At 59.9% G+C, this 54,636-nt stretch carries 59 protein-coding genes (2 of these 59 cut by a window edge); 37 read left to right on the forward strand and 22 right to left on the reverse strand.

Annotated features, from left to right (window positions below):
• Both coaBC and AC2GXZ_RS10285 read left to right on the forward strand, forming a co-directional pair.
• A protein-coding gene (gene coaBC, locus AC2GXZ_RS10280; RefSeq protein ID WP_483759047.1) for a bifunctional phosphopantothenoylcysteine decarboxylase/phosphopantothenate--cysteine ligase CoaBC crosses the window boundary here: on the forward strand, positions 1-1,103 show its 3' portion. 106 nt of this gene lie to the left of the window's left edge; 1,103 of the gene's 1,209 nt are visible here — the last part of the coding sequence; its start codon lies beyond the left edge, outside the window; the stop codon is at positions 1,101-1,103.
• Between the two features lie 15 nt (positions 1,104-1,118).
• The gene (locus tag AC2GXZ_RS10285) at positions 1,119-1,484 is read left to right on the forward strand and encodes an MmcQ/YjbR family DNA-binding protein (protein ID WP_483759048.1); all 366 of its coding nucleotides are present in this window, start codon (positions 1,119-1,121) and stop codon (positions 1,482-1,484) included.
• A gap of 3 nt (positions 1,485-1,487) precedes the next feature.
• On the opposite strand, the gene AC2GXZ_RS10290 is transcribed toward AC2GXZ_RS10285, so the two are convergent.
• The gene (locus tag AC2GXZ_RS10290; protein ID WP_483759049.1) at positions 1,488-2,294 is read right to left on the reverse strand and encodes a class II glutamine amidotransferase; all 807 of its coding nucleotides are present in this window, start codon (positions 2,292-2,294) and stop codon (positions 1,488-1,490) included.
• Positions 2,295-2,553: 259 nt separating this feature from the next.
• On the opposite strand from AC2GXZ_RS10290, the gene otsB reads away from it, so the two are divergent.
• The 3 genes from otsB to AC2GXZ_RS10305 all read left to right on the forward strand — a co-directional run bounded on the left by otsB (position 2,554) and on the right by AC2GXZ_RS10305 (position 5,062).
• Positions 2,554-3,363, forward strand: coding sequence for a trehalose-phosphatase (otsB, locus tag AC2GXZ_RS10295; RefSeq protein ID WP_483759050.1), 810 nt, complete (start codon positions 2,554-2,556; stop codon positions 3,361-3,363).
• Positions 3,364-3,406: 43 nt separating this feature from the next.
• On the forward strand, positions 3,407-4,786 hold the full coding sequence (gene otsA / locus AC2GXZ_RS10300) for an alpha,alpha-trehalose-phosphate synthase (UDP-forming) (RefSeq protein WP_483759051.1): 1,380 nt from the start codon (positions 3,407-3,409) through the stop codon (positions 4,784-4,786).
• A gap of 66 nt (positions 4,787-4,852) precedes the next feature.
• Positions 4,853-5,062 carry a TOBE domain-containing protein gene (locus AC2GXZ_RS10305; protein ID WP_483759052.1) on the forward strand — a complete coding sequence of 70 codons (210 nt, stop codon included), beginning with the start codon at positions 4,853-4,855 and terminating at the stop codon, positions 5,060-5,062.
• A gap of 62 nt (positions 5,063-5,124) precedes the next feature.
• Here AC2GXZ_RS10305 and AC2GXZ_RS10310 read toward each other — a convergent pair whose 3' ends face one another.
• The 5 genes from AC2GXZ_RS10310 to AC2GXZ_RS10330 all read right to left on the reverse strand — a co-directional run bounded on the left by AC2GXZ_RS10310 (position 5,125) and on the right by AC2GXZ_RS10330 (position 8,989).
• Positions 5,125-5,412: a putative quinol monooxygenase gene (locus tag AC2GXZ_RS10310; protein WP_483759053.1), complete on the reverse strand. Its 288-nt coding sequence runs from the start codon at positions 5,410-5,412 to the stop codon at positions 5,125-5,127.
• Positions 5,413-5,608: 196 nt separating this feature from the next.
• Positions 5,609-6,142 (reverse strand): tRNA (N6-threonylcarbamoyladenosine(37)-N6)-methyltransferase TrmO, encoded by a 534-nt coding sequence (tsaA, locus tag AC2GXZ_RS10315; RefSeq protein ID WP_483759054.1) that lies wholly within the window; start codon positions 6,140-6,142, stop codon positions 5,609-5,611.
• 2 nt (positions 6,143-6,144) lie between these two features.
• Positions 6,145-6,927 (reverse strand): ABC transporter ATP-binding protein, encoded by a 783-nt coding sequence (locus AC2GXZ_RS10320; RefSeq protein WP_483759403.1) that lies wholly within the window; start codon positions 6,925-6,927, stop codon positions 6,145-6,147.
• Positions 6,924-7,955, reverse strand: a complete 1,032-nt coding sequence (locus tag AC2GXZ_RS10325; protein WP_483759055.1) for a FecCD family ABC transporter permease — start codon at positions 7,953-7,955, stop codon at positions 6,924-6,926. Before AC2GXZ_RS10325 ends, AC2GXZ_RS10320 begins: the two co-directional genes overlap by 4 nt.
• Positions 7,955-8,989 carry an iron ABC transporter substrate-binding protein gene (locus AC2GXZ_RS10330; protein WP_483759056.1) on the reverse strand — a complete coding sequence of 345 codons (1,035 nt, stop codon included), beginning with the start codon at positions 8,987-8,989 and terminating at the stop codon, positions 7,955-7,957. Before AC2GXZ_RS10330 ends, AC2GXZ_RS10325 begins: the two co-directional genes overlap by 1 nt.
• A 181-nt stretch (positions 8,990-9,170) precedes the next feature.
• Between AC2GXZ_RS10330 and AC2GXZ_RS10335 the strand changes: the two genes are divergently transcribed.
• Positions 9,171-9,755 (forward strand): IMPACT family protein, encoded by a 585-nt coding sequence (locus AC2GXZ_RS10335; protein WP_483759057.1) that lies wholly within the window; start codon positions 9,171-9,173, stop codon positions 9,753-9,755.
• A gap of 11 nt (positions 9,756-9,766) precedes the next feature.
• Here the strand turns inward: AC2GXZ_RS10335 and AC2GXZ_RS10340 are convergent, their stop codons facing one another.
• Positions 9,767-11,347 carry a peptide chain release factor 3 gene (locus tag AC2GXZ_RS10340; protein ID WP_483759058.1) on the reverse strand — a complete coding sequence of 527 codons (1,581 nt, stop codon included), beginning with the start codon at positions 11,345-11,347 and terminating at the stop codon, positions 9,767-9,769.
• 99 nt (positions 11,348-11,446) lie between these two features.
• Here AC2GXZ_RS10340 and dut point away from each other — a divergent pair, with 99 nt between their 5' ends.
• Positions 11,447-11,917: a dUTP diphosphatase gene (gene dut, locus AC2GXZ_RS10345; RefSeq protein ID WP_483759059.1), complete on the forward strand. Its 471-nt coding sequence runs from the start codon at positions 11,447-11,449 to the stop codon at positions 11,915-11,917.
• Positions 11,918-12,109: 192 nt separating this feature from the next.
• Positions 12,110-13,075: a cysteine synthase A gene (cysK, locus tag AC2GXZ_RS10350; protein WP_483759060.1), complete on the forward strand. Its 966-nt coding sequence runs from the start codon at positions 12,110-12,112 to the stop codon at positions 13,073-13,075.
• 10 nt (positions 13,076-13,085) lie between these two features.
• Here cysK and AC2GXZ_RS10355 read toward each other — a convergent pair whose 3' ends face one another.
• The 8 genes from AC2GXZ_RS10355 to rsmI all read right to left on the reverse strand — a co-directional run bounded on the left by AC2GXZ_RS10355 (position 13,086) and on the right by rsmI (position 21,551).
• Positions 13,086-14,621 carry a YifB family Mg chelatase-like AAA ATPase gene (locus AC2GXZ_RS10355; protein ID WP_483759061.1) on the reverse strand — a complete coding sequence of 512 codons (1,536 nt, stop codon included), beginning with the start codon at positions 14,619-14,621 and terminating at the stop codon, positions 13,086-13,088.
• A gap of 178 nt (positions 14,622-14,799) precedes the next feature.
• Positions 14,800-15,747: a glutathione synthase gene (gene gshB, locus AC2GXZ_RS10360; RefSeq protein ID WP_483759062.1), complete on the reverse strand. Its 948-nt coding sequence runs from the start codon at positions 15,745-15,747 to the stop codon at positions 14,800-14,802.
• A 127-nt stretch (positions 15,748-15,874) separates the two neighbouring features.
• Positions 15,875-16,975, reverse strand: a complete 1,101-nt coding sequence (locus tag AC2GXZ_RS10365; RefSeq protein ID WP_483759063.1) for a sn-glycerol-3-phosphate import ATP-binding protein UgpC — start codon at positions 16,973-16,975, stop codon at positions 15,875-15,877.
• Positions 16,976-16,977: 2 nt separating this feature from the next.
• Positions 16,978-17,826 (reverse strand): sn-glycerol-3-phosphate ABC transporter permease UgpE, encoded by an 849-nt coding sequence (ugpE, locus tag AC2GXZ_RS10370; protein WP_483759064.1) that lies wholly within the window; start codon positions 17,824-17,826, stop codon positions 16,978-16,980.
• Positions 17,827-17,838: 12 nt separating this feature from the next.
• Positions 17,839-18,723 carry a sn-glycerol-3-phosphate ABC transporter permease UgpA gene (ugpA, locus tag AC2GXZ_RS10375; RefSeq protein ID WP_483759065.1) on the reverse strand — a complete coding sequence of 295 codons (885 nt, stop codon included), beginning with the start codon at positions 18,721-18,723 and terminating at the stop codon, positions 17,839-17,841.
• Between the two features lie 83 nt (positions 18,724-18,806).
• On the reverse strand, positions 18,807-20,135 hold the full coding sequence (gene ugpB / locus AC2GXZ_RS10380; protein WP_483759066.1) for a sn-glycerol-3-phosphate ABC transporter substrate-binding protein UgpB: 1,329 nt from the start codon (positions 20,133-20,135) through the stop codon (positions 18,807-18,809).
• A gap of 136 nt (positions 20,136-20,271) precedes the next feature.
• Positions 20,272-20,646 carry a YraN family protein gene (locus AC2GXZ_RS10385; RefSeq protein WP_483759067.1) on the reverse strand — a complete coding sequence of 125 codons (375 nt, stop codon included), beginning with the start codon at positions 20,644-20,646 and terminating at the stop codon, positions 20,272-20,274.
• Entirely contained in the window at positions 20,646-21,551 is a 906-nt protein-coding gene (gene rsmI, locus AC2GXZ_RS10390; RefSeq protein WP_483759068.1) for a 16S rRNA (cytidine(1402)-2'-O)-methyltransferase, read from the reverse strand. Before rsmI ends, AC2GXZ_RS10385 begins: the two co-directional genes overlap by 1 nt.
• Before the next feature lie 255 nt (positions 21,552-21,806).
• Between rsmI and dnaN the strand changes: the two genes are divergently transcribed.
• The 4 genes from dnaN (at position 21,807) to pyrF (ending at position 25,015) form a co-directional block, all read left to right on the forward strand.
• On the forward strand, positions 21,807-22,925 hold the full coding sequence (dnaN, locus tag AC2GXZ_RS10395) for a DNA polymerase III subunit beta (protein ID WP_483759069.1): 1,119 nt from the start codon (positions 21,807-21,809) through the stop codon (positions 22,923-22,925).
• Between the two features lie 124 nt (positions 22,926-23,049).
• The gene (gene pmtA / locus AC2GXZ_RS10400; RefSeq protein ID WP_483759070.1) at positions 23,050-23,643 is read left to right on the forward strand and encodes a phospholipid N-methyltransferase PmtA; all 594 of its coding nucleotides are present in this window, start codon (positions 23,050-23,052) and stop codon (positions 23,641-23,643) included.
• 68 nt (positions 23,644-23,711) lie between these two features.
• Positions 23,712-24,299: a histidine phosphatase family protein gene (locus tag AC2GXZ_RS10405; RefSeq protein ID WP_483759071.1), complete on the forward strand. Its 588-nt coding sequence runs from the start codon at positions 23,712-23,714 to the stop codon at positions 24,297-24,299.
• Between the two features lie 5 nt (positions 24,300-24,304).
• Complete coding sequence (gene pyrF, locus AC2GXZ_RS10410) at positions 24,305-25,015, forward strand: orotidine-5'-phosphate decarboxylase (protein ID WP_483759072.1); 711 nt, start codon at positions 24,305-24,307, stop codon at positions 25,013-25,015.
• 18 nt (positions 25,016-25,033) lie between these two features.
• On the opposite strand, the gene AC2GXZ_RS10415 is transcribed toward pyrF, so the two are convergent.
• Positions 25,034-26,092, reverse strand: coding sequence for a right-handed parallel beta-helix repeat-containing protein (locus tag AC2GXZ_RS10415; RefSeq protein ID WP_483759073.1), 1,059 nt, complete (start codon positions 26,090-26,092; stop codon positions 25,034-25,036).
• Positions 26,093-26,152: 60 nt separating this feature from the next.
• On the opposite strand from AC2GXZ_RS10415, the gene AC2GXZ_RS10420 reads away from it, so the two are divergent.
• A complete protein-coding gene (locus AC2GXZ_RS10420) occupies positions 26,153-26,440 on the forward strand; it encodes a DUF1330 domain-containing protein (RefSeq protein WP_483759074.1) in 288 nt (95 codons plus the stop codon).
• A 122-nt stretch (positions 26,441-26,562) separates the two neighbouring features.
• Positions 26,563-27,543: a complex I NDUFA9 subunit family protein gene (locus AC2GXZ_RS10425; protein WP_483759075.1), complete on the forward strand. Its 981-nt coding sequence runs from the start codon at positions 26,563-26,565 to the stop codon at positions 27,541-27,543.
• A 535-nt stretch (positions 27,544-28,078) separates the two neighbouring features.
• Here the strand turns inward: AC2GXZ_RS10425 and AC2GXZ_RS10430 are convergent.
• Positions 28,079-28,882, reverse strand: a complete 804-nt coding sequence (locus AC2GXZ_RS10430) for an undecaprenyl-diphosphate phosphatase (protein ID WP_483759076.1) — start codon at positions 28,880-28,882, stop codon at positions 28,079-28,081.
• Between the two features lie 169 nt (positions 28,883-29,051).
• On the opposite strand from AC2GXZ_RS10430, the gene AC2GXZ_RS10435 reads away from it, so the two are divergent.
• The 14 genes from AC2GXZ_RS10435 (at position 29,052) to AC2GXZ_RS10500 (ending at position 43,395) form a co-directional block, all read left to right on the forward strand.
• Positions 29,052-29,744: a glutathione S-transferase family protein gene (locus AC2GXZ_RS10435; RefSeq protein WP_483759077.1), complete on the forward strand. Its 693-nt coding sequence runs from the start codon at positions 29,052-29,054 to the stop codon at positions 29,742-29,744.
• A complete protein-coding gene (gene queG / locus AC2GXZ_RS10440) occupies positions 29,725-30,903 on the forward strand; it encodes a tRNA epoxyqueuosine(34) reductase QueG (RefSeq protein WP_483759078.1) in 1,179 nt (392 codons plus the stop codon). Before AC2GXZ_RS10435 ends, queG begins: the two co-directional genes overlap by 20 nt.
• The gene (locus tag AC2GXZ_RS10445) at positions 30,900-31,772 is read left to right on the forward strand and encodes an SDR family oxidoreductase (protein ID WP_483759079.1); all 873 of its coding nucleotides are present in this window, start codon (positions 30,900-30,902) and stop codon (positions 31,770-31,772) included. Before queG ends, AC2GXZ_RS10445 begins: the two co-directional genes overlap by 4 nt.
• Before the next feature lie 381 nt (positions 31,773-32,153).
• A complete protein-coding gene (locus AC2GXZ_RS10450) occupies positions 32,154-32,561 on the forward strand; it encodes a septal ring lytic transglycosylase RlpA family protein (protein ID WP_483759080.1) in 408 nt (135 codons plus the stop codon).
• 96 nt (positions 32,562-32,657) lie between these two features.
• Positions 32,658-33,947: an RsmB/NOP family class I SAM-dependent RNA methyltransferase gene (locus AC2GXZ_RS10455; protein WP_483759081.1), complete on the forward strand. Its 1,290-nt coding sequence runs from the start codon at positions 32,658-32,660 to the stop codon at positions 33,945-33,947.
• A 136-nt stretch (positions 33,948-34,083) separates the two neighbouring features.
• Positions 34,084-35,361 carry an imelysin family protein gene (locus tag AC2GXZ_RS10460; protein WP_483759082.1) on the forward strand — a complete coding sequence of 426 codons (1,278 nt, stop codon included), beginning with the start codon at positions 34,084-34,086 and terminating at the stop codon, positions 35,359-35,361.
• Positions 35,362-35,406: 45 nt separating this feature from the next.
• The gene (locus tag AC2GXZ_RS10465) at positions 35,407-36,945 is read left to right on the forward strand and encodes a di-heme oxidoreductase family protein (RefSeq protein ID WP_483759083.1); all 1,539 of its coding nucleotides are present in this window, start codon (positions 35,407-35,409) and stop codon (positions 36,943-36,945) included.
• Positions 36,945-38,057: an imelysin family protein gene (locus AC2GXZ_RS10470; RefSeq protein ID WP_483759084.1), complete on the forward strand. Its 1,113-nt coding sequence runs from the start codon at positions 36,945-36,947 to the stop codon at positions 38,055-38,057. Before AC2GXZ_RS10465 ends, AC2GXZ_RS10470 begins: the two co-directional genes overlap by 1 nt.
• A gap of 1 nt (position 38,058) precedes the next feature.
• Complete coding sequence (locus AC2GXZ_RS10475; protein WP_483759085.1) at positions 38,059-39,144, forward strand: DUF1513 domain-containing protein; 1,086 nt, start codon at positions 38,059-38,061, stop codon at positions 39,142-39,144.
• A gap of 57 nt (positions 39,145-39,201) precedes the next feature.
• A complete protein-coding gene (locus AC2GXZ_RS10480; protein ID WP_483759086.1) occupies positions 39,202-39,654 on the forward strand; it encodes a TspO/MBR family protein in 453 nt (150 codons plus the stop codon).
• A gap of 71 nt (positions 39,655-39,725) precedes the next feature.
• Positions 39,726-40,175: a PaaI family thioesterase gene (locus tag AC2GXZ_RS10485; protein WP_483759087.1), complete on the forward strand. Its 450-nt coding sequence runs from the start codon at positions 39,726-39,728 to the stop codon at positions 40,173-40,175.
• Positions 40,172-40,810 (forward strand): 5'-methylthioadenosine/S-adenosylhomocysteine nucleosidase, encoded by a 639-nt coding sequence (locus AC2GXZ_RS10490; protein ID WP_483759088.1) that lies wholly within the window; start codon positions 40,172-40,174, stop codon positions 40,808-40,810. Before AC2GXZ_RS10485 ends, AC2GXZ_RS10490 begins: the two co-directional genes overlap by 4 nt.
• Before the next feature lie 39 nt (positions 40,811-40,849).
• Entirely contained in the window at positions 40,850-42,427 is a 1,578-nt protein-coding gene (gene guaA / locus AC2GXZ_RS10495) for a glutamine-hydrolyzing GMP synthase (RefSeq protein WP_483759089.1), read from the forward strand.
• Positions 42,428-42,804: 377 nt separating this feature from the next.
• Positions 42,805-43,395 (forward strand): YqaA family protein, encoded by a 591-nt coding sequence (locus tag AC2GXZ_RS10500; protein WP_483759090.1) that lies wholly within the window; start codon positions 42,805-42,807, stop codon positions 43,393-43,395.
• A 3-nt stretch (positions 43,396-43,398) separates the two neighbouring features.
• On the opposite strand, the gene AC2GXZ_RS10505 is transcribed toward AC2GXZ_RS10500, so the two are convergent.
• Both AC2GXZ_RS10505 and AC2GXZ_RS10510 read right to left on the reverse strand, forming a co-directional pair.
• Positions 43,399-43,953 carry a methylated-DNA--[protein]-cysteine S-methyltransferase gene (locus tag AC2GXZ_RS10505; protein WP_483759091.1) on the reverse strand — a complete coding sequence of 185 codons (555 nt, stop codon included), beginning with the start codon at positions 43,951-43,953 and terminating at the stop codon, positions 43,399-43,401.
• 161 nt (positions 43,954-44,114) lie between these two features.
• A complete protein-coding gene (locus AC2GXZ_RS10510) occupies positions 44,115-44,279 on the reverse strand; it encodes a hypothetical protein (protein WP_483759092.1) in 165 nt (54 codons plus the stop codon).
• 173 nt (positions 44,280-44,452) lie between these two features.
• Here AC2GXZ_RS10510 and AC2GXZ_RS10515 point away from each other — a divergent pair, with 173 nt between their 5' ends.
• The 4 genes from AC2GXZ_RS10515 to AC2GXZ_RS10530 all read left to right on the forward strand — a co-directional run bounded on the left by AC2GXZ_RS10515 (position 44,453) and on the right by AC2GXZ_RS10530 (position 47,543).
• Positions 44,453-44,806: an ArsC family reductase gene (locus AC2GXZ_RS10515; protein WP_483759093.1), complete on the forward strand. Its 354-nt coding sequence runs from the start codon at positions 44,453-44,455 to the stop codon at positions 44,804-44,806.
• A gap of 3 nt (positions 44,807-44,809) precedes the next feature.
• Positions 44,810-45,283 (forward strand): Cys-tRNA(Pro) deacylase, encoded by a 474-nt coding sequence (gene ybaK / locus AC2GXZ_RS10520; protein WP_483759094.1) that lies wholly within the window; start codon positions 44,810-44,812, stop codon positions 45,281-45,283.
• A gap of 27 nt (positions 45,284-45,310) precedes the next feature.
• On the forward strand, positions 45,311-46,189 hold the full coding sequence (locus AC2GXZ_RS10525; RefSeq protein ID WP_483759095.1) for an MBL fold metallo-hydrolase: 879 nt from the start codon (positions 45,311-45,313) through the stop codon (positions 46,187-46,189).
• Positions 46,190-46,289: 100 nt separating this feature from the next.
• Positions 46,290-47,543 carry an aminopeptidase gene (locus AC2GXZ_RS10530; RefSeq protein ID WP_483759096.1) on the forward strand — a complete coding sequence of 418 codons (1,254 nt, stop codon included), beginning with the start codon at positions 46,290-46,292 and terminating at the stop codon, positions 47,541-47,543.
• 32 nt (positions 47,544-47,575) lie between these two features.
• On the opposite strand, the gene AC2GXZ_RS10535 is transcribed toward AC2GXZ_RS10530, so the two are convergent.
• Complete coding sequence (locus tag AC2GXZ_RS10535) at positions 47,576-47,914, reverse strand: hypothetical protein (protein WP_483759097.1); 339 nt, start codon at positions 47,912-47,914, stop codon at positions 47,576-47,578.
• Positions 47,915-48,192: 278 nt separating this feature from the next.
• Here AC2GXZ_RS10535 and AC2GXZ_RS10540 point away from each other — a divergent pair, with 278 nt between their 5' ends.
• Positions 48,193-48,975 (forward strand): AAA family ATPase, encoded by a 783-nt coding sequence (locus AC2GXZ_RS10540; protein WP_483759098.1) that lies wholly within the window; start codon positions 48,193-48,195, stop codon positions 48,973-48,975.
• A 45-nt stretch (positions 48,976-49,020) separates the two neighbouring features.
• Here the strand turns inward: AC2GXZ_RS10540 and xseA are convergent, their stop codons facing one another.
• On the reverse strand, positions 49,021-50,655 hold the full coding sequence (gene xseA / locus AC2GXZ_RS10545; RefSeq protein ID WP_483759099.1) for an exodeoxyribonuclease VII large subunit: 1,635 nt from the start codon (positions 50,653-50,655) through the stop codon (positions 49,021-49,023).
• A 169-nt stretch (positions 50,656-50,824) separates the two neighbouring features.
• Here xseA and AC2GXZ_RS10550 point away from each other — a divergent pair, with 169 nt between their 5' ends.
• Together AC2GXZ_RS10550 and AC2GXZ_RS10555 are read left to right on the forward strand one after the other, a co-directional pair.
• Positions 50,825-51,088 carry a spike base protein, RCAP_Rcc01079 family gene (locus AC2GXZ_RS10550; RefSeq protein ID WP_483759100.1) on the forward strand — a complete coding sequence of 88 codons (264 nt, stop codon included), beginning with the start codon at positions 50,825-50,827 and terminating at the stop codon, positions 51,086-51,088.
• 213 nt (positions 51,089-51,301) lie between these two features.
• Positions 51,302-51,526, forward strand: a complete 225-nt coding sequence (locus AC2GXZ_RS10555; RefSeq protein WP_483759101.1) for a hypothetical protein — start codon at positions 51,302-51,304, stop codon at positions 51,524-51,526.
• 1 nt (position 51,527) lies between these two features.
• Here the strand turns inward: AC2GXZ_RS10555 and AC2GXZ_RS10560 are convergent, their stop codons facing one another.
• Positions 51,528-53,381: a hypothetical protein gene (locus tag AC2GXZ_RS10560; RefSeq protein ID WP_483759102.1), complete on the reverse strand. Its 1,854-nt coding sequence runs from the start codon at positions 53,379-53,381 to the stop codon at positions 51,528-51,530.
• A gap of 123 nt (positions 53,382-53,504) precedes the next feature.
• Between AC2GXZ_RS10560 and AC2GXZ_RS10565 the strand changes: the two genes are divergently transcribed.
• Both AC2GXZ_RS10565 and AC2GXZ_RS10570 read left to right on the forward strand, forming a co-directional pair.
• Positions 53,505-54,542: a glycosyltransferase gene (locus AC2GXZ_RS10565; RefSeq protein ID WP_483759103.1), complete on the forward strand. Its 1,038-nt coding sequence runs from the start codon at positions 53,505-53,507 to the stop codon at positions 54,540-54,542.
• Positions 54,539-54,636 carry the 5' portion of a GtrA family protein gene (locus AC2GXZ_RS10570; protein WP_483759104.1) on the forward strand. 286 nt of this gene lie beyond the right edge of the window, so the window shows 98 of its 384 coding nt (coding positions 1-98); the start codon lies at positions 54,539-54,541; its stop codon lies off the right edge, out of view. Before AC2GXZ_RS10565 ends, AC2GXZ_RS10570 begins: the two co-directional genes overlap by 4 nt.

A 54,636-nucleotide genomic window follows, 5' to 3' on the forward strand; every position in this document is an offset into this window, starting at 1 on the left:
GGCCGGTGATGACGAAAGCGGCGCAGGAATTTATCACACCGCTTGCCGTCGGCGCGCTGTCGGCCAGTCATGTCTATACGGATCTTTTTTCCCGCGAGGACGAGCAGGATGTCGGCCATATCCGGCTGGCGCGCGAGTGCGATCTTATCGTCGTGGCGCCGGCAACCGCCAACCTGATGGCGAAGATGGCGAGCGGGCTTGCCGACGATCTGGCGAGTGCAGTGCTGCTCGCCACCGATCGCCCGGTCCTGCTTGCACCGGCGATGAACCCGAAAATGTGGGCCGCTGCGCCAACGAAACGCAATGTCGCAACGCTTGCGGGCGACGGCATCACTTTTATCGGCCCGGTGGCCGGCGAGATGGCGGAAAGCAACGAGGCGGGCGTCGGCCGGATGGCCGAACCGTTGCAGATCGTTGCCTCCGTGATCGAGATGCTTGATGGCGGGGCAAAGCCACTCAAGGGACGCAGCGCGATCGTCACCTCGGGGCCGACGCATGAGCCTATCGACCCGGTGCGCTATATCGCCAACCGTTCCTCGGGCAAGCAGGGACATGCGATCGCCGCTGCTCTCGCCAAGCTCGGGGCCGAGGTCACGCTCGTTTCTGGTCCAGTGACGATCCCCGACCCCGCCGGTGTCACGGTCGTGCATGTGGAGCGGGCAGACGAGATGCTGGAAGCGGTGATGGCCAGGCTGCCAGCCGATATCGCCGTCATGGTGGCCGCGGTTGCTGACTGGCGGGTTGCGGCATCGGCCGGGCAGAAGATCAAGAAACGGCCGGGTGAGGCCCCTGCCCCGCTACAATTGGCAGAAAACCCGGACATTCTGAAAACTGTTGGTCATCATGTGAAACGGCCGAAGCTGGTCGTGGGCTTTGCGGCGGAAACCGAAAATGTCGAAACCAACGGCCGCGCCAAGCTGGAACGCAAGGGAGCCGACCTGATCGTCGCCAACGATGTTTCGCCGGAAACCGGCGTGATGGGGGGTGATCATAACCGGGTCAAGATCATCTCGGCCGGCAGGATCGACGAATGGCCGGACATGACGAAAGAAGACGTTGCCGAAAAGCTGGCGGCGCTGATCGCTGCCACGATCACATCCTGACGCCGGAGAATGTCCATGAACCCGTTTGATCGAAAGGGTTTCGACGGTCTTGTTCTGAGCCTGCCCGGAACATCCTTCGTCGACCAATGGGATTCGCATGTCGCCAAGGTGGGGAACAAGGTGTTCACGCTCCTCCATGAGGGAGACGATGCCTCGATCGTAGTGAAATGCACGGAAGAAAGTTTCGAGATCCTGACGGCGCTCGAAGGGATCGACCAGGCACGTTATTTTGCCAAGCGCAAATGGATGGAAATACGTGCCCTTTTGCCGCTATCTCAGGAAGAGGTCGCGTATTACCTCACCCGTTCCTATGAACTGGTGGCTGCAGGCTTGACGAAGAAACTGCGGCAGGAACTCGGGATCGTGCTTCCGATTGCCTGAAGGTCAGGCTGCTTCGGCAAACAGTTTTGGCTGGAACAACAGCGCCTGCATGCCATCCGGACAGACTTTTACGGCGCTGCCATCGGGGATCTCCACCCAGGTATCGGCCTCGTCGTTCAAGGGTTCGGAGACGAGGCAATAACCGCTGCGCGCACCGGCCGAACCGCCCATGGGGGCAGCATACAACGTCGGCGGCTTGTGGTCGGTGGCGTAACGCACGGCATAAAGCTGTTCGCCATCGGAGAAACAGGATGTGAAGCGCACCAGCGCCTCGCCTGATTTTTCCATCGACAATGCCTCTACGGTAGCGACCGCCTTTTCCATCGCACCGAGCGGATCGACGTCGAGACCGAATTGCAGGGCAAGCAGGAAGATCATCTCGCTGTCGGTCGTGCCGGTGCGGGCGCTGAACAGTTCGTCGGAGAGCAGGCTCTCCATGCCGCGGCGGATGCGGTCGAAATTGGCGATCTGGCCATTGTGCATGAAGGACCAGCGGCCATGGACGAAAGGATGACAGTTGTCGCGACGGGTGGCGCCCGTCGTGGCGGCTCGAACATGGGCGAGAAACAGAGGCGAGCGGATCTGCCGCGCCAGGCTTCTCAAATTGCAGTCGGACCAGGCTGGCAGGACATCGCGGTAGCGGCCGGGCTCTGGCCTGTCGCCATACCAGGCGACACCGAAACCATCGCCATTGGTGGCTGTCTTGGCGCGCGTGGCGCAATGGGATTGCTCGATCAGGGAATGCGCCGGCGATGAAACAAGCTCTTCGAGATAAAGCGGTTCGCCTCTATAGGCTGCCCAACGGCACATTGGTCCTGTCACTCCGGTCTGTTTCGGCAGCGAATAAGCCGCACTTCAAGCAAAGGGTCGATTCATTCGCCTAATGAAGGATTAAGCTACCAGTATTCGTGACATTTTTGCGACTGCGAAGAGATCACGTTTTGCAACGCACATTAAGAATCTTGGCTGCCATCATCCATTCGGACGATACCGTACAGACGGACCCATTTGCGGCCATTCCATGGCATGAAGGGTTGCCGCATCGGGCTCGAGGCCTAGATAGCTATCCATGTCGCAGCAAACACAGTCCAGGTCCGCCGTTACTTCGGCCGATGCCTCGCCGTCCGAAAACGGACTTTTGGATCTGCTCAGGGATTTTGATCGCTGGGCGCTGTTTCTCGATATCGACGGGACGTTGATCGACCTGGCCGCCACGCCGGACGGGATTGTCGTGCCGGAAGGGCTTCCAGCCGACCTCGACAGCCTGTCGCAAAAACTGCGCGGCGCACTGGCGCTCGTTACAGGCCGCGCCCTGCCCTATGCGGACAGACTTTTTGCGCCCTACCGTTTTCCGATCGCCGGACTGCACGGGGCGGAGCAGCGCATGGCGGACGGCACAATCGACCGGGTGGAGGTAACACCCCAGTTCGAGGTGCTGAAGGCACGTCTTTTCGCCGAGACTGCCCAATGGCCGGGTGTTCTGATCGAAGACAAGGGGGCGGCGGTCGGCGCCCATTATCGCCAGGCACCGGAGCGGCAGGCGGATCTTGAAGCGTTGATGGAAGACGCGGCCGGCGAAGCGGGTGACGCGTTCACCCTGCAGCGCGGCAAGATGGTGATAGAGCTTCGACCGGCCCGCGCCAGCAAGGGGGAGGCATTGCGCGCCTATCTCGCGGCAGCGCCATTTGCCGGCCGGTTGCCGGTTGCGATCGGCGACGACCTGACGGACGAGGCGATGTTTGCGGCCGCCAATGCGCTTGGCGGCCACTCGGTGCGGATCGGCGAACGCACATTGCCTGACGGTACGCCGACACAGGCGGCGATGCTGCTTTCTTCCGCCGCCACACTTCGTGACATTCTGGCCGGCCTCGCGCGCTGATGTGCCCGGCCGACATTTATTTTATTCTTGAAAGGAATTTGCCTTGAGCCGACTTGTGGTCGTTTCGAACCGTGTCACCGTTCCGAAAAAGGCGGGTGATGCACCGGCCGGCGGGCTTGCCGTTGCATTACAGGCAGCGCTTGAAGAGCGCGGCGGCATCTGGATGGGCTGGTCCGGCAATTCCAGCGGCGAGCGCGAGCCGGAAAAGCTGGATATTCTCGAACACGGCAACATCACCTATGCCCTGACCGATCTGACCGATACCGATGTCGAGGAATATTACCACGGTTTTGCCAACCGGGTTTTATGGCCGATCTGCCACTACCGGCTGGATCTCGCCGAATACGGCCGCAAGGAAATGGCCGGTTACTTCCGCGTCAACCGCTTCTTCGCCCACAAGCTGGCGCCGCTTCTCAAAGAAGATGATATCATCTGGGTGCATGACTATCATCTGATCCCGCTGGCCGCCGAGCTTCGGCAGATGGGTTTCAAGAACAAGATCGGTTTCTTCCTGCATATCCCGTGGCCGCCGGCAGACGTATTGTTTGCCATGCCCGTTCACGAGCAGATCATGCGCGGGTTGTCGCAATATGATCTCGTTGGTTTCCACACCGATTTCGATCTAGACAATTTCGGTGGCGGACTGGTGCGCGAAGGCATCGGCGAGCGGCTTGAGGGCGGCAAGAAGTTCTCGACGTATGGCCGGACCTTCAAGGGCGGCGCCTATCCGATCTCGATCGAAACCGAAGCTTTCGCCAAATATGCGGTGAAGGCCTCACGCAATACGATGGTGAAAAAGGCAAAGGAAAGCATCGAGGGCCGCGACCTGATCATCGGCGTCGACCGGCTCGATTATTCCAAGGGCATCACCCAGCGTATCGATGCGTTCGAGCAGTTCGTGCGTTTGAACCCGGGATATCAGAACAAGGTGACCTATCTGCAGGTCACACCGAAGTCCCGCTCGGAAGTGCCCGAATACGAACAGATGCAGCGAACCGTCGCCGAACAGGCAGGCCGCGTCAACGGCGCACTGGGACAGGTCGACTGGACGCCGATCCGCTACGTCAACCGCTCGGTGCCGCGGCCGCTGCTTGCCGGTCTTTACCGTCTGGCAAAGATCGGACTCGTCACGCCACTGCGCGACGGCATGAACCTTGTCGCCAAGGAATATGTCGCAGCGCAGGACCCGGAAGATCCCGGCGTGCTTGTTCTCTCGCGATTTGCAGGTGCCGCGCGCGAGCTTTCCGGCGCGCTGCTGGTCAACCCATATGACATCGAAGGCACGGCGCATGCGATTGCCCGCGGGCTCACCATGTCTCTCGATGAGCGCAAGCAACGCTGGGAGAAGATGATGAACCATCTCCTCGAATATGACATCAACCGCTGGTGTGACGATTTTCTCAACGACCTCACGACGGAGTAACGTCACGGGGGTGTTGAAAGAACGCGTATCGCGTATTGTGCTGTAATCATGACCTGAGGAGATCTTATGAAAATCAGCGCACGCAACCGTTTCAAGGGCAAGGTCATCGAGGTGACGAAGGGTGCCACGACGGCACATGTCCGCATCGATCTCGGCAACGGCCTAGTCGTCACATCGTCGATCACCAACGAAGCCGTGGACGAGCTCGCTCTCGCCGTCGGGAGCGATGCCTATGCGGTGATCAAGGCATCCGACGTGATGGTCGCCATCGACTGATTGCCAGCCAATACCAGTTGAGGGGCGGAGACGGCTCCGCCTCTCAGGTGGGTTTGCTGCTTTTACGCGTAGACCTTGAGATTGTATTGTTTCAGCGGCTCGGCAAGGATCTCCTTGTGGATCTCGACAAGCGCCTGAAGGTATGGCTGGGCGAAATGTGCGTCGAGCGCGGCCTGATCCCGCCAGCTTTCACGAATGAAGAATGTTCCCGGTGCATCGATATCCTCATGCACGACGAACTGGACGCAGCCCTCCTCAGCCCTTGTCGGCTCGACGATGGCAAGCGTTGCCTCACGAAGCTGGTCTTCCTTGCCCGGCCTGGCGCGGAAGGCAAAAATGGCTTCAATCATTTGATTGCTCCTGAAATGTGAATGACGTTCCGCGAAACGCGGAAATGGCCAGTATGTGCCACCCCGGCAGAGGGGATCACGAAGGCGCAACGTTCAACAGACGAGAGGTTGTAAATGCGACAGGGCTTCCGACTGCTGGCAGCAAGTTTCCGGCGGAAACATGATCGGTATCAGCGCAGGAGCCGTTCGGGCCGGATTACGCCCCAGCCTTTTGGCAATAATGTGCCGTCGCGATAGTCTCATCCGTCTCGAAATCACCCTTTTGCGGCGGTGCGATCGGCTTGAACAAAATGCGGTCCGGCTTGAGGTCGAGGAGCGGCGTACCGTCAAGGCAATCGAGGCCACGCACCAGAAGCACATTACCCTCAACGCCTTCCAGCTTGACAATGGAGGTGCCGATCGGGTTCGGCCGCACCGGCGAGCGAAGCGAAAAGGTGCCGTGCACCTTGCCGTTGCTGGCGGGGCTCTGCAGAACAAGATCGCGGCGCGACTGGTGCAGCCAGTAGAGGATTTCCAGCCTTTCGAACGCTTCGACGCCTGCAAGTGCGGGAACCCAGGGCTCATAAATCTCGATGCGGCAGAGCGGTCCGTCATGGCGGCCCTGACGCGGTGTTTCCAGGCGGGATGTCCAGGGTGTCGAGATCCGGCCGATAAAGGTCAGCCCGGCATCGGTCGGTGCGGGGGCTGCGACCTGCAACTCGTTCTCGCGGATTTCGTTTTCACGCACCATTTTCAATCTCCCGTGTCGAGACGCGGCGAACAGAGCTGGAAACTGCCACCCGGCAGCACGCCCATAACCACGTCGATATCATAAAGCTGCTTTACCCGCTGTGCCGTCAAAACTTCCGTCGGCTTTCCAAATCCGGCCAGAACGCCCTCATGCAACAGGGCAACGCGGTCGGCGACCATGAAGACGTGATCGGGGTTATGGGTGGACAGCACGATTGCCATGCCTTCCTGCGCCAGCTTGCGGACATGCGACAGCACCCGCATCTGGTTGCCATAGTCGAGGCTGGCAGTGGGCTCGTCCATCACCAGCACCTTGGGCTCCTGCGCCAGCGCCCGCGCTATCAGCGCCATCTGCCGCTCGCCGCCTGAAACCTCGGTATAAGGCCGCTGCGACAGATGCGTCATGCCAAATCTGTCTAGCGCTGCTGTGGCTATCTCGCGATCCCTTCGTCCTGGCGCAGAGAAAGGCGCCACGTGAGCTGCGCGTCCCATCAGCACCACATCGAGCACAGTGAAGGGAAACAGGGCTGCATGCGCCTGGGGAACATAGGCGAACTTTGTTGCCCGCTGCGACCGCGTCAATTCGTCGAGCCTTACGCCGTCGAACAGGACGGATCCCTGCTGCGGCGGCAACAGGCCGAGCATGGTCTTGAACAGCGTTGTCTTGCCGGCACCGTTCGGACCGAGCAGCGCCAGAATTTCACCTGGACGAAGCGTCAGACTAACACCGTGGCCAACAGTGCGGGCGCCATAACCAAAGGCGAGATCGCGCAATTCCAGCATCAGGACCAGCCCCGTTTTGCGGACGCAAGCAGCCAAAGGAAAAAAGGAGCCCCGACCACGGCAGTCAGTATTCCAAGCGGGATCTCGGTGAGCGCGATGCTGCGTGCCAGGGTGTCCACGACCAGCATATAACCCGCACCAAGCATGATCGACGCCGGCAGCAGGCGGCGGAAATCCGGACCGACCAGCAGACGCGCGATATGTGGGATAACAAGGCCGACCCAACCGACAATGCCGGCAATCGACACAGAGGCGGCGGTGATCAACGTGGCGCCGGCAATCAGGGCAAGACGGGTCATGCGTGTGTCGAGGCCGAGCGTCTGCGCCTCCTCGTCCCCGAGCGTCATCACGTTCATGCGCCAGCGCAACAGGATGAGCGGCAAAAGACCGAGGATCATCGCCGGCAGGATCGAGGCGACATCGGTGCGGGAGACGGCGGAAAGGCTGCCAAGCAGCCAATAGGTGATGGCAGGAAGCTGATCGTAGGGGTCGGCGACAATCTTTATCAGCGAAATGCCGGCACCGACGACGGCGCCGATCGCCACGCCGGCGAGAACCAGTGTCAACGCCGGATCGCGACCGCGCACCGCGGCCCCCACGGCATAAACCGCGCCAACCGCCAGAAGCCCGCCGCAAAAGCCCATTGCCTGGATCACCGGCACCGGCAGCTTGAGGAAAATGGCCAGCACCGCGCCGAGGCTTGCTCCGGCAGAAACGCCGAGAATGTCGGGCGAGACGAGAGGATTGCGGAACAGGCCCTGATAGGTGGCACCGGCTGCCGCAAGGGCTGCACCGATCAGCAGGCCCGCCGCGACACGCGGCAGGCGCACGTTCCAGATCACCGTCTGCTGGATCGGATCGACGTCCGCGTTCCCGCCGGTCAGACCGCCCAGCAATACCCGCAGGATAGTCGAGGGTGGGACTGAATATTTGCCGATCGCCATAGACACAATCGCCAGCAACACGAGACAGGCCGTGCCGATTGCAACCAGCTTCCAATTCCTGCGGTCGGGGTCGGCTGCATGTTGCATCAGGGTTTTGACATCGCACCCGTCAGGAGCGTGTCGATCTGCGCATCCGACACGTCGACCTGATAGAAAAGTTTGAAGAACTGCTTTGCATCAGCCCTCAGGTCGACATCGAAGCCTTTCGGGTATAGCAGCGCTTCCAGCCAGCGGATGCCAATCAGGCGGTTGATGCCCGGTGGGGAATCGAACCAGCCGAAGGGCAGCGATGGGGCCGCAAAAACCTTGCCTTCCTTGACCGCAATCACGCTTGCCCAGTTCGGATCAGCCTTGACGGCTGCGGCGAATTTCGGGCTGGCGGCAAGAACGACGTCCGGATTCCAGCCGAGCACCTGTTCCAGCGAGACATTGGTCAGCCCGCCCTTTCCGCCTGCCGCCGCGACATTGACCGCCCCGGCCACGTCCAGAATTTCGGTGTTGATGGAACCGGCAAGCCCCGTCTCCAGCCCTTCCGGGCCGCGACCGTAATAGACTTTCGGTCGTTCACCGGCCGGCACCTTGTCGAGACCGTCCTTCAATGTTTTCAGTGTGGTTTCGGCATAGGCCGCCAGTTCACCGGCGCGCGGCGATACGCCGAGCAATTCACCGACCTGCCTCAAAGTTTCCGGCGTCCTGGCAAAGCGGCCGTCGATCAGCACGTAAGGAATGCCGGTCTGCTGCTGCACCTTGTCGGCTAGCGAGATATAGGTCGGATTGACGGTGCCGACATCGATGATCAGATCCGGTCTGGCGGCGATCACCGCCTCCATATTGGCGGTGCCCCCTTGCCCGGTCAGCCGGCCGTAAGTCGGCAGGCCGCGGACGGACGGAACCAGAAACTCCTTCTCCTGCACGCTCGGTTCACGCACCCATCCGGTCAGCTTTTCCGGTGCCAGAACATAGACCAGAACAGAAGCAGGCGGCCCGGCAGTCAGCACGCGGGTGACATGATCGGGTATTTCGACCGTGCGGCCGCCGGCATCGGTGAATGTCCGCGCCAGGGCGCAACCCGAAAAGGCGACCAGAAACATAAACGTAACGGCGCCAACCAATTTCAGCACGATTGAACCTCCCAATGGATCAGGGGCTACTATTGCATGGCGAGATATCTGCTGGAATATGCCGGATTTCCACGACGAGACATTTGTCTGTTTGGCAGGATCGCTTCCTTTCAAGATCGCCGGTCCATGGATAAGGGACTTGCCACTTCCATTCCCGAGGTCTGGGCGATAATGCTCTGCCATGTTCCAGCTAGAGCAACCGGCTACATTCGAGCAGATCGTCAAAAAGAGCCGTTTTATTGCCGTGGCGCTTCCCGTCTCGACGGAGGAGGAAGCAAAGGCGGCCATCACCGCACACCGCCATGCCGAGGCAAACCACAATTGCTGGGCCTGGCGGATCGGCAGCGCCTATCGATTTTCCGATGACGGCGAGCCGAGCGGCAAGGCGGGAAAGCCGATCCTCGCCGCAATCGACGGCCAGTCACTGGACCAGGCCGTCGTCATCGTCACCCGCTGGTTCGGCGGCATATTGCTTGGCAGCGGCGGCCTTGTGCGCGCTTATGGCGGCACGGCCGCGGCCTGCCTCAGCGCTGCACCGATGGTCGAGGTGAAGCCTTTCCTGCAGGGTATCGTACGGCTTGAATTTTCCGATCTCGCCCGCGTCAAAGCGAGGCTCTTATCGGTTACAGACCTCATCATCGCCGAAGAGCAGTTTACGCCGACAGGTGCAGACGTCGTTCTTCGCGTACCCGAGGCCGAGCTGGGATCGGTCTCTCGACTGATCTCCGATCTGACAAGCGGACGCGTCGAACTGAAGCTCGATTAAGGCCGGTAATATCACGCCGCCTTGGCGACGTGATATTCCTTGATGGCGACCATTTTTATCGACGGGAAGCGCTCAGCCTCGTAACGCAGCGAAAAGGCGTCCTGCGCCAGGAAAACCGGATCGCCGTCGAGGTCGCGGGCGATATCGCCGCGTTTGAGGGTGAGGAATTTCTCCAGATCCGCCGGTTGATCCGACGAAATCCAGCGGCAGACGGAGAAACGCGACATTTCGAAAGAGACAGGCAGCGTATATTCCGCCGAAAGCCGTTCCTTCAACACGTCGAGCTGCAGTGCCCCGACGACGCCGACGATTGCCGGCGAACCATCTTCCGGCGAAAATAGCTGAACGACGCCTTCTTCCGCCATCTGCTGCAGGGCTTCCTTCAGCTTCTTCGCCTTCATCGCATCTTCCAGCCGCACGCGGCGCAGGATTTCCGGCGAAAAGTTCGGAACGCCCTGAAACACGAGGTTTTCGCCTTCTGTCAGCGTATCGCCGATCCGGAGCGTTCCGTGGTTCGGAATGCCCACGACATCACCTGCATAGGCGGTATCGGCGATATGGCGCTGCGAAGCGAAGAAGAATTGCGGCGCGGTGAGGCCCATCTGCTTGCCGGTGCGGGCAAGCCTTGCCTTCATGCCTCGCTCCAGCTTGCCGGAGCAGATGCGGGCAAAGGCGATGCGGTCGCGGTGGTTCGGGTCCATGTTCGCCTGGATCTTGAAGACGAAGGCGGTCATCTTGTCTTCGGCCGCATGGACGGTGCGTGTGTCAGCCACCTGATCGCGGGGCGGCGGGGCGAAATCGGCAAGCGCGTTGATCAGGTCGCGGACACCCAGGTTGCGCAGCGCCGAGCCGAAAAATACCGGCGTCATATGGCCTTCCAGAAAAGCCTCGCGATCAAACGGGCGGCAAGCCTCCTTGGCGAGATCGACCTCTTCAATGAACGCCGCACGTTCATTTTCCGGAAGGCGATCTGCCACGGCCTGCGGGCCGTTGACCACAATCGCATCTTCCTTGTCAGACCCGCGCACCCGGTTTCCGGCAAGGTGATAGGAACCGCAGAAGCTCTTGGAGCGGCCGATCGGCCAGGTGATCGGAGCCGTATCCAGCGCCAGCTTTTCTTCGACCTCGTCGAGAATTTCGAAGATATCGCGGCTTTCACGGTCCATCTTGTTGATGAAGGTGATGATCGGGATGTCGCGCATGCGGCACACTTCGAACAGCTTCAGCGTCCGCGGCTCGATGCCTTTGGCAGCATCGATGACCATGATGGCCGCATCAACCGCCGTCAGCGTGCGATAGGTATCGTCCGCGAAGTCTTCGTGGCCGGGTGTATCGAGGATGTTGAAGACCTTGTCGTCATATTCGAAGGTCATCACCGAAGTGACGACAGAGATGCCGCGCTCGCGCTCGATCTTCATCCAGTCGGAGCGCGTCTGGATACGATCCTTCTTGGCCTTGACCTCGCCGGCGAGCTGGATGGCACCGCCGAACAGAAGCAGCTTTTCGGTGAGCGTCGTTTTACCCGCGTCAGGGTGGGCGATGATCGCAAATGTACGGCGGCGGGAAACCGCTTCTGCCAGTGTTTCGGCCATGTCAGCAACAATCCTTCAAGTTGCCGCGTATCTAACGACTTAGTGGATAACTTTCAATTCGTGTTTGACCGTCAATGGTCTCGACAGGCTAATGAGCGGATGAACGCTCACGCCCCCACCTCGCCCATGCTCAATCTCATCCGGCTGCCGCACGGCGACGGGCTGGAACTGCCCGCTTACGAGACGGCAGGCGCTGCCGGCATGGATCTACGTGCGGCCTTGGGCGATGGCGAAGCACTTACGATCGCTCCGGGAAAGCGCGCATTGGTGCCGACCGGTTTCATCTTCGAGGTGCCGCAGGGTTTCGAGGCACAAATCCGGCCACGCTCCGGCCTCGCCTTCAAGAACGGCATTACCTGTCTCAACACGCCCGGCACGATCGACAGCGATTATCGCGGCGAGGTGAAGGTGCTGCTGATCAACCTTGCCGAAGAGGATTTCGTCATCACCCGCGGCATGCGGATTGCCCAGATGGTAATCGCGCCGGTGACACAGGTGCGGGTTGCCGAAATGAGCGAGACGACGGAAACGATCCGCGGTACCGGCGGCTTCGGCTCTACGGGCGTTTAGGCTTACCGGTCGAAGCTTTCACGCCGTCCTGACAGCTATCAATTATCCGCTGCCGACAACATATAATTGCTTCGAACCCGCGTGAACGAGGTGGTTTTTTCGCGCCTTTTCGATGCTATACGACAAAACCGCCCTCGCATCCCGCCCGGTCGAACTCTATTTTCTGATCACGTATCAAATGGAGAGACGACAATGTCGGAGAAGAAGCCGGGCCGTGGCCGCATTTATTCCTCGATCACGGAAACCACCGGCGACACGCCGATCGTCAGGCTTGACAAGCTGGCGAGCGAATATGGGGTGAAGGCCAATATTCTGGCCAAGCTCGAATTTTTCAACCCGATCGCCTCGGTCAAGGACCGTATCGGCGTGGCGATGATCGAAAGCCTGGAAGCACAGGGCAAGATCGCACCGGGCAAAACAACGCTGATCGAGCCGACATCCGGAAATACCGGCATTGCGCTGGCCTTTGCAGCGGCCGCAAAGGGTTACAAGCTGATCCTCACCATGCCGGAAACCATGTCGGTCGAACGCCGCAAGATGCTGGCGCTGCTTGGCGCAGAACTGGTGCTGACGGAAGGCCCCAAAGGCATGAAGGGTGCGATTGCCAAGGCAGAGGAGCTTGCCGCCACACTGCCCGACGCAATCATTCCGCAGCAGTTCGAAAATCCGGCCAACCCGGAAATCCATCGCAAGACGACGGCGGAGGAGATCTGGAACGATACCGACGGCAAGGTCGATATCTTCATTGCCGGCATCGGTACCGGCGGCACGATTACAGGCGTCGGCCAGGTGTTGAAAGCCCGCAAACCTGGCCTGAAGGTCATCGCCGTCGAGCCGAAGGAATCTCCGGTTCTTTCCGGTGGCGAGCCCGGCCCGCACAAGATCCAGGGCATCGGTGCCGGTTTTGCCCCAAAGATCCTCGACACCCATGTCTACGACGAGATCGTCACGGTCGCCAGCAGCGATGCGCTGGAGACCGCCCGCCATGTGGCACGACTGGAAGGCGTGCCGGTCGGCATTTCCTCCGGCGCAGCACTCAAGGCTGCGATCGAGGTGGGCAGCCGGCCAGAAAACGCCGGCAAGACGATTGTCGTCATCATTCCCTCATTTGCCGAGCGTTATCTCTCGACCGCATTGTTCGACGGCCTGGGAGAGTAAATTTCCCCCGTCACGCCGCCGCCATGGCCAGCCTTTCGCTGGCCATGCGGTAGGAAATCGCCTCGGCCAAATGCAGGCGGCCGACGGTCGGCTTGCCGTCGAGGTCGGCAAGCGTGCGCGCGACCTTCAGCACACGATGATAACCCCGGGCCGAAAATTTCAGCTTTTCGGCGGCATCGCGTAGCAATTGCAAACCTGGTGGATCGGGCTCGGCAAATTTTTCGATCATCGAGGTGGAGCAACGGGCGTTGGTGAAAGCCGATCGCATGCCGTGGCCTTCGTAACGATCCCGTTGCAATTCCCTTGCCGCAAGCACTCGTTTCGCCACATCCGCGCTGCTTTCCGCCGGGGCCGGGCGGATCAGATCCGCGGCCGAGACCGCCGGCACGTCGATGCGGATATCGATCCGATCCATCAGTGGTGCAGAAATACGGCCCTGATAGTCGGCGGCACAGCGCAGTCCCCGAGCGCAGGCATGGCCGGGCTCCCCGGCCATGCCGCAGCGGCAGGGGTTCATCGCCGCAACGAGCTGGATGCAGGCCGGATAGGAGATCCGATGATTGGCGCGGGCGATGACGCATTCGCCCGTTTCCAGCGGCTGGCGAAGCGCATCGAGAACCTGCGGCGAAAATTCCGGAAACTCATCGAGGAAGAGAACACCGTGATGGGCAAGCGACGCCTCGCCCGGTTTTGCCCTGAAGCCGCCACCGACCAATGCGGCCATGGTCGCCGAATGATGGGGCGTGCGATAGGGCCGCCGGTCGGACAGCTTGCCGCCCGACAATTGCCCGGCAATCGAATGGATCATCGAAACTTCGAGCAGCTCGGCGGCGGACAAAGGCGGCAGAATGGAGGGCAGACGGGCGGCCAGCATGGATTTTCCCGAACCCGGCGGCCCGACCATCAGGAGATTATGCCCACCGGCAGCGGCAACCTCCAGAGCCCGCTTGGCGCTTTCCTGGCCCTTGATCTCAGCCAGATCCGGCAGATTGGCCGGTAGCGCACGGATAGCCGGATTTGGCCGCGAAATGACCTGCGTGCCGCGGAAGTGATTGGCAAGTGCGATCAGGCTGCGCGGCGCGATGATATCGACATCGGGTCCTGCCCAAGCCGCCTCCGGCCCACTATCGGCCGGGCAGATCAGGCCCTTACCAAGAACATTGGCGCTGATCGCTGCCGGAAGGGCGCCGGAAACAGCGGCCAGCGTGCCATCGAGGTTCAATTCGCCGATAACCACATGATCCGCAATGGCATCGCCCGGAATGGCGCCGAGCGCCGCCATCAGGCCAAGCGCGATGGCGAGATCGAAATGGGATCCTTCCTTGGGGAGATCAGCCGGCGCCAGATTGACCGTCACCTTTTTCGGCGGAACGGCAAGTCCCGATGCATGCAATGCCGCCTGCACCCGCTCGCGGCTTTCAGCCACTGCCTTGTCCGGCAGGCCGACGATGTGCATGCCGATCTTGCCCGGTCCGATCATCACCTGAACGTCGACCGGAACCCCTTCTATGCCGTGGAATGCGACCGTACTGACGCGTGAAACCATGCGACCCGCCCCCAAACATCATGTCCGGACCGATGGCATTGCCGCTTGGCCTGCCACTCTCCAGCACAACCTTAAGCTGACATGCCTTTTGAATTTAAACAAGAACAAAAATCGAACAAACAAAAACAAAAAAGGGCGCCTGTCAGGCGCCCATTCAGGTATCCCAAACAATCCTGCCTCAGTTTTTGGCTTCGATCGCATCCCACATCAGGCTTGCGACATCGGCACCGCCGAACTTCCTGACCTCGCGGATACCGGTCGGCGAGGTCACGTTGATCTCCGTCATGTAGTCGCCAATGACGTCGATGCCGACGAAGATGAAACCGCGCTCACGCAGCGCCGGCCCGATGCGGGCGCAGATTTCCTTCTCCCGCGTCGTCAATTCGGTCGCTTCGGCACGGCCGCCTACATGCATGTTGGAGCGGCTGTCGGTTTCGGCAGGTACGCGGTTGATCGCCCCGACCGGTTCACCATTGACCAGCAGGATGCGCTTGTCGCCCTTGCGCACCGCCGGGAGATAAGCCTGGGCGATGAAGGGCTCGCCGCGGTACATCTGGCCGAACATCTCGATCAGCGAGGTGAAGTTGCGGTCGTCGCGGGTAGAATGGAAAACACCGGCGCCGCCATTGCCGTAAAGCGGCTTCAGGATGATGTCGCCCATTTCCTGGCGGAAGGCGGCGATCTCGGCGATATCACGCGATATCAGTGTTGCCGGCATCAGGTCGGCGAATTCGGTGACGAAGATCTTTTCCGGCGAATTGCGTACCCAGGCAGGATCATTGACGACAAGCGTCTTCGGATGGATGCGCTCCAGAAGGTGGGTGGAGGTGATGTAACCCATGTCGAAGGGCGGGTCCTGACGGAGCAGGACGACATCCATTTCGGAGAGATCCATGCGGGTCTTTTCACCGAGTGTGAAGTGATCCCCCTTGATGTCGCGAACCTGCAGCGGCTCGACGGCTGCAAAGACCTTGCCGTCACGCATGCTGAGACGATCGGGTGTGTAATGGAAAAGCTCATAACCACGAGATTGGGCCTCCAAGGTCATTGCGAAGGTGGAATCGCCAGCAATGTTGATGCTGGAAATGTGATCCATCTGGATTGCGACCTTGCGAACATGCGCCATGAGTTATGTCCCCGATAAACTAGCTGCCCCATTCGAGCCCGCCTGATTTAGGATGGCATAGGCCCGAAAGCAATGCGGCCGGAAATAATCCGGCCGACCAATGTCATCAAATGCGTGACTTGCGATTTCAGCCGACCGGCTGGGCCACCGCCGCCGCGGCCTTCGCGGCTGTTCTCGTATGCAGGCGCTTGCCTGTTACCGCATCAAAGAAATGCAGTTTGGCCGGTTCGATGGAGAGCTGGATCTCGCCATTCAACACGGCTTCCGAAGATGTGGCCACAGTCACCGGCTGATCGCCGATCATGCCGTGGACAAGCCGCTGCGCACCAAGTTCCTCGGCATATTCGATCCGGAATGGCATGCCGGTTTCGCCGGCCGGAACGATGCGGATATCTTCGGCACGCAGGCCGACAGTGACGGCGCCTGATGTCGGCGCAAAACCGCCTAGATCGATCATCGACGGGCCGATCGCCAGCTTGTCGCCATGCAGTTCCCCCTTGACGAGGTTCATCGCCGGTGAACCGATAAAGCTGGCAACAAAGGTCGAAGCCGGTGTGTGATAAACGTCAAGCGGCGAGCCGACCTGCTCTATCTGGCCGCCGTTCAGCACGACAAGACGATCGGCAAGCGTCATCGCTTCCAGCTGGTCGTGGGTGACGTAAATCGAGGTGGTGCCGAGACGACGTTGCAGGCGCTTGATCTCGCCGCGCATCGAAACGCGCAACTTGGCGTCGAGGTTGGAGAGCGGCTCGTCGAACAGGAAGACGGCCGGCTTGCGGACGATGGCACGGCCCATGGCAACACGCTGGCGCTGGCCACCCGAAAGCGCCTTTGGCTTGCGTTCCAGATACTGGCCGATTTCGAGCATGCGGGCGGCTTCCGCGACCCGCGCCTCGATCTCCGCTTTCGGCGTCTTGCGGTTCTTCAGACCGTATTCGAGGTTCTGCTTCACCGTCATATGCGGGTAGAGCGCATAGTTCTGGAAGACCATGGCGATGTCGCGGTCGGCCGGCTCGACATTGTTGACGACGCGGGCACCGATCTTCACCTCGCCCTCGGAAATCGTTTCGAGGCCGGCGATCATCCGCAGAAGCGTGGACTTGCCGCAGCCGGACGGGCCGACGAGAACGATGAATTCGCCGTCGGCGATATTGAGCTTGATGTCGGACACCGCGCGCACACCGCCGGTATAGATCTTGCCGACATTTTCGACGTCGATGGAAGCCATGGTTATTTCTCCGTCTCAACAAGGCCTTTGACGAAAAGGCGCTGCATGAAAATTATGACCAGAACCGGGGGGAGTGCCGCCAGGATGACGCCGGTCATCACGAGGTTCCACTGGGTATCGCCGTCGAGTACGGCTGAAAGCCGCTTGATGCCCATGACGACCGTATAATAATGCGGCTCGGTGGTGACCAGAAGCGGCCAGAGATACTGGTTCCAGCCGTAGATGAACATGATGATGAAGAGGGCCGCGATATTGGTGCGCGACAGCGGCAGGAGGATGTCCCAGAAGAACTTCATCGGGCCTGCACCATCGACACGGGCTGCCTCCATCGTCTCCTCCGGGATGGTCAGGAAGAACTGCCGGAACAGGAAGGTGGCGGTGGCGGAGGCGATCACCGGAATGACGAGGCCGGCATAGGAATTGAGCATGCCGAGATCGGCGACGACCTTGTAGGTCGGCAGGATGCGCACCTCGATCGGCAGCATCAGCGTCATGAAGATGACCCAGAAGGCGATGACCCGGCCGGGGAAGCGGAAATAGACGATGGCGAAGGCGGAGATGATCGAGATGGCAATCTTGCCGAACGCGACCATCAACGCCATCACCAGGCTGTTGCCGAGCATCAGCAGGAAGGCCGGAGCGCCGGCGCGTGACGAACCATCGCCGAGCAGCGCCGTGTAGTTTTCGAGCATATGGCTGCCGGGGGTGAGCGGCACGAGGCCGGTCATGAATTCGGTCGGGCCACGCGTCGAGGCGATGAAGGCGAGATAGACCGGAAACACCACGGTGGCGATGCCGAGGATCAGCACCAGATGGGTGAGGAAGTTCAGGAAGGGACGGTTTTCAACCATGACGGACCTCGTTCAATACTGGACTTTGCGTTCGATCCAGCGGAACTGGACGACCGTCAGGAGGATCACGATCAGCATCAGCACGACGGACTGGGCCGCCGAGGAGCCAAGGTTGAGGCCGACAAAACCATCGGCATAAACCTTGTAGACCAGGATGTTGGTCGACTGGCTGGGGCCGCCGGTGGTCGTCGCATCGATGATCGGGAAGGTGTCGAACATCGCATAGGTGATGTTGATCACTGCCAGAAAGAATGTGGTCGGCGACAGGAGCGGGAAAACGATGGTCCAGAAGCGCTTGACCGGGCCGGCGCCATCGATCGCGGCTGCTTCCGCCAGCGAATGCGGCACCGATTGCAGGCCGGCGACGAAGAACAGGAAATTGTAGGAGATCTGCTTCCAGGCGGCGGCGATTACCACCAGCACCATCGCATCACCGGGATTGACGCGGTAGTTCCAGTCATAGCCGAAGAAGGTCAGCAGATAGGGAATGATGCCGATCGAGGGGTTGAACATGAACCACCAGAGCAGGCCGGATGCAGCCGGTGCCACGGCATATGGCCAGACCAGAAGCGTGGTGTAGAAACGCTGCGAGCGGATGACGCGGTTGACGCAAATGGCAAACAGCAGCGACACGCCCATCGAAAGAACCGTCACGCCGATGGAAAAGACCAACGTCACGAACAGCGAATTGAGGTAGTCGGGGTCTCCGATCAGCCGCTGGTAATTGGCAAACCAGACAAACGTGTCCTTGAGGCCGAACGGGTCCTGGCGCAGGAAGGATTGCCAGATTGCCTGGGCGGCCGGCCAGACGAAGAAGATCAACGTGATGATCAGCTGCGGCGCCAGAAGCACGTAAGGCAGGATGCGGCTTTGAAAGACGGTGCGTTTGGTTTGCATTGGTTCGTTCCCCGATCGGACCTACCCAAGAAAGAGCCCTCCCCGGCTGAACCGGGAAGGGCCTGATGAGATTTCAGAGCTGCTTAGTTGGAGTTTGCAGCTTCGAATTCGCGCAGGATGGCGTTGCCCTGCTTGGCACCATCGTCGAGAGCCTGCTGGCCGGTCTTCTTGCCGGCGAGAACGGCTTCCATCTGCTGGTCGAGCACGTCGCGGATCTGGCTGAGGTTACCGAAACGAACGCCCTTGGAGTTTTCGTTCGGGGTGCCGCGCATGATCTGCTTGATGGCGATGTCCGAACCCGGGTTCTTGGCGTAATAACCCTGGCTCTGGCCAAGCTCGTAGGCAGCGTTGGTGATCGGCAGGTAACCGGTGAACTGATGCCAGTCAGCCTGGACTTCCGGCTTGGACAGGTAGGTGAAAAACTTGGCGGCGCCCTTGTAGACGTCGGGGTTCTTCTGGCCGTTCAGGACCCACAGGGTCGCGCCGCCGATGATCGAGTTCTTCGGGTCCTTGGTGACGGTATCGTCATAAGGAAGACCGGAGAAGCCGACCTGGAAGCCCTTGGCATTGTTGATGACGCCGGCGCGCGAGGCGGACGAGTTCATGTACATGGCGCATTGCTGCGAATAGAACATCGGAGCGGCATCCGCACCGGCGCTCGGGCCGCCATACTTATAGACGCCTTCATCCTGCCAGGTCTTCAGCTGGTCCCAGAACTTGGCCTGGGCCGGGCCGTTGAACTTGAACTCTGACTTCAGGCCGCCGAAACCGTTCTGCAGCGTGCCGTAAGGCAGGTTGTTGATGGCGGAGTAGTTTTCCAGACCAACCCAGCTTGCGCCGTAGGACATGGTGAAACCGCACTTGGCAGCGCCGGAAGAGACGATCTTCTTGCTCATCTCGCCCATTTCGGCCCAGGTCTTGGGAGCCACTTCCGGGTCGAGGCCAGCCTTCTTGAAGACGTCCTTGTTGTAATAGAGGATCGGCGTCGACGAGTTGAACGGCATCGACAGGATGTTGCCTTCCGGATCCGAATAGTAACCGGTGACCGGGCCGAGGAACTTCGACGGATCCCAGGCTTCGCCCTGGTCCTTCATCAGCTTGTAGACCGGGTAGACGGCGCCCTTGGCGGCCATCATCGTGCCGGTACCGACTTCGAAGACCTGAACGATGGCCGGCTGCTGGCCGGCGCGGAAAGCGGCGATCGCAGCGGTCAGGGTTTCCGGGTAGGTGCCCTTGAACACCGGAACGATCTTGTAGTCGCTCTGGCTGTCGTTGAACTTCTGAGCGACTTCCTCGAGCTTCTTGCCGAGTTCGCCACCCATGGCATGCCACCAGGTGACTTCCGTCGCGGCGAGCGACGAAGTTGCCGAAAGAGCGACGGCGAGTGCCGCCATAGAAAGCTTTTTGAACATTGTATCGTCCTCTCCGCCTTGGTTGGGATCGAGGATCGCAATAGGGCTGCTTGGTGACAGGACCTTAACAGTTTTGTTTCAGTTTCATGACAGTGCACGGCTTTGCAAAAACTTCATCCACCCGTCAGAATTGAATCTAGAACGCATCGCGAAAATGGCGGGGCAGCTTGCCGGGTATGATAGCGACGATGTCATAACGACAAAAGAGAAGATGTGCGTCGCGCCGCTTCGACAACCAGATATCGCTGGCGGCCCTTATCCGCCGCTGCGTGTCATAACCCACGGCATTCACGGCATCCATCTCGCGGGCACGCGCCTTGACTTCGACGAAAACGATCAGCGCCTTCTTGCGGGCGACGATATCGATCTCGCCCAGCCTGGTACGGTATCGAAATGCCAGGATCCGGTACCCCTTGAACAGGAGATAAACGGCAGCGAGATATTCGGAGACGTGGCCGCGCCGCTCGGCGCGCCGACGTCGATGCCGTCTATCGTCTGCCGTCTCGCTCATCAACCGCCATCCTTGTCCTTCATGCTGACGAGCCTCTGGTAGAGATCCCGCTTCGTGAGACCCGTCAGGCGGGCGGCCTCCGCGGCGGCCTTGGCGGCAGGCATGGAGGCCGCAAGCTCCCCGAGCAGCGCATCGATATCGACATCTTTCGGCACATCCTTTTCGGCAGGAGGACCGATGAGGAAAACAATCTCCCCCTTCACATTGCGTCCATCGAATGCCTGTGCGATGTCGCCGAGAGTGCCGCGGCTTATTTCCTCGAAAGCCTTGGTCAGTTCCCGACCGACGCAGGCCGCCCGGCCCGGACCCAGAACTTCGGTGGCGGATACGAGCGCGGCGGCGATGCGATGCGGAGATTCAAAGAAGATCAGGGTTGCCGGAACCTTGGAAAGTTCAGCCAGCCGGTCGCGGCGCGCCTTTTCCTTCGTCGGAAGAAAGCCGCCAAACAGGAAGGTGTCGGACGGAAGACCCGAAGCAACCAGCGCCGTCAGCGGAGCGGATGCGCCCGGAATGGGAACGACCTTGTGGCCGGCCTCGATCGCCATCTGGCCGAGCCGGTAACCGGGATCGGAGACGAGCGGCGTCCCGGCATCGGACACGAGCGCCACGGACTTGCCTTCGTCCAGCGCGGCCAGGAGCTTCGGGCCGGCCTCGTTGGCATTGTGCTCATGATAGGCATAAGGCCGGTTGGCGATGCCGTAACGGTCCAGAAGGACGCGGGTGACACGGGTATCCTCGCAGGCGAGCACATCCGCGCCGCCCAATGTTTCCAGCGCCCGCAGGGTGATATCGCCGAGATTGCCGATCGGCGTGGCGACAAGATAGAGCGCCGGTTCGAGCGGGCGTGAAGGCACGAATGTGTTGGCGACACGGTAGCCGCGGGTCGCTTCAGGAGGTCCGGCCACGGGCTTTGCAATTCTTCTGGATGATCATGGCTCTTTATGATCAAGGCGGCGGCGCGTCGCAAGCGGCAGAGCTCCAAGTTTTCTGTGTGCAGCGCCGTTCCAGTGCCGAAATGAAGCGGCCGCTTCCGGTTCTGCTCTTGCTTTTAAATGCCGATCTCTGCCATTTTGCCCGTCCACATCGTCCGGCTTATGAAAGGCCGAAGAATATCAGGCGGCCTGTCTCGCAGGGTGCCAAGGTCGAAAGCGATTGAGTCCATGCGTATTACTCTTGAGCGGTCCAATCTTCTGAAATCGTTGAGCCACGTGCATCGCGTGGTCGAGCGCCGCAACACTATCCCGATCCTCTCCAACGTCCTGATGCGCGCTTCCGGCGCCAATCTCGAACTGAAGGCGACCGACCTCGACCTGGAGATCACCGAAGCCGTTCCGGCTATGGTCGAGACCGCGGGCGCCACGACCGTCCCCGCTCATCTTCTGTACGAAATCGTCCGCAAGCTGCCCGACGGCTCGGAAGTGCTTCTTGCCACCAATCCGGACGGTGGATCGATGACCGTGCAGTCCGGCCGCTCGAAGTTTTCGCTGCAGTGCCTGCCGGAAGCCGACTTCCCCGACCTGACTGCCGGCTCGTTCAGCCATACGTTCAAGCTGAAGGCGACCGACCTGAAGATGCTGATCGACCGGACCCAGTTCGCGATCTCGACGGAGGAGACCCGTTATTATCTCAACGGCATCTTCTTCCATACGATCGAGGCGGACGGCGACCTGAAACTACGTGCCGTCGCCACCGATGGACACCGTCTGGCTCGCGCCGATGTCCAGGCCCCGTCGGGTTCGGAAGGCATGCCGGGCATCATCATTCCGCGCAAGACCGTCGGCGAATTGCAGAAGCTGGTCGACGATCCGGAAGCGGCGGTGACGGTCGAGGTCTCGGATGCCAAGATCCGCCTGACGATCGCCGACATCATCATGACGTCGAAGCTGATCGACGGCACCTTCCCGGACTACCAGCGCGTCATCCCGACCGGGAACGACAAGGAAATGCGCGTCGATTGCCAGACCTTCGCCAAGGCCGTCGACCGCGTATCGACCATTTCTTCGGAACGCGGCCGCGCCGTGAAACTGGCGCTGACCGAGGGCCAGTTGACGCTGACCGTCAACAATCCGGATTCGGGCAGCGCAACGGAAGAAGTTGCCGTCGGATATGAAAACGATCCGATGGAGATCGGCTTCAACGCCAAATACTTGCTCGACATCACGGCCCAGCTTTCCGGCGACGATGCGATCTTCATGCTCGCCGATGCGGGCTCCCCGACACTCGTGAGAGACACGGCGGGCGATGATGCACTCTATGTATTGATGCCGATGCGCGTATAAAAAACATCAAGGCGGCCGGAAATTCCGAGCCGCCTTTTTTGTACCATTTTCTGCTTGCGACATTTTTCCTTGCTTTTGCGTCGTCAAAGCCCAGTTAGCCTGAAAAGCGGGAGAGGATGAGTTGATGGAATTGCGTCTGAAGGAACGGCTCGGCCGGAAATTTGACGAGGAAATCCGTTTCTTCAAAGGCTGGATCGACGGACCGAAACAGGTCGGCGCGATCATGCCGACATCATCGATCACGGCAAAACGGATGGCGAGCGTCATCGACACCACATCGGGGCTTCCCGTTCTGGAACTCGGCCCCGGCACGGGCGTCATTACCAAGGCGATCCTGAAGGGCGGAACGGCAGCGCAGGATCTCGTCTCGATCGAATATTCGACCGATTTCTACCAGCATCTGGTCAAAACGTTCTCGGGCGTCAACTTTCTCAACGGCGACGCTTTCGACCTTGACCGGACACTTGGCGCCTTCAGGGAGCGGACCTTCGACTGCGTGATTTCTGCGATCCCGCTTCTGAGTTTCCCGATGGAACGGCGCATCGCACTGCTGGAAGACCTGCTGGATCGACTTCCCGCCGGCCGTCCGATGATGCAGATCACTTACGGACCGGTCTCGCCGATCATTGCCAATCCGGACCGCTACAAGATCAAACATTACGATTTTGTCGTGCGCAACATCCCGCCGGCACAGCTGTGGACTTATACGCGGGGCTAATTCATATGGCCGTCAATCGCCGGGTATAAGCGGGATCGATTTCGGCCCGCAGCGGAGTGCGATACGACATGACCTTCGGCCTCTACATCACCCATCCGCAAGTTCGCATCGATCCTGATGTGCCGGTGCCTTGTTGGGGCCTGTCGGAAACCGGCCGGGACCGCACTGAAAAAGCGGCGGCCCTGCCCTGGGCAAGGTCGCTCGGCCGGATCGTTTCGAGCAACGAGACCAAGGCGGTCGAGACGGCCGAGATCCTCACCACGGCTTGCGGCGTGACGATCGAGATCGTCGAGGGCATGTATGAAAACGATCGCTCGGCGACCGGTTTCCTACCACCGCCGCAATTCGAGGCTGCCGCCGACTGGTTTTTCGCCAATCCGACCGAGAGCTTCAAAGGCTGGGAACGTGCGGCGGATGCGCAAGTCCGTATCGTGTCGGCCGTCGAGGCCGTTCTTGCCGGGCACGACCCGGCCGTGCCCATTGCCTTTGTCGGACATGGCGGGGTCGGCACATTGCTGAAATGCCATTTGCGGCAGATCCCGATCTCCCGCAGCCAGGACCAGAAGGGCGGCGGGGGCAATCTCTTCCGCTTCACTCTTGCGGACCGGGCCGTCTCGTGCGACTGGACCCCGATTGAAACATGGCAGGGAGACTGAACAACATGCAAGCGCGTGACCGGCTGATCGTAGGCCTCGATATCCCGACCGTTTCCGAAGCTGAAACCATGGTCGCGACGCTGGGCGACACCGTATCCTTTTACAAGATCGGCTATCAGCTGGCCTTTGCCGGGGGGCTGGAATTTGCCCGCGACCTTGCCAAGGACGGCAAGAAGATCTTTCTCGACATGAAATTGCTCGACATCGACAACACCGTGGCGAAGGGCGTCGAAAACATCGCCAAGATGGGCATGACCATGCTGACGCTGCACGCCTATCCGAAGGCGATGCGCGCCGCCGTCGAGGCGGCCAGGGGTTCGGATCTCTGCCTTCTCGGCGTAACCGTGCTGACCTCGATGGATGCAGCGGACGTTACCGAGGCAGGTTACGCCCAGACGCCCGAACAACTGGTTCGTACCCGCGCTGCCCAGGCGCGCGAGGCCGGCATGGGCGGTATCGTCTGCTCGGCGGAAGAATCTGCGGCCGTGCGGGAAATCGTCGGCACCGACATGGCGGTCGTCACACCCGGCATCCGTCCGAAGGGATCCGACGCCGGCGACCAGAAACGCGTCGTCACGCCGGGCGACGCACTTCTCAACGGCTCGACCCATCTCGTCGTCGCCCGCCCGATCGTCAAGGCTGTCGATCCGAAGGCCGCGGCCGAAGCGATCCTCGCGGAAATGCGCCAGGCACTCTGGCCGGCCAACGACGCCTGATAAAAAGCGCCGGCAGATCTACCTGTTATTGGCGACCCGGTTGCGGGCGCCATCATCGACGATCAGGGCCGGCGAACCGCCGGGCAGCCGATTATCCATGACGATATTGTTGTTTGCACCATCGTCATGGTCGAGCCCGCCAAGCAGCATTTTCGGCTGGACGAGGCAATAGCTGTTGAAGACGCTGATCCCCTGGCGGCTGCCGATCCACACGGCCGGGCGCGCCACGGGGATATCATACTGGAAGGTGTTGCCGCTGACGATATTGCCCTGCGGCGACTGATGGCGGAGCGTGCCGCCCTCGCCGCAATTGCGGTAGAGATAGACGCCGCCGGTCAACGGATTGACGAAAGTGTTGTTCTCGATGCGATTGTTCGCGGAGCCGTCGACGGCAATCACTTCGCGCCCTTTGGTACTGGCCGCGAACATATTGCCAGTGATCACGTTGCGAGCGGATTCCGCATCGAGATAAACGACGGTGGAGCTCGCCTTGCCGGTGAAACGGGAGTTCTGCAGCGTCACAGCGGTGACACCCGGCGCAAGATATAGCGGTACGCCAACGCTTCCTGAAAATGTCAGATTGTCGAGCAGGATGCCGCTCGGTGCCGCGGCCTGGGCGCGTTGCGTATGACCATCCTTCATCGACGACGCCTTGACGTCCTTGCCCTGGCCATTGTTACCGAGCCCGACGATACGCAGGTCGCCCTTTATCTTGCAATTGCGGACTGCGATATCTGTCGGCACGTCCCACTTGCCATCGGAAACCTTGCGGGAGCGGATCAACACCGTTCTTTCCTTCGACGCGCTGCCGTCGATCGTCGCGCCATCGCAATCGAAGACCACGCCGGAAGCGCGGCTGCCAGAAAAGACGATACGGCGGGTGATCCTGTCGGTCGCGGCCAAAGAAACATCGCAGCGGATTTCGACGGGCTTTGCATCCTTGGCTCCGGGCGTACGCAACGTCTCCATCAGGTCCGGCGCACAAGCGGCTGCATCGGCCTGCGGTTCTCTTTCGATGACTTGCGGGAAAGTCGCATCGACGAGAGCGAGTGCGACAAGGAGTGCGTATCGCTTCATATTGACTTGCTCCCTGATTCGTCCAACTTCCAAGCATAGTCATAAGGAGGAGGAGATCTCATGACTAAAGCCTATTGGATTGCCCGGATGGATGTGCGGGACCCCGAGCGTTACAAGGATTATGTTGCGGCATCAAAGCTCGCTTTCGAAAAATACGATGCCCACTTTCTTGCGCGGGGTGGCACGATCACCGAACTCGAGGGCACTGCCCGTCACCGCAATGTGGTGATCGAATTCCCCACGATGCGGGCCGCACTCGATTGCTATAACTCACCGGAATATCAGATCGCCGCAAAAATCCGCCAGGAGGCCGCCGACGGCGAAATGGTAGTCGTCGAAGGCATTTAAGAGATCTGCACAGTCAAAAACCAAACACCGACTGCCCCGAAAGTTGTGGCGTCGAAAACCCTTCCACCGCCTTCGGGATTAAGCTAAGACCGAAGGACAAGAGACAGCTTTCGGGGCAGATAATGACCGTGAAAAACCTACCGCCGCTCGTCACCGTATTCGGAGGATCCGGTTTCGTCGGACGTCATGTTGTCAGCAAGCTCGTGAAACGCGGATACCGGGTGCGGGTCGCGGTACGCCGGCCCGATCTTGCCGGCTTTCTGTTGCCATCCGGATATGTCGGCCAGATTTCACTGGTCCAGGCCAATCTCCGCTATCCGCAATCGATCGATCGCGCCGTACAAGGTGCCACGCATGTGATCAATTGCGTCGGTATCCTGTTTGAAAGCGGGCGAAACACCTTCGACGCCATCCAGGAAACGGGCGCGCGTTCGGTTGCCGAGGCCGCCAAGAAAGCCGGCGCAAAGCTGACGCATATCTCGGCGATCGGCGCCGATGCCAACTCCGCTTCCTCCTATGCTCGCAGCAAGGGACGTGCGGAGGAGAGCATTCTCTCACTCATTCCCGACGCCGTGATTTTGCGCCCGTCGATCGTTTTTGGACCGGACGACAACTTCTTCAACAAGTTCGGCGAAATGGCACGCCGGCTCCCGTTCCTGCCGCTGATCGGTGGCGGCAAGACGAAGCTGCAGCCCGTTTACGTGGAAGATGTTGCCGAAGTGGTTAGCCGATCCGTCGATGGTGGCCTCACCGGCGGCAAGATCTACGAGCTCGGCGGCGCCGAAGTCATGACTTTCCGGGAATGTCTCGAGGCAGTCCTGCGGGTGACAAACCGCGACCGCGCGCTGATTTCGCTGCCATTCAGCATCGCCTCGATGATCGGCAGCATTGCCTCGATGATCCCGTTGGTGGCGCCGCCGCTTACGGCGGATCAGGTGGAATTGCTGAAGAGGGACAATGTCGTCTCCGACGCTGCCGTCAAGGAAGGCCGTACCCTTTGCGGTCTCGGCATACGGCCGGTTGTTCCGGGATCCGTGCTTGCATCCTACCTCGTTCGCTTCCGTCCGCACGGTCAATTCACCAATAGCGGCAAGGCGGCCTGACATCGGTTTTGCGCTTCCAGGCACTGCCCTTTCTCTGGGCAGTGCCTGGAAGCGCATGCGGTTTACGCAGAACAGCTTTAAGCCTGTGGCACAAAATCCTCACTGATCTACGCCTGTGCGTTAACCGCGGGTTTAGCAAAAACCTATATTGAATTCGTTGGGCGCGGCCAATAAACCGATGGCACACATTGGCTGGTAGCCAAAATCATCTCTTCTGAAAGGCGTCTTCATGGGCAAGCCTATAGCCCTTTTCTTTGCGTGCGCAGCACTCGTCATTCTTGCAGGCTCCTTCATGGCACCCCAGACAGCAGCCGGCGGCAAGTCGGATTGCGCACCGGCTTACGGCGTCGACCCCTGCGCCACGGCGTCCATTCGGCACTAATTCCGGCATTGCCTGCCTGACGGTCCAAAACGTTCAAGCATCGCAGCCTCAGCATATTTGGCCTGAAACGACCAAGACAAAAAAGGCGGAGCGCATATCGCGCTCCGCCTTTTCTATTGCCGATCGCGATATGGTGGCGACAGTAGTTGTTACTCAGGCAATGACGCCGGTCATGGCCATTCCGAGCAGGATCGCGCCAATGATGATGCGGTAGATCGCAAAAACGGTGAAGCGGTTGGTCTGGATGAAGGAGAGCAACCACTTGACGGCGATGAAAGCGACGACCGTCGAGGCAACGAAGGCAATGCCGAGCGAGGTCCAGTCCTCGTTTGCCGCACTACCATCCTTGAATGCCTTCAGCAGTTCGTAGCCGCTTGCCGCATACATTGTCGGGATGCCGACGAGAAAGGCAAATTCGGTGGCGGCCACGCGGCTACCGGTGCCGGCGAGCAGTGCGACGAAAATGGTCGATGCCGAGCGAGAAGTGCCGGGGAAAATACCGGCGACGATCTGGGCAATACCGACCAGAATGGCGACCAGCCAGGTGATCTTGGTGGAAGGCGGCCTTTTGGCGGCGGCCCATTCGGCGAAAATCATCCAGATACCGCCGATGATCAATGCCCAGGCGACGGGCGTCGCACTCGTTGGCAGTTCGAAACCAAGTTTCTTGACGATCAGGCCAAGGACGGCGGTGATGAGGAAAGCGACGATCAGCTTGGCGGCATAATCGCGGTTTTCGGGTTCACGCCAGCCGAGCAGCAGGTTCAGCAGGCGCCTCCAGTAGATAATCGTGACGGCGATAATCGCACCCGCCTGAATGACGATATTGAAGAGGTCTGAACGGTGGCCGAGCCATTGCTCCGCAATGATGAGATGCCCGGTGCTGGAAATAGGCAAGAACTCGGTGATCCCCTCGACAATGCCGAGCACGAGTGCGCTGATGATCGATTGATCCACTAATCTTAATCCTTTGCTGAGAAAATAGAGGCAGTTTGCAGCAGAATCTTCAGTCTATGGCAGCTCGCTTGTGTTGGCCCTACCAAATCCATATAGCTGACATATGTCAGGCGGACGCGGAAGCGGCCAGACTCATCCTTTTACCCTTTTTATCGAAGCCCACGTCCCGATGCCCACCCTCTATTATCACCCGATGTCGACTGCCTCGCGATTTGTACGCCTGATTTTGGCGGAATATGGATTTCAGGCGGATCTGGTCGAAGAACAGCCGTGGGAAAAGCGTCGGGAGTTCCTCAACCTCAATCCGGCGGCGACCCTGCCGGTTTATGTCGACGACAGCATGCGCGTGCTCTGCGGCCCTTCGGTGCTGATGGAATTTCTCGACGAGACCCATGGCGTGTTGAAGCGCGAACGCCGTCTTCTGGCAGAGGATCCATGGCATCGGGCGGAAATCCGCCGGCTGACCGAGTGGTTCCTGCAGAAGATGGAGCAGGACGTCACCCGGCCGCTGGCGCGCGAACGTGTCTTCAAGCTTCAGATGACAGCCGCGCAGGGTGGCGGTGCGCCTGACAGCAAGGCACTGCGCACCTCGCGTGCCAATATCCGCCAGCATATGAAATATCTCTCCTGGCTTGCAGGGTCCCGCCAGTGGCTTGCCGGCGAGCGTCTAAGCTATGCCGACCTCGCGGCCGCAGCCTCGATTTCCGTTCTCGACTATCTGGGCGAAATCGAATGGTCGGAGTTTCCGATCGCCAAGGACTGGTACCAGCGACTGAAATCGCGGCCATCCTTCCGCCCGATGCTTGCCGAGCGTATTCGCGGCCTCACTCCGGTCTCCCATTATGCGGACCTCGACTTTTAGCGCGGCAACCGGCGAAGATGACAAGGCGCTTCGCCGACGGCAGAAGCTGACAGCCTTCATCCGTGAAGAAGCGGTTGCCCAGGGTTTCGATCTCTGTCGCATCACACTGCCAGACAGCATACCGCGTGCGCCGGAACGGCTCGCCACCTTCCTCGACGACAGCCATCATGGCACGATGGAGTGGATGGCCGAAACACGCGAACGCCGCGCCGAGCCGAAATTGCTGTGGAGCGATGTCCGCTCGATCGTCATGTTCGGCCTGAATTACGGGCCGGACGAGGACCCGCGTTATCTGCAGGCGATGAAGGACAAGGCAGCGATCTCGGTCTACGCGCGCAACCGCGACTATCACGACGTCATCAAGGGGCGGTTGAAAGAGATCGCAACGCGGTTTGCGGCACGCGCCGGCGAGGACGTCAAAGTGTTCGTCGATACGGCGCCCGTCATGGAAAAACCGCTGGCGGAGGCAGCCGGTCTCGGCTGGCAGGGCAAACATACCAATCTCGTTAGCCGCAGCCATGGTTCGTGGCTGTTCCTCGGCAGCATGTTCACGACGGCCGATCTTGTCGTCGACGAGCGCGACGAGGATCATTGCGGCTCGTGCCGTGCTTGTCTCGATGCCTGCCCGACCGCAGCTTTCCCGGCACCCTACCGGCTGGATGCCAGGCGCTGCATCTCCTATCTGACGATCGAGCATAAAGGTCCGATCGACCCGGATATCCGGCCGTTGATCGGCAACCGCATCTATGGTTGTGACGACTGCCTGTCCGCCTGCCCCTGGAACAAGTTCGCGGCCAGCGCATCGGAAATGAAGCTGAAGGCGCGGGAGGATCTGAAGGAGCCGTCGATCGCCTTTCTATTGACGCTGGACGATCCGGCATTCCGCAGTTTTTTCAGCGGATCGCCGATCAAGCGCATCGGCCGTGACCGATTCGTCCGCAATGTGCTGATCGCCGCCGGCAATTCGGGCGAAGTCGGCTTTATTCCGCAATGTCGCATTCTGGCCGACGACCCCTCGCCCGTCGTGCGCGCAATGGCGGTCTGGGCGTTGAGGCGGCTGATGGACGATGACACGTTTGCCGCATTCGCGCGCGGCCGGATTGCCGATAATGATCCGGACGTGCAGTACGAATGGCAGATGGCAGGAGCAGACTTATGACGGTGATGATTTTCGGGTGCGGCTATTCGGGCAAGGCGATCGCCAAGGCCTTTGCGGCTGGCGGTTTTTCGGTCGCCGGCACCGTGCGCACACCGGAAGGCGCCGAAGCGCTGTCAACTCAGGGTATAAAGTCGTTCGTCTTCGATGGCAGCGGGTTCAGCGAACCACTGCTGGCGGCACTGGGAGATGTAACCCATCTCGTGCAATCGATCCCGCCCGGCAAGGACCACGACCCCTTGTTGAAACTCATATCGGGAAGGCTCGTGGCGCTTTGCCCGAAGCTCCAATGGATCGGCTATCTGTCGACCGTCGGCGTCTATGGCGATCATGGGGGCGGATGGGTGAACGAAGAAACGCCCGGGAGCCCGATCCTTGGCCGCTCGATCGAGCGCGTCGACACCGAAGAGGCGTGGGCCCAGGAAGGCCGGACGGTTGGCGTGCCGGTGGCGGCGCTGCGTCTCTCCGGCATCTACGGACCGGGCCGCAACGCCTTCGTCAACCTCAACCGCGGCACGGCCCGGCGTATTATAAAGCTGGATCAGGTGTTCAACCGCATCCGGGTCGAAGATATCGGTGCCGCTTGCCTGTTTCTCGCCAAGCGCAGCCTCGCCGGCATATATAATGTCACCGACGACGAACCGTGCCCACCACAGGACGTGGTGGTCGAGGCCGCCCGGCTGATGGGCGTCGAAGCGCCGCCGGAAATCGACTTCGACACGGCCGAAATGACCCCGATGGCCCGCTCCTTCTACGGTGCGAACAAGCGCGTCTCGAACGAAAAAATCCGTGCGCTAGGCTTCCTGTTCGGCTTCCCGAATTACCGTATATCCCTTGCCCAAATGTGGACGGACGGGTGCTGGAGCGAATGAAATTCTCATTTTGAAACGGTTGAATTTTCCATCCACACCCTATCTACGAGTTAATATTTCTTAAGGTGTGGGGCGGAGTGCCACATAATTTGTCCAACTTGGGCGAAAAACACCCTGCGACAACAAATTTTTTTCACGCGTTTTCGTGATCGACAGAGTCAACCGAGTCGGACTGGAACGTGGTTCCTCTTAGCAACTGATTCGTAAGGTTTTATTCCAAACTCCATTAGCCGGCTCGTTAAAAAGATCGATAGCAATGTAATCACGAATGTTACGTATTTTAACATTCCGTGATAACAAATCCCACTTTTTCGCCATTTTTGGCCTCGCCTAAGCCATTTGCACGCAACGTGCAGGGACTTAACGACGGGGACGACCGACTTGAAAATAGTTCGACGCCTAACTGCCGCGACAGCCGCCATCGCTGCTCTTGCGCTACTCGGCTCGGCGCAGGCCAATGCTGCGCCCGGATGTGGACACGCATCCTGGTATGCTCTCACCTCCAAAACCGCTTCCGGCGAGAGGATGAATGCTGCCAAACTGACCGCCGCACATCGCTCGCTGCCGTTTGGCACCAAAGTGCTGGTGACCAACAAGCGGAATGGCAAAAGCGTGATCGTGCGCATCAACGATCGTGGTCCGTTCATTCGCGGCCGCGTGCTGGATGTTTCCAAGGCTGCCGCCCAGGATATCGGCATGGTATCGTCGGGAACTGCACAGGTCTGTTTCCAGGTGGTTGCCGACACCCAGAAGATCGCCGGCAAGGGCCTGAAGGGTTTAGACGGTTAAATCGGACACGGGCCGTTTAAAGGTCCTGCTCTTGCCCTTCTGCCCGATCGCGTCTACGAGCACTGCCATACGGGTTCAACCGAGATGGAGTGTGACATGCGACTGGGCGGGCGAGTAGCCGGAGCGATCGAAGTTCTGGCCGATATCGAAGCACGCAAACGCCCGGTGGCGGATGCATTGAAGGATTGGGGCCTTGCCCATCGTTTCGCCGGTTCCGGCGATCGTGCGGCAATCGGCAACATCGTCTACGACGCGCTTCGCATGCGGCTTTCCCATGCCTGGCTGATGGACGACGAAAGCCCTGTCGCGCTTGCCTATTCGGTTCTGCTGCGGCAATGGGGTTTTACCATTGAGACGCTCGGCAGCGAATTCGCCGAAGACAAGTTCGCGCCCCCGGCACTGACCGACGCCCACATCGCCGCCTTTTCCGACCGAAATCTCGGCGATGCCCCCCTGCATGTGCAGGGCGACATTCCGGATTGGGTTCAGCCGTCCTTCGAGGCGAATTTCGGCGCGGACTGGCTGAAGGAAGCAAAAGCACTTGCCGACCGCCCGACGCTCGATCTTCGCGCCAATACGCTGAAGGCCAATCGCGACAAGGTGGTCAAGGCACTGGAGCGTTCCGCCGCAAAACCGGCAAGGATCGCCCGCAACGGCATTCGGATCGCGGCCGGAGAAGGCCCATCGCGCCTGCCGAACGTGACAGCCGAACTTTCCTTCCAGAAGGGCTGGTTCGAGGTCCAGGACGAAGGCTCGCAGATCGTCGCAGATCTTGTGCAGCCCGGCGAGCACGATCAGGTCCTCGACTATTGCGCCGGCGGCGGCGGCAAGACACTCGCCATGTCGGCCGCCATGCATAACAAAGGTCAGGTGCATGCCTATGACGCCGACCGCAAACGGCTGGCACCGATCATTGAGCGGTTGCGCCGCGCCGGTACCCGAAACGTCCAGGTCCATGACGATCCACGCCAGCTCGACGCGCTGAAGGACAAGCTCGATGCCGTCCTCGTCGATGCGCCCTGCACCGGCACCGGCACATGGCGCCGTCGCCCGGACACCAAATGGCGGCTGAACCAGAAGAACCTCGAAGAGCGTGTGGCACAGCAGCAGGAAGCGCTCACCGAAGCTGCCCGTTTCGTCAAACCCGGCGGCGCGCTGCTCTATGTCACCTGCTCGGTACTGCCGGAGGAAAATGACCGGCAGGTGGAGCGTTTCTGCGCAGACAATCCGCAGTTTTCGATCCTGCCCGTCGCCGGCGACTGGTCAAAGATCTTCGGCAGCGAAACTCCCCAGCCACGGGCGACCGATGCAGGCACGGTGACACTGACGCCGGCAAGCACCGATACGGACGGGTTCTTTTTCTGCAGGATGCAGCGCGAAATTTGACTTTCGTCAAATGTGATGACGGATCACAACCGTAGCTTGAAATCATTCTAAACTAGAATATTTGACACCACTTTTATTTCACGCCAAGAACTCTCAATGGCAACGTCGTGGGATCGACGCTGCAAAGGAGAGGGACATGAGCCGTAACACCCTGGTCGGCGCCGCTTTGGCGCTTTTTGCCGCTTCGTCGGTCTTCACGTCGATACCGGCACGCGCAGAAACTACACCCGAAGCCGTGTTGAAGCACTATGCCGAATTGGCGCATGCGAAATACGAGGATTCCCTGACGACGGCCGAAAAGCTCGACAAGGCGATCGACACGCTGATTGCCACACCGAGCGAAAAAACGCTGAAGGCGGCGAAGGCAGCTTGGATCGCCGCTCGTGTGCCTTATCAGCAGACCGAAGTCTATCGGTTCGGCAATCCGATCGTCGACGAATGGGAAGGCAAGGTGAATGCCTGGCCGCTCGACGAGGGTCTGATCGATTATGTCGACAAATCCTATGGCACCGAAAGCGATGAAAATGCGCTCTATACGGCCAATGTGATCGCCAATCCGAAGCTGAAGATCAACGGCGAAGAGATCGACTTCACCGAGATCACGCCGGAGAAGATCCGCGGTCTGCACGAAGCGGGCGAGATCGAGGCCAATGTGGCGACCGGTTACCATGCGATCGAGTTCCTGCTCTGGGGCCAGGATCTGAACGGAACCGGACCCGGCGCCGGCGACCGCCCTTATACAGACTATGACAAGGCGAAATGCACAGGTGGCAATTGCGACCGCCGCGCCGCCTATCTGAAGTCTGCCTCCACACTGCTGGTTTCCGACCTTCAGGACATGGTGACGGCGTGGGCGCCGGACGGCGAGGCGACGAAACATGTCGAGGCCGATCCGAAGGCCGGGCTCTCCGCAATCCTGACCGGCATGGGTTCCCTATCATATGGCGAACTTGCCGGTGAGCGCATGAAGCTCGGCCTGCTTCTCCACGATCCGGAAGAAGAGCATGATTGCTTCTCCGACAACACCTATGCATCGCATCTCAACGACGCGATCGGTATCAAGTCCGCCTATACGGGCCTTTACACCCGGGTTGACGGCAAGAAGATGAAAGGGCCGTCGCTATCCGACCTCGTCGTCGCCAAGGACAAGGCGCTCAACAAGGAAATTACGGGCAAGCTCGATGCGACGCTTGCGGCGATGAACGTGATGAAAAATCGTGCCCAGAAGGTCGAAGCTTATGACCAGATGATTGGCGAGAACAACACCAAGGGCAACGCGGTAGTGCAGAAGGCGATCGACGGGCTGATCGACCAGTCGAAGAGCATCGAACGTGTCATCGCGTCGCTGGACCTCGGCAAGATCGAGCTTGAAGGTTCCGACAGCCTCGATAATCCTGACGCTGTCTTTAAATAATCGAAGAAAAGGCGGGCCTCATTTTCGGGTGGGGCCCGATCACCCATGGGCGCTTTCAAAGCCTTTCCGTACCTGTCTGCAAGTCTTTGCGGCGCGCTCGTCTTGATGCCGCTGATTGCCACCGGCAGCGATGGCCATCTGCCAAACTCGCGTACCGACCTCAACCCGAAGGATTTGAAACGCGTCGAGCGCGTGACGAAATCGACGACCGATTTTTCCAAGGCGGAACAGTTCGAGACCATGTCCGGGGGCGCGGCGACGACGAAGGCAATCGTCAACGGCGACGCCTTTTCGCATTTTTCGCCCAATATAACCTTCGAGGAGGAGCAGACTTTCAAGCTCGGCAATGCGCTGTTCACCAAGCTTTGGGTCTCCGCCCCCTCCTCCACACAGGCCTCCGACGGGCTTGGGCCGCTATTTAATGCAAGAGCCTGCCAGAGCTGTCACCTGAAGGACGGCCGCGGGCATCCACCGGAAGCTTCGACGGATGCGACCTCGATGTTCCTGCGGCTGGCGCGCCCCGCCCGTAACGACCAGGAACGCGAGGCGATCGCCGGTTATCACAAGCTCAACTTCCCCGATGCCGTTTACGGCGAGCAATTTCAGGACCTTGCCGTCCCGGGCCTTTCCTCCGAAGGCAAGCTGGAAATTTCCTACCAGGAAATCCCGGTGACACTTGGCGATGGCGAAGTCGTCAGCCTGCGCAAACCGAGCTATTCCGTCACCAATCTCGGCTACGGTCCGCTCGAGGGCGACGTGACGCTGTCGCCGCGCATTGCACCGCCGATGATCGGCATGGGCCTGATCCAGGCGATACACGAGGCCGACATCCTCGCCAAGGCCGACCCGGACGACAAGAATGGCGACGGCATATCCGGCAAGGCAGCTTTGGTCCGAGATCACAGAACCGGAGAGCTCAAGCTCGGCCGTTTCGGCTTCAAGGCGCAAAATGGCTCGATCCGCGATCAGTCATCCGGCGCCTTTGCAGGCGATATCGGCATCTCGACACCTGACGACCCTTTTTCGCATGGCGACTGCACCAAGGCGCAGGCCGACTGTCTTGCGATGCCGACCGGTGTGCAGGAACGGCTCGGCCCTGTGGAGGCGCCCGATCCGGTTCTGTCGCTTGTCACCTTCTATTCGGAAAACCTTGCCGTGCCGGCCCGCCGGGATATCGACAATCCAGCCGTCCTGAAGGGCAAGGAAATGTTCTATTCGACCGGTTGCACGGCCTGCCACACGCCAAAATTCGTCACCCGCCGCGATGCTGGCAACAAGGCGCAGGCCTTCCAGCTGATCTGGCCCTATTCCGATTTCCTGCTGCATGACATGGGCGAAGGCCTCGCCGATGGCCAGCAGGTGGGGGTCGCCGACGGGCAGGAATGGCGCACCCAGCCGCTCTGGGGTATCGGCCTGACGAAAACGGTCAATGCCCATACGTTCTTCCTGCATGACGGGCGCGCCCGCAATCTCACCGAGGCGATCCTCTGGCATGGCGGAGAGGCGGAAGCTGCGCGCAGCGCTTTTGCCGCCATGGACAAACAGGATCGCACGGCCCTTCTCACCTTCCTGGAGTCTCTTTGATGCGAAAGATCGCTGTTATCGGCCTGATCGCGTTTTTGCCTGCGGCCCTTACCTCTCGGGCAGTGGCGCAGGAAGCGGATACGGCACCCACAGTCGACCTGCCTGCGGCAACCGTGACCAAGGTGATGACAGCGGCCATCGACGGCTTCATCCGTCCCGGCTACGAGGCATTGCAGACGTCTGCAGGAGAGATGGCGGCAACCGTTAAGACACTATGCAAGGCGCCGTCACCGGCCAGTTACGATGCAGCGAAAGCGGGTTTCGGCAAACTAGTCGCCAGCTGGGCGCATATCGAGATTGTCCGTACAGGCCCGGTTATCGAGCAAAACCGCTTCGAGCGCATCCTTTTCTACCCCGACCGCAAAAGCACCGGGCTGAAACAGGTGCAGGCAGTTCTTTCGAAATCCGACGAAACGGCAACCGACGCCAAGACGCTCGCAACCAAGAGTGTCGCGACGCAAGGTCTGGGTGCGCTGGAATATCTGCTATTCGGTTCAGGCGCAGATACGCTTAAAAGCGGAAATGACTTCCGTTGCCGTTACAGCGCCGCCGTTGCCGAGAATGTCGGCAATGTTGCCCGCGAGATCGCCGATATATGGGACGCGCCGGACGGAATTGCCCAAGCCTGGGAACAGCCCGGACCGGACAATCCGGTCTACCGAACCGGTGGCGAGGCCATCACCGGTCTGCTTGGCATCCTCGTCCACGGTGCGGAAACGGTGCGAGACCAACGGTTGGAAACCTTTTACAAGGGTGCCGACAAGGCAAAATTCCCCAAACAGGCGTTGTTCTGGCGTTCGCAGAATACCTGGCCGACGGTTGGAGCCAATCTCGACGGGCTGTCACAGCTGCTGGCAGTTTCCGGCATGGTCGAATTGCTTCCGGAAAAGGACCAGCCGATCGTGGCTGCGACCAGGGACAAGTTACAAGCGATGGTGGCACTTGCCGGCGAGGTTACGCCCGATCTCGAAAAGGCGGTGGAGGATCAGGGCGAGCGCAAGAAACTCGACATCCTGCTCGCGGATGGCAAGGACGTCATCGCCAAGCTGAATGACGGTTATGGTGGTGCAATCGGCCTGAGTTCCGGCTTCTCCTTCGCCGATGGGGACTGAGATGGCCTGGAAGGGCGAGACCATCGATCGCCGGGCATTCCTCAAGGCTGCCGGGATCGGCTTTGCGACAGCGCTTTCGCCCGGCTCCCTGCAGGCGCTGGAGCGCGCGGATGCCGTTTATGCCTCGGGCTTTCGCGCGCCTGACGGTTCCTTCGGTATCGCCACGGTTTCCGAACGCGGTGAGATTATCGACCGGGTGGCGCTGCCTGCCCGCGCGCATGGCATGGCCTATAGTGCTGCGACCGGCCGTGTCGTCGCCTTTGCGCGGCGTCCGGGCACGTTTGCGATGGTTTTCGATCCGTCACGACAGGTCGAGCCGATCGTCATCACCGCACCTGAAGGCCGGCACTTTTATGGACACGGCCATTTTTCGCCGGACGGGACGAGGCTTTACGCCAGCGAGAACGATTTCGACGGCAATCGCGGCATGATCGGGCTTTACGATGCGTGCGACCGGTTCCGGCGAGTCGGCGAGTTCGACGCCCATGGCATCGGCACCCACGACATGACGGTTTCGGATGATGGGTCCCTGCTCGTCATCGCCAATGGCGGGATCGAGACCCACCCGGATTTCGGCCGCACAAAGCTCAATCTCGATCATATGGAACCTTCGCTGGTGATGCTCGATGCCAGGACCGGGACGCTGATCCAGAAGCACAGGATGCCCTCATCGTTGAACCAGCTTTCCACGCGCCATCTCGACATTGCCGACAACGGCCGCATCTGGTTTGCCTGCCAGTGGGAGGGGGCGCGCAACGAAGCGCCACCGCTCGCCGGATGGTTTTCAAAGGGCGATGATATTGCACTGCTGCACCTGCCGGATGAAACCACGGCGCGACTTGCCAATTATGTCGGGGCGATTGCCGTCAACCGGCGCGACAATATCGTCGGCCTTACATCACCAGCCGGCGGCGCCTCGGTGATACTCGATGCCAAAACGGGCCTTGTCTTGCGCGAAGAAGCCGTCCGCGAGGCCGCCGGCGTTGCCCCCGCTATCCATGGTGTCGCGGTATCGTCCTATGACGGGCGGTTCAACGGAACCTTGAGCGAGGTTGGCTGGGATCAGCATATTGTCCGCATAACCTGAGCACCATGCCGGTAAATGACCTTTACTCGGCTTGTCATTACCTTAGGTTGATCAGCCATGCGCAAGATATTCAGCTTTGCCTTCTTCATCGCCGCTTGTGTCGCCATCGGGGCGCTCAGCAGTCTGGCGAATACACCGGGCGACTGGTACCAGTCGCTGCACAAACCATTCTTCCAGCCGCCTGACTGGATATTCGCGCCAGTCTGGGCCGGCCTTTACGTGATGATCGGCATTGCACTTGCCACGACATGGTTCGATGAAGGCAATAAGGGCCGTCTCATCGTCTTCGCAATTCAGGCGGTTCTGAACATTTCCTGGTCGCCGGCATTTTTCGGTTTGAAAAGTCCGATCCTCGGGCTTTTGATCATCGTGCCGATGCTGATCGCCATCCTTGCCTTCATCCGCATGAGCTGGCGACCCAACCTTCAGGCTGCCCTGCTTTTTTTGCCTTACGCCCTTTGGGTTGCCTTTGCCGCAGCACTCAACCTGTCGATCGTTCTTCTGAATTGACAATTGTCATTTTGTCGCGCTTGCCCATCGCTCGACAGCGTGCCAATTTCGCCTCTCCATAAGGGCAGGCCATGAAGATTACCGATCCAGGCGACTTTCACGAACGCATCCGGCGCAGTTTTGGCAAACAGAACGCCATGGAGATGCTCGGGGCCGAGCTCACGCGTATTCAGCAAGGCATGGTGGAGATCGAACTGCCCTTCGATCCGAAACTTACCCAGCAGCACGGTTTTCTGCATGGCGGGGTGATTTCGGCACCATTGGAGACGGCCTGTACTTATGCCGCCTATACGGTGATCGAACCGGAAGTCTCGTTGCTGACGATCGAGTTCAAGGTGAACCTGATGTCACCCGGCCGCGGCGAACGTTTTCTCTTTCGCGGCGAGATCACCAAGCCCGGCTCGACAATCATCGTTGCCGACGGCCGCGCTTATGCGATCGGCGACGGGCCGGCAAAGCTGATCGCATCGATGACCGCATCGATGATGGTCATCCGCAACCGACTGGATGTCGTCGAATGAGTTTCGAAATCAAGAATTTTGGCCAGCGCTCTGCACTGTTCGTCATGGCCGTCGATGCGGAATACGGTCCGCATCTGAAATCCCGCATCTCACCGTTGATGACAGGGGTCGGCCCTGTCGAGGCAGCGATCGTGCTATCGCATGCGCTGACAAAGCTGCAGGCGGAAGGCCGGCTGCCGGAGTTGATTGTGTCGCTCGGCTCGGCAGGCTCGCGAACGCTGGAGCAGGCAGAAGTCTACCAGGTTTCCTCCGTCGCCTATCGGGACATGGATGCCTCGCCGCTCGGTTTCGAGAAGGGCCGCACGCCGTTTCTCGACCATCCGGCAATCATGCCCTTGCCGCTCGTCATCCCCGGCGTGCCACAGGCTTCACTCTCCACCGGCGGCAATATCGTTTCCGGAGCAGCCTATGATCTTGCCGCCGCCGACATGGTGGACATGGAAACGTTTGCGGTGATGCGCTGCTGCCAATTGTTCGGGATCCCGCTGATCGGTCTGCGAGGCATTTCCGATGGGAAGGAAGAGTTGAAGCATGTCGATAACTGGACCGAATACCTGCACGTGATCGACGAGAAGCTGGCCATAGTCATCGACAGGTTGGCAAACGCCCTGGAAAGCGGCAATTTGGCATTCTGAGCAGTTGCAAAAATCGGGGTTCTTCATTAAAGGCTCGCCATGACCCAGATAGCTCATCCCGACAGCATCCTCATCATCGATTTCGGCAGCCAGGTGACGCAGTTGATTGCGCGCCGCATCCGCGAGGCGGGTGTCTATTGCGAAATCCATCCGTTCCAGAACGCCCAGGCGGCTTTCGACAAGCTGCAGCCGAAGGGCGTGATCTTTTCCGGTGGCCCGGCGTCGGTTACCACCGAAGGCAGCCCGCGCGCACCGCAGGTGGTGTTTGAGCATGGCGTACCGATCCTCGGCATCTGCTACGGCCAGCAAACCATGGCAACCCAGCTTGGCGGTGTCGTCGAAGGCGGCCATGCTGCAGAATTCGGCCGCGCCGATGTGGAGATCAAGAAAAACAGCCCGTTGTTCGACGGTTTCTGGGAAGTCGGTGGACGTTACCCTGTGTGGATGAGCCACGGCGACCGCGTGACCGAACTGCCGGAAGGTTTCGAAGTCATCGCCACATCGGAAAACGCTCCGTTTGCGATCGCGGCCGACGAAAGCCGCCACTATTATTCCACAATGTTCCATCCGGAAGTGGTGCATACGCCGGATGGCGCCAAGCTGCTGTCCAACTTCGTGCACAAGATCGTTGGCCTGAAATCCGACTGGACAATGGCTGCCTACCGCGCCGAAATGATCCGCAAGATCAAGGATCAGGTCGGCAGCGAGCGGGTCATCTGCGGCCTCTCGGGCGGCGTCGACTCGTCTGTTGCAGCCATCCTTATCCATGAAGCAATCGGCGATCAGCTGACCTGCATCTATGTCGACCACGGCCTGATGCGTCAGGGCGAGACGGAACAGGTCGTCGGCATGTTCCGCGACGCCTACAATATCCCGCTCGTCGCCGTGGATGCGTCGGAACTGTTCCTTGGGCAGCTCGAAGGCGTCACCGACCCGGAAGCAAAGCGCAAGACGATCGGCCGCCTGTTCATCGAAGTGTTCGAGGCGGAAGCCGCCAAGATCGCTGCAGATGGCAAGGGCGCTCCAAAATTCCTCGCTCAGGGCACGCTCTATCCCGACGTCATCGAGAGCGTTTCGTTCTCCGGCGGTCCGTCCGTCACGATCAAGAGCCACCACAATGTCGGCGGCCTTCCCGAGCGGATGAACATGCAGCTGGTCGAACCACTGCGAGAACTGTTCAAGGACGAAGTGCGCGCACTCGGCCGCGAACTCGGCCTGCCGGAAAGCTTCATCGGCCGCCATCCGTTCCCAGGTCCGGGTCTCGCTATCCGCTGCCCGGGCGGCATCACCCGCGAAAAGCTCGACATCCTGCGCAAGGCGGATGCGATCTATCTCGACGAAATCCGCAAGGCCGGTCTCTACGACACGATCTGGCAGGCTTTTGCCGTGCTGCTTCCGGTTCAGACCGTCGGCGTGATGGGCGATTACCGCACCTATGATTTCGTCTGTGCTCTTCGAGCCGTGACCTCGGTCGACGGCATGACGGCGGATTTTTATCCGTATGACATGAATTTCCTCGGCCGTGCGGCAACCCGCATCATCAACGAGGTGCGCGGCATCAACCGGGTCGTCTACGACGTGACGTCGAAGCCGCCCGGCACGATCGAGTGGGAATAAGCTGACCAACGGATCGGCGCGCTTGAGACATGGCGCGCCGGTGGTTTAATCTTGCCACGGAGATGGCATTTGCGCTGCGCTTGATGCCCGGCGAAACGCGGGCTTTTACCAAAGCATTTCCGACTTTCTTCGAAACGCGAAACTGCTCCATCTTTGTGTTTCTACGCAATTCCGGACGCAAAACCGGTTCCCAGTTTTGCTGGAATTGATTTAAGGCTCGGAAGAAAGACCGTTCAGAAAACGATCAGCTTGAAGGTCTAGGGTTGCGGCTCGGTCGCATCTGTGGATGGATAGGATACCCGATAGACAATCGAGCCTGCCATATCACGGTATCTTCATAAACCTCGGATTGCCTCCCAAGCTCTGGATCTTCTCACATGCTTCACCGCCTCTATGACTGGACGATGGCGCTCAGCGCCCGGAAATCTGCGGAAATATGGCTCGCTGTCATCGCCTTTGTGGAAAGTTCGGTCTTTCTGGTGCCGGCCGACGTGCTTTTCCTGCCGATGGCGCTGGCACGGCCGGAACGTGCCTGGCGTTATGCGCTGATCGCGACGGTGTTTTCGGTGCTCGGCGGCATTGCGGGCTGGTGGATCGGTTATTTCGCCTTCGACGCGATCGCCGTTCCGATCCTGGAATTCTGGGGCAAGCTCGACACGTTCAACCAACTGAAGGATGGCATCACCTACGAAGCGATCCTGCTGATGCTGGTGACATCGGGGTTTGCGCATCTGCCGCCGATCAAGGTCGTGACGATCCTGTCGGGTGTCGTACATGTCGACATCTGGCTGTTCATCGCCTCGGCGCTGGTTATGCGTGGAGCACGCTTCTTCCTGCTTGCCTGGCTGCTGCGCCGTTATGGCGAGGATATCCGGCATTTCATCGAAAAGCGGCTTGGAAAGATCGCCATGATCGGGGCGGCCGTGCTGATTGCGGCGTTTGCCGGCTACAAGCTACTAGCGCATTGAGAACTAAAACAGGGATTGTTGTACCGGTTCGGCTGGCGTGAGGTTGATACCTTCAAGCACCAGCATGCGCGCCTTGGAAACCGATCCGCCAGGCGCAGAAAAACCGCCGATCTTGCCGCCGGCGGCCAGAACGCGATGGCAGGGGATGATCAGCGCAACCGGATTTTTTGCCATTGCCTGGCCGACATCCCGCGCAACTTCCGGGCCGAAACCGAGTTCTCTGGCGATTGTGCCGTAAGTTGTCGTATGCCCCCAGCCGACACGACGGGCAGCGGTGTAGATGTTGCGGAAAAAATCGTCCTGGTCGTCCAGATCGAGGCGGATATCCGAGAAGTCGACCCGCTGTCCGGCGAAATAACGCTTCACCAGATCGATCACCTGCTGCACATCGGCGGTAGGCGTCGATTTTTGCGCACCGGATAACCGGCGCAGCATGAGTTTTTCGGTGGAGGTTTCGCTGTCGGTCGGCAGCTGGAATCGGGTAATCCCCGCTTCGTTCCAGGCTATGGCGCAAAAGCCGCCACCGGTCTCGAATACGATGTAGCGCTGCTCTGCCAAGATGACCTCCGTCGATACCCGCAGAGGATGATCTCTTGGCCGAATATCTTCAACCCGTTTCTTGCGAACCGCTTGGGTTTATCGCATGGGCATGCAGAACGAAGATAACTGGCGTCTTCCGGGAACCGCCGCTTGATGGCGGTTCCGGCGGTCAGGCCTGATCAACCGATGCGATCGAAAGCGCGGGGATCGATACCGAGCGTGTCCAGATCGCTGCTCTTCGGGCGGCGATGGTTTTCGACGGCGGCAGAAGCAGAAACTGCGGCACCGAAGATGGCGAATGCACGGCTGAAGCGGCTACCACGGTTTTTGGTCTGGGCGGACATGACGATCAACTCCTTTTCTAACGACTAATATATGCGCTCTGGCCGGATTTTTCACAACGCATGCGCGCACAGGTCAGCCATGCAGACTTGGCATGTCCTCAATTGATCTGGCTCATTGGCTTGCCATCGCCGATATGCTGTTGCTATCCCTTCGCCGATAAGAGGAGGACTTAATGGCGACGACCATTTACGGCATCAAGAACTGCGACACGATGAAGAAGGCCCGCTCCTGGCTGGACCATAGAGATGGCGACTACAGGTTCCACGACTACAAGGCTTCGGGCATAGACCGCGCCCACCTGGAGGACTGGGTCGACAAGGCGGGCTGGGAAATCGTTCTCAATCGCGCCGGTACGACATTCAAGAAGCTCGACGAGGCTGATCGGCAGAATATCGACCGCGCGAAGGCAATCGAGCTGATGTTGGCGCAGCCATCGATGATCAAGCGGCCGGTGCTCGAAGTGGACGGCAAGCTGGTCGTCGGCTTCAAACCGGAGATTTACGAAGACGCTTTCAGGACCGGCTGATCCATGTCCAAGACGACACGCGCAACCCAAACACTCGACAAGCTGAAGATCACCTTCACCACCGTCGCCTATGAGTACGATCCCAATGCCGAGCGGATCGGCATGCAGGCGGCGGAAGCGATCGGTGAAGAGCCACGGCGCGTGCTGAAGACGTTGATGGCCGACGTGGATGGAAAGGCGGTCTGTGTCGTCGTACCTTCCGACCACGAAGTGTCGATGAAGAAACTCGCCTCCGCCTTTGGAGGGAAATCGGCACATATGATGAAGCCCGCCGATGCCGAGCGGATGACCGGCTACCATGTCGGCGGCATCAGTCCGCTGGGGCAGAAAAAGCTGGTGCCGACGGCAATCGAGATTACCGCACTCGACGAACCCCATATCTTCATCAATGGTGGCCAGCGCGGTCTGCAGATACGGCTTGCGCCCAAGGATGCGCAGGCAGCGCTGAAGGCGATCGCCGTATCGCTGATTGCCTGAGAGGCTTAGAAAGCGGAGATAACAGGCATGATCGAGACCTTACGCATCCTCACTCCCGCACCGGGCATCCATGCCTATTACGACGGGCGGATCGCCGGCAGGCGGTTGCATGGCGAAAACCCCAACTGGCTGGACGACGGCGCGTATTCGCTCGGCATCGCCTCCTACGCGATCGTCGATGGCGACGAGGCACTGATCTTCGACACGCATATATCGCTCGATCACGCCCGCGCCATCCGCGACCATGTGGAAAGCCTGGGGGCAAAACATATCCGGGTGGTGCTGAGCCACTGGCATGACGATCATATCGCCGGCAATGCAGTGTTTGCCGATTGTGAAATCATTGCGCTCGAGCTCACCGCCCAACGGCTGACTGAAAACCGTGCCAAGATCGAGGCGGCCGATCCGCCGATCTCGCCGCTGGTGATGCCGACGAAACTGTTCAACGACAGGCTCGATCTTTCGGTCGGCGGCCGGCGGGTGGAGCTGCATCACTTTGCCATTCACAGCGCCGACGGCAACGTCATCTGGCTGCCGGACGAGGGCCTGATGCTGGCGGGCGACACGCTGGAAGATACGATCACCTATATTTCCGAAGCAGCCGAGATCGACACGCATATCAGCGAGCTCGACCGGATGGCCGGCTTTTCGATCGACAAAATTCTGCCGGCGCATGGCGATCCGCACCGCATTGCGGCCGGCGGTTACCACGGATCTCTGATTGCTGCGAACCGCTCCTATCTCGCGCGATTGTCGGCTGCGGTTGCTTCAGGCGAAGATGTCGACCCATCGCTCAGGTCCTTCATCGCAGAAGATATCGCATCCGGCGCATCGGTCTATTTCGAGCCCTATGAAGCCGTGCATGCGAACAACATCGCTGCGGTCAAATCCGTCTCCGGCAAGTGAGCCTGTCTCTGCACCTCGCGCATATCGCAGCCGTTGGCCTTCAATTTTGCTTCAAAGCTCTCTAAGTCTTGGACAGGACAAGAAATCAAAGAGGCCTGCCATGACCATCGTGCCGAACTTCCAGAATGCCATTGATCCGATCAAGCTCGAAAAGCTCGGTGAAGTCGCGGTGAAGGTGGGGCTCGGGCTCGAAAAGGGCCAGGACCTGGTGATCACCGCACCGATCGCCGCACTGCCGCTCGTGCGCTTTATCACCAAACACGCCTATATGGCGGGTGCCGGCATCGTCACGGCGTTTTATTCCGATGAGGAAACCACGCTCGCCCGCTACCGGCATGCCCCGGATACGAGCTTCGACAAGGCTTCGGGTTGGCTCTACGAGGGCATGGCCAAGGCATATGAAAACGGCGCGGCGCGGCTTGCGATCGCCGGCGACAACCCGATGCTTCTATCCGCACAGGACCCGTCCAAGGTCGCACGCGCCAACAAGGCCAATTCGATGGCCTATAAACCGGCGCTGGAAAAGATCGCCAATTTCGACATCAACTGGAATATCGTCTCCTATCCGAACCCGTCCTGGGCAAAACAGGTTTTTCCTGATCTGCCGGAAGAGGCCGCGGTCGCCAGGCTGGCAGACGCGATCTTCGCTGCATCACGCGTCGATCTCGCCGATCCGGTTGCCGCCTGGGCCGCGCACAATGCCAATCTGAAGACCCGTTCGACCTGGCTGAACGGCGAGCGGTTTGCGGCATTGCATTTCACCGGTCCGGGAACAGATCTGACCGTCGGTCTGGCGGATGGCCACGAATGGCATGGCGGCGCCTCGATGGCGAAAAACGGCATCATCTGCAATCCGAACATCCCGACCGAGGAAGTGTTTACCACGCCGCATGCACTGAAAGTCGAGGGCCATGTGTCGAGCACCAAGCCACTGTCGCATCAGGGAACGCTGATCGACGATATCCAGGTGCGTTTCGAGGGCGGCCGTATCGTCGAGGCCAAGGCGTCGAAGGGCGAGGAGGTCCTGAACAAGGTTCTGGATACGGATGAAGGCGCGCGCCGGCTCGGTGAAGTGGCACTGGTACCGCATTCGTCGCCGATCTCGGCCAGCGGCATCCTGTTCTACAACACGCTGTTTGATGAAAATGCCTCATGCCACATCGCGCTCGGCCAGTGCTATTCGAAGTGCTTCATCGACGGCGCATCGCTGACGCAGGAGCAGATCAAGGCTCAGGGCGGAAACTCCTCGCTCATCCATATCGACTGGATGATCGGGTCCGACAAGGTCGATATCGACGGCATCCGCGCGGATGGTTCGACGGTTCCCGTCATGCGCAAGGGAGAGTGGGCTTAAAGCCCACTCCAGCCCCCCCGACAGATCCCCGACTATCGGTAATAAACGACCTTTCCGCCATTGCCGGCGGTCTCGACGCGCAGCACGTTGTGAAGCGATATGCCGCGGAGCGCCAGTGCGTGCTGCAACATCGGATCCCGACCGGCTTCGGCCTGTGCACGCCTGATGATCACGCTATTGGCCGAATGCACGGTCCGCTGGTAACCGTCTCCCTGGCCGTAGATCGGGGCGACTTGAATGGCGATGACATCGTCGTCATAGGCCTTGCCGAAAATGATCTGCGAAGCCATGGACTGTTCGGCCATAACCGGCCCGCCAAAAGCGGCGATCGCAGCAAAACCTGCAAGAGATGCGGCCAAAATCTTTTTCATGATCCTGTTCTCCGTTTGACGAATGCGAAGCAAACGGCTTCGCCCTGCGCTCCGATCCATTCGCCTTCCAAATCAGATAGGCATTTCGACGCCGGATTAAAACGGAATGCATGCTCCCATGCGCCGGTATGCTTAAATCTTCATGCCGCCACCTCCCTGCAAGCGCGGCACAAGCTTGTTCATAAAGCATTCGCAAATCATCACGACGGAAGCGGATAAGAACAGGCCAAGAAGAATGGCTTTCCTCCGTGGTGTTCATGTGAACCGGAGGGTTGTGAATGCCAGTGATTACATTTGCGAATACAAAAGGCGGTGCAGGCAAGACCACGATGGCGCTTGTTGCAGCCGGAGAATTGGCAAGACGCGGTTTTCGCGTTGCCATGCTCGATGCCGATCCGCAGCAGTGGGTTTCCCGCTGGATGACCCGGATGGCGAAAATGCCAAAATTCTCGATCGTCGCCAATATCGATGCCGACAATATCGAGCAGGCAATCAAGGAACTGAAAAAGCGGGCAGACTATGTCGTCATCGACCTGCCGTGCGGCGTGACGCCCCTGCTTGCCAAAGGCCTCGGTCTTTCCGACCACGTCTTCGTCCCGGTTCAGGGTTGCGCGCTGGATGCGGCCGGCGGCGCCCAGGTGCTCGACATCCTGAAAAAACTCGATGAGGAATGCGGCATTCGTATCGCTCACTCCGTTGCCCTCAATCGCGTCAGCTCGATCATCACGACGCGTGCGCTTCTTGCCGTCAAGGGCGTGCTGGCGCAGCAGGGCGTCCATGTGCTTGGAACGCCTCTGATCGAACGCGCCGCCTATCGCGACATGTTCGACGCCGGCACGCTGATCGATGCGCTCGATCCGGACGCGGTCAGCAACCTGGCCAAGGCACAGGAAAATGCCCGCCTGCTGGTCGATGAGGTGGTGCAACTGGTACCTGTTCCAGTGAAGGCAACCAAGGTTGCGAAGCCGGTGAAGACACCCAAAAAACTCGACGCCAAGGCAGAAGATGATGCCAAGGCCGTTGCACCGCGAAAGGCTGCGGCTGCCAAGAAGGCTGCCTGATCATCCATCGTCGGCTGGAATTCGTTCTTTCCAGCCTTCTCCAGCCTAAAAAAGATCACCCTGTTTCGGCGGCTCGGACGCGGCGTCCGGCTTCGGTGCCTTCCGCTTTTGCGGAACCGGCGCCGGGGGTGATGGCGGCGACCCGGCCTCGGTTGGAGCGCCCGCCTCGCCGGCAATTGCCGAGACGCGGCCATCGGCAAACTCAATCGACATGACGCTGCCCGATATTATGCCTGAAGCACGGGTCAACGGGCGTTCTCCGGCATCGCGCACTACGGCATAACCACGCTGCAGCACGTTCTTGTAGGACAAGGACTGCAACACGCGATCCTGACCCGCAACGGCAGTACGGCTGCGCGACAGGGCATGACCGATCGCCGTATCGGCATGACGCATCAGCGAGGCAAGGTTCTGGCGTTCTTTTTGCAGTTGGCTCGACAGCCGGGCCGGCAGCGACTTCAGCGATGCGTCGAGGCGTGCGATGTTTGCCTTCTCGCCGAGCAGCTGCCGCTCGACACAACGATCCGCCCGAGCCGAACGGTCGGCCAGCGCCTGGCGCTGCTGGGCCATGCGGTTGGTCAGAAGTTCCAGCCTGAGGCCGGACGAAGCTCGCTCGAAGCTGCGACGCTTTTCAATCGTCGTGCGCTCGAGACCGCGACCGAGGCCGCTGGCTGCCTCGTCGAAACGACGGCGGGGAAGCGCCAGCAACTGGTCGAGCGAGGGCAGCGCCCTTACAAGCGCCCGTAGCGACTGGCGACGATGATCCATCTGCCGCGAGACGCTGGCCCGCAGACGGGCAGAAAGATTGGCAAGCTGGGCATCGAGATCCGCCTTTACCGGCACCGCCATTTCGGCGGCACCCGTCGGTGTCGGCGCGCGGACATCCGCCGCATGGTCGATCAACGTCCAGTCGGTCTCATGGCCGACGGCGGAAATCAGCGGAATATCGCTTTCTGCGGCCGCCCTCACGACGATTTCGTCGTTGAAGCTCCAAAGATCCTCCAGACTGCCGCCGCCACGGGCGACGATCAGCACGTCGGGACGCGGCATCGGACCGCCGGGCGCAATGGCGTTGAAACCGCGGATCGCGGATGCAACCTCATCGCCCGAGCCCTCGCCCTGCACCTTGACCGGCCAGACAAGGACATGGACCGGGAAACGATCGGTGATGCGATGCAGGATATCGCGGATGACGGCACCGGTCGGCGAGGTGACGACGCCGATGACGCGGGGAAGATAGGGTAATGACCGCTTGCGGTTCTGGTCGAACAGGCCTTCGGCGGCGAGCTTGCGACGGCGCTCTTCCAACAGAGCCATCAGCGCGCCGGCACCCGCCGGCTCGAGGTTCTCGATCACGATCTGGTATTTCGACGATCCGGGGAAGGTCGTCACCTTGCCGGTGGCAATGACTTCCATGCCTTCTTCAGGGCGGAATTTCAGCCGTGAGAACGTGCCCTTCCAGACAACAGCATCGATACGCGCGCGGTCGTCCTTGAGGCTGAAATAGGCATGTCCGGACGAATGCGGGCCCCTGTAGCCGGAAATTTCGCCTTTCACCCGGACATGGTCGAAGGCGTTTTCGACGGTGCGCTTGATCGAGCCGGAAAGTTCCGACACCGAAAATTCGGTCAGGTTGCTGGGGGCATCGCCTGGGGCGTCGCTGGCGAACGTGCTGCTCATAAACCCGTTCTAACCGATCGGGCTGCGGATTTCACCCGCCGACATACGGTTTGATGTGGACGATCCACAAACACCGAAAACTCGTGAATGCAACGGATTTTGATCCTTCTTCGTCCTCGCCTCCCCAGGTCGTGAGATGATCTCTCCGGATCGAACAGGAGACCAGATCATGACGGACCCATTTGCCAATACCCAGTCTTCGCTTTCAAGCCCGGCATCTGCCGGCGACGCGGTTACCCCGAGCGACAGCAGCACGCTTTCGACCGTGAGCCGGGCGCTTTATGTCGGCGGTGGCGGCACGCTTTCGGTGCGCATGCTCTCCGGTGACACCCTGTCGTTCGCGGGCGTTTCCGCCGGATCATTCCTGCCTCTCAGAGTGACGCAGGTGCTTGCAACCGGGACGAGCGCGAGCGCAATCGTCGCATTGTTTTGATGCATTTGTGGTGAAATAATGGAACCCGGCTGGCGTACCGACGTTCAGCCCAAGTGGAGGATAGGGCTTAGGTTTCCGAGGAAGCAACCTAAGTCTTAACAGTGATCGGACAATCGTAGCGAAAATGCTGACCCACTATTAGGCATGCTATGCAAGCCTTTATTAGAGGCTGGTGGGATATACGATCTCCGACACAAAGGAAGGAGATCCGCCGTGCTTTTTCTAACCGCAACATCAATTGGCCTCATGGCCGGCATGACCCGCAGTATCTCCTCGATCATCGGGGCCGCGCTACTCATTCCTGCGGTTTTTCTGGTGGCGGCGATGTTCGGAGCCACGACGCTGACCGGACTCATTCTCGCCGTTCTCGGCTTCAATTTCGGTCTCGTCAACCTTATCGTCGGCGCGGCGCTGTTTTACAATTTCCGCCACGCCTGATCTATTTCGAGGCAAGATCATTAACGGTAAACAGTTCGAACTTTCCTTCCGAACTGACCGGCGACAGATAGGCCGGAACCTGTCCTTTCGCCAAGGCTGCATAGAGGCCGGACGGCTTCAGCGAGATCAGATTTTCAGTCTGCGGGTCGTTTTTGCAAAAGGCGACGACCGATACTCCGGCTTTCCTCAATAACATCTCGGCCGCCGCTGGTTCTGCCATGCCGATATGAAGCTCCGCCAGCATGCCGGCCTGGTTGCGGTGATAAGGCCCCGTCAGCGTTCGATGGCCGGTGAAGCGCAGGATTTCCACGCCACTATTGGAAGGGGATGCGACAAGGCCAGGCGTTATCGTGCGGAGTGCAGTCATGTCGGCCGCGTTGCCGCAGGCGTCCGGCTCGTCCTTCTGGATGGAAGGCGCGCCATCGACACCAATTGAGGTGGCGGCGAGTTTGGCGCCCACCCCAACCATGCCCCAGGCGACCGGCACGGCCGCAAGCGTGGTCAGCACGAAGGCGACAGCTGCCTTGATATCCTTCTGGTCCTCGCGCACCTTTCGCTGCAGGTCGCCGATCAGCAAGGCAAAAGGCGGAATGCTCAGAAGGCTCGCAAAAAAGGTGCCGCGAACCTGCACCAGCGAAACGCCCCAGGAGACGCCGATCAGTGCCAGGAAAAGAAGATGCGCGCCGCGTTCCTTTCCTTGCCATATCCGCAGGATGCAGATCAGCGAGCCGATAAGGCCGACGAAATAGAGGCTGGGAACGGCCGCCGGCTCCAACCGGATTTCCTGCGTGATCGGAAGCGCTTCGGTCACAGCGCTCAGCCAGAGTTCGACGAGCAAGGGATCGAGGTTGGCAAGCGGGCTTCCCAGGCATTGCGGCGCAACGACAATCGCCACTGCCCCCAGCAGCGATCCGAAGGCGAGAGCTGCCACCGTGCGCATGGCAAAGCTTGTCCGTGCCGGCAGGCAGGCCAGACCGAACAGGCCGATGCCGCCGATTGCGGCGAGCGAATAAAAACCGAGCGAGAGATTGTCGCAGGTCACGGCTGCATAGAGGTGCGGCGGGACGGTGCCGACAAAGGCGGCGCTGATTGCCACGGCCAGCGACAGGCCGAAGGCGCGGGCGGCCGATGCAAATGCACTCCCCTGCCAAATCCAGCGGAGTGCGACACAGACGCAGGCAACAGCGACCAGAGGCATGGTTTCGGCGCCGATCGCGATCGCCACCGCCACCAGGACACCCGCTACGGCATGGCCGACGCGGCTGCTGCCACGATCGGCGAGCATTGCTGCGATGCCGATGCCGAGAGCTTGCTGGACATTATGGTGATCGAGCGCGCCGGGACTGAACTTGCCGCAGGTGAAGGCGAAGATGGCGCCCAGGCCGAGTGCGATATGCATCGTCCGCGTTCCGGCTTTTGTACCGCCCAGGCGTTGCCCCGCAAGGCCGACCGCCAGCAATAATGGCGCGATCAGCAGAAGCGGCCAGACGGTGGCCGCCATGCCCTCGGCGGTCTCGGCCGGCATGACGAGTGAAAACAGCCTGATCAGCGCACCGACCGGAGCATCGATCAGCCGTGACCAATGCATCAGCGTGCCGCCTTCGAGGCCCAGCCTGTATTGCATCAGGTCGAACCAGCCCTGGCCACCCAGCCAGTCGCGGATCTCGACGAGCCGCATAGCATCGTCATTGTCGGGGCCGATCCAGTCCTTCGCCCTAGGCAGAAGGACCACCAGCATGAAGACGACGGTTGCCAGCCAATACAGAAATGTTGCCGGCAGCAGCCTGGAAAGCAGCGGTGGGGCAATAGGGGCCGAAAGCGGCCGGGACGTCTCATTTGCCATGGTTTCGGTCATTCATTGCCCGTTTCGTAGCCCATCTGATCTCGCCGCAACCTAAACTTAACCTTCCCAAGAAATAGTAAAACGGACCGGGCGGAATGCATCTGCCCCAGTATTTTCGTGTATCGAGTGGAAGTCATGATAGACGCCCCCATCGCCGACTTCGCACCCGGCTCGCAGCCCACAAGCATCGCGCACAATCTTGCCGTTGCCGTGCTCATCCCCTGCTATAACGAAGCCGCGACGATAGATGGCGTGGTACGCGGCTTTCGCGAGACGCTGCCGTCCGCCCGCATCTATGTCTATGACAACAATTCCACCGACGGCACGGCGCTTAAGGCGATGCTGGCCGGCGCCGAGGTGATGCGCGAACGCCGTCAGGGCAAGGGCCATGTGGTGCGCCGGATGTTTTCCGACATCGAGGCCGATATCTACATCATGGCCGATGGCGACGGCACCTATTCTCCGAAGGATGCCGAGGAACTGATCCGCATCCTTTTGACAGAACGCGCCGACATGGTGGTCGGAACCCGACGCGGTGTGCATGACGATGCGGGCCGTCAGGGCCATGCCGCCGGAAACCGACTGTTCAATGTGCTCTACCGGGCAATTTTCGGGCGCGACTTCACCGATATTTTCTCCGGCTACCGGGCCTTTTCGCGCCGGTTCGTCAAAAGCTTCCCTGCTGTTTCAGGCGGTTTCGAAATCGAGACGGAAATGTCGGTTCATGCATCGCGGCTGAAGCTGCCGGTGACCGAGATCGAACTCGATTACGGCCGGCGTCCGGAAGGATCGCATTCCAAGCTCTCGACCTACCGGGACGGCGCCAAAATCCTTTGGATGTTTGCCATGCTGATGAAAGAGACGCGACCATTCGCCTTCTTCAGCGCCATCAGTGCCACCTTCATGGCAACCAGCCTGATCTTCATGACACCCGTCATCATCGCCTATTTCCAGACCGGCCTTGTCGACCGCATGCCGACCTGGGTGTTCTCGCTGGTGCTGATGGTTCTGTCATCCCTGATGTTTACCGCCGGCCTGATCCTCGATTCCGTCTCTCGCGCGCGCGCCGAGCAGTTGCGCATCCACTATATGAGCCTGCCGCTTCGCGAGCCCATGCCGAGCGTGGCAGTGCCCGACAGTGACAGACCGGTAGGTGCCAAGAGCGCAGCATGAAGCGGATCGCCTGGTTCCTGTTTGCCGGCGGCATCGGCTTCCTGATCGACGTCGGCGTCAACCATGTGCTTTTGACCTACACGCCGATTGGACC

Source organism: Aliirhizobium sp. YIM B11859 (genome assembly GCF_057163345.1).

What these genes read in the sequence shown, in the direction of transcription:
- AC2GXZ_RS10285 (WP_483759048.1), top strand. Translation starts at nt 1,119, where the DNA reads ATGAACCCGTTTGATCGAAAGGGTTTCGACGGTCTTGTTCTGAGCCTG.
- AC2GXZ_RS10290 (WP_483759049.1), bottom strand. Translation starts at nt 2,294, where the DNA reads ATGTGCCGTTGGGCAGCCTATAGAGGCGAACCGCTTTATCTCGAAGAG.
- otsB (WP_483759050.1), top strand. Translation starts at nt 2,554, where the DNA reads ATGTCGCAGCAAACACAGTCCAGGTCCGCCGTTACTTCGGCCGATGCC.
- AC2GXZ_RS10305 (WP_483759052.1), top strand. Translation starts at nt 4,853, where the DNA reads ATGAAAATCAGCGCACGCAACCGTTTCAAGGGCAAGGTCATCGAGGTG.
- AC2GXZ_RS10310 (WP_483759053.1), bottom strand. Translation starts at nt 5,412, where the DNA reads ATGATTGAAGCCATTTTTGCCTTCCGCGCCAGGCCGGGCAAGGAAGAC.
- tsaA (WP_483759054.1), bottom strand. Translation starts at nt 6,142, where the DNA reads ATGGTGCGTGAAAACGAAATCCGCGAGAACGAGTTGCAGGTCGCAGCC.
- AC2GXZ_RS10325 (WP_483759055.1), bottom strand. Translation starts at nt 7,955, where the DNA reads ATGCAACATGCAGCCGACCCCGACCGCAGGAATTGGAAGCTGGTTGCA.
- AC2GXZ_RS10335 (WP_483759057.1), top strand. Translation starts at nt 9,171, where the DNA reads ATGTTCCAGCTAGAGCAACCGGCTACATTCGAGCAGATCGTCAAAAAG.
- AC2GXZ_RS10340 (WP_483759058.1), bottom strand. Translation starts at nt 11,347, where the DNA reads ATGGCCGAAACACTGGCAGAAGCGGTTTCCCGCCGCCGTACATTTGCG.
- dut (WP_483759059.1), top strand. Translation starts at nt 11,447, where the DNA reads ATGAACGCTCACGCCCCCACCTCGCCCATGCTCAATCTCATCCGGCTG.
- cysK (WP_483759060.1), top strand. Translation starts at nt 12,110, where the DNA reads ATGTCGGAGAAGAAGCCGGGCCGTGGCCGCATTTATTCCTCGATCACG.
- AC2GXZ_RS10355 (WP_483759061.1), bottom strand. Translation starts at nt 14,621, where the DNA reads ATGGTTTCACGCGTCAGTACGGTCGCATTCCACGGCATAGAAGGGGTT.
- gshB (WP_483759062.1), bottom strand. Translation starts at nt 15,747, where the DNA reads ATGGCGCATGTTCGCAAGGTCGCAATCCAGATGGATCACATTTCCAGC.
- AC2GXZ_RS10365 (WP_483759063.1), bottom strand. Translation starts at nt 16,975, where the DNA reads ATGGCTTCCATCGACGTCGAAAATGTCGGCAAGATCTATACCGGCGGT.
- ugpE (WP_483759064.1), bottom strand. Translation starts at nt 17,826, where the DNA reads ATGGTTGAAAACCGTCCCTTCCTGAACTTCCTCACCCATCTGGTGCTG.
- ugpA (WP_483759065.1), bottom strand. Translation starts at nt 18,723, where the DNA reads ATGCAAACCAAACGCACCGTCTTTCAAAGCCGCATCCTGCCTTACGTG.
- ugpB (WP_483759066.1), bottom strand. Translation starts at nt 20,135, where the DNA reads ATGTTCAAAAAGCTTTCTATGGCGGCACTCGCCGTCGCTCTTTCGGCA.
- AC2GXZ_RS10385 (WP_483759067.1), bottom strand. Translation starts at nt 20,646, where the DNA reads ATGAGCGAGACGGCAGACGATAGACGGCATCGACGTCGGCGCGCCGAG.
- dnaN (WP_483759069.1), top strand. Translation starts at nt 21,807, where the DNA reads ATGCGTATTACTCTTGAGCGGTCCAATCTTCTGAAATCGTTGAGCCAC.
- pmtA (WP_483759070.1), top strand. Translation starts at nt 23,050, where the DNA reads ATGGAATTGCGTCTGAAGGAACGGCTCGGCCGGAAATTTGACGAGGAA.
- AC2GXZ_RS10405 (WP_483759071.1), top strand. Translation starts at nt 23,712, where the DNA reads ATGACCTTCGGCCTCTACATCACCCATCCGCAAGTTCGCATCGATCCT.
- pyrF (WP_483759072.1), top strand. Translation starts at nt 24,305, where the DNA reads ATGCAAGCGCGTGACCGGCTGATCGTAGGCCTCGATATCCCGACCGTT.
- AC2GXZ_RS10415 (WP_483759073.1), bottom strand. Translation starts at nt 26,092, where the DNA reads ATGAAGCGATACGCACTCCTTGTCGCACTCGCTCTCGTCGATGCGACT.
- AC2GXZ_RS10420 (WP_483759074.1), top strand. Translation starts at nt 26,153, where the DNA reads ATGACTAAAGCCTATTGGATTGCCCGGATGGATGTGCGGGACCCCGAG.
- AC2GXZ_RS10425 (WP_483759075.1), top strand. Translation starts at nt 26,563, where the DNA reads ATGACCGTGAAAAACCTACCGCCGCTCGTCACCGTATTCGGAGGATCC.
- AC2GXZ_RS10435 (WP_483759077.1), top strand. Translation starts at nt 29,052, where the DNA reads ATGCCCACCCTCTATTATCACCCGATGTCGACTGCCTCGCGATTTGTA.
- queG (WP_483759078.1), top strand. Translation starts at nt 29,725, where the DNA reads ATGCGGACCTCGACTTTTAGCGCGGCAACCGGCGAAGATGACAAGGCG.
- AC2GXZ_RS10445 (WP_483759079.1), top strand. Translation starts at nt 30,900, where the DNA reads ATGACGGTGATGATTTTCGGGTGCGGCTATTCGGGCAAGGCGATCGCC.
- AC2GXZ_RS10455 (WP_483759081.1), top strand. Translation starts at nt 32,658, where the DNA reads ATGCGACTGGGCGGGCGAGTAGCCGGAGCGATCGAAGTTCTGGCCGAT.
- AC2GXZ_RS10460 (WP_483759082.1), top strand. Translation starts at nt 34,084, where the DNA reads ATGAGCCGTAACACCCTGGTCGGCGCCGCTTTGGCGCTTTTTGCCGCT.
- AC2GXZ_RS10465 (WP_483759083.1), top strand. Translation starts at nt 35,407, where the DNA reads ATGGGCGCTTTCAAAGCCTTTCCGTACCTGTCTGCAAGTCTTTGCGGC.
- AC2GXZ_RS10470 (WP_483759084.1), top strand. Translation starts at nt 36,945, where the DNA reads ATGCGAAAGATCGCTGTTATCGGCCTGATCGCGTTTTTGCCTGCGGCC.
- AC2GXZ_RS10475 (WP_483759085.1), top strand. Translation starts at nt 38,059, where the DNA reads ATGGCCTGGAAGGGCGAGACCATCGATCGCCGGGCATTCCTCAAGGCT.
- AC2GXZ_RS10480 (WP_483759086.1), top strand. Translation starts at nt 39,202, where the DNA reads ATGCGCAAGATATTCAGCTTTGCCTTCTTCATCGCCGCTTGTGTCGCC.
- AC2GXZ_RS10485 (WP_483759087.1), top strand. Translation starts at nt 39,726, where the DNA reads ATGAAGATTACCGATCCAGGCGACTTTCACGAACGCATCCGGCGCAGT.
- AC2GXZ_RS10490 (WP_483759088.1), top strand. Translation starts at nt 40,172, where the DNA reads ATGAGTTTCGAAATCAAGAATTTTGGCCAGCGCTCTGCACTGTTCGTC.
- guaA (WP_483759089.1), top strand. Translation starts at nt 40,850, where the DNA reads ATGACCCAGATAGCTCATCCCGACAGCATCCTCATCATCGATTTCGGC.
- AC2GXZ_RS10500 (WP_483759090.1), top strand. Translation starts at nt 42,805, where the DNA reads ATGCTTCACCGCCTCTATGACTGGACGATGGCGCTCAGCGCCCGGAAA.
- AC2GXZ_RS10510 (WP_483759092.1), bottom strand. Translation starts at nt 44,279, where the DNA reads ATGTCCGCCCAGACCAAAAACCGTGGTAGCCGCTTCAGCCGTGCATTC.
- AC2GXZ_RS10515 (WP_483759093.1), top strand. Translation starts at nt 44,453, where the DNA reads ATGGCGACGACCATTTACGGCATCAAGAACTGCGACACGATGAAGAAG.
- ybaK (WP_483759094.1), top strand. Translation starts at nt 44,810, where the DNA reads ATGTCCAAGACGACACGCGCAACCCAAACACTCGACAAGCTGAAGATC.
- AC2GXZ_RS10525 (WP_483759095.1), top strand. Translation starts at nt 45,311, where the DNA reads ATGATCGAGACCTTACGCATCCTCACTCCCGCACCGGGCATCCATGCC.
- AC2GXZ_RS10530 (WP_483759096.1), top strand. Translation starts at nt 46,290, where the DNA reads ATGACCATCGTGCCGAACTTCCAGAATGCCATTGATCCGATCAAGCTC.
- AC2GXZ_RS10535 (WP_483759097.1), bottom strand. Translation starts at nt 47,914, where the DNA reads ATGAAAAAGATTTTGGCCGCATCTCTTGCAGGTTTTGCTGCGATCGCC.
- AC2GXZ_RS10540 (WP_483759098.1), top strand. Translation starts at nt 48,193, where the DNA reads ATGCCAGTGATTACATTTGCGAATACAAAAGGCGGTGCAGGCAAGACC.
- xseA (WP_483759099.1), bottom strand. Translation starts at nt 50,655, where the DNA reads ATGAGCAGCACGTTCGCCAGCGACGCCCCAGGCGATGCCCCCAGCAAC.
- AC2GXZ_RS10550 (WP_483759100.1), top strand. Translation starts at nt 50,825, where the DNA reads ATGACGGACCCATTTGCCAATACCCAGTCTTCGCTTTCAAGCCCGGCA.
- AC2GXZ_RS10560 (WP_483759102.1), bottom strand. Translation starts at nt 53,381, where the DNA reads ATGACCGAAACCATGGCAAATGAGACGTCCCGGCCGCTTTCGGCCCCT.
- AC2GXZ_RS10565 (WP_483759103.1), top strand. Translation starts at nt 53,505, where the DNA reads ATGATAGACGCCCCCATCGCCGACTTCGCACCCGGCTCGCAGCCCACA.